Genomic DNA, 55,454 nt, shown 5'->3' with positions numbered 1-55,454 from the left:
GCACGATGTCCTCTGACCTGTGGAGCTTTGCCCTTGCCGTCTATGCCCGTCCCGGCGTAGAGGATGCCTGCCTGCGCCTGCAATCGGCGGGGGCCAATGTGTGCCTGATGCTGTGCGGTTTGTGGCTGGAACAGCGAGATGCGACCTGCGACGAGATGCGCGCGAAACAGCTTCAAGAGCTGACCATCCCTTGGGACAAAGAGGTGATTCAACCGCTGCGAGCGATGCGCATGCAGTGGAAAACGCTGACTGACACGGATCCGGTGCTCAAGGGTATGCGCGAGCAGATCAAGGGGCTGGAACTGGAGGCGGAGCGCGCTTTGCTGTCGCGACTTGAAGGCACGGCGCAGGGCTGGAGGCGCAATTCGAAGGAATCGAGTGACTGGCTGGAGGCTCTGGCCGGCAGTGCGGCCAACCTGAACCGCGACGCGCTGCAAGTGCTGCGCGTCGCGGCGACCGGTGCTTAGGAAGCGCTGGTCGGGTTGCTGGCGACGCTCGACACCGGTGCCGACGATGGCGCGGTGGTGGTCGAGGTAGTGGCGGCGGATGCAGGTGCTGCGGTCGATGCCGGGGTTGCCGGCGCGGCTGGCTTGGCAGCAGGTGCAGTAGCCGGTTTCGCTGCAGCTGGCTTGGCAGCGGCAGGTTTTTTCACGGCAGGTTTTGCGGCGGGTTTCGCTGCTGGCTTGGCGGCAGCCGTTGCTGGTTTAGCGGTAGCTGCTGGCTTGGCCGCAGTAGTTGCAGGCTTGGCGGCGGTGGCCGGTTTTGCAGCAGGTTTAGCCACGGCTTTTACCGCAGGCTTGGCGGCTGGTTTCGCTGCAGGTTTAGCGGCAACCGGTTTGGCCGCGGTTTTGGTTGCTGGCTTGGCAGCAGCCGTTCTGGCCGCAGGTTTTGCTGCCGGTTTAGCGGCGGTTTTGGCGGCTGGTTTTGCAGCCGGTTTGGCAACTGCGGTTTTCGCCGGAGCAGCTTTTGCAGCAGCGGTTCTCGCGGCAGGCTTGGCAGCTGGTTTGGCAGCGGCTGGTTTGGCAGCAGCCGGCTTGGCGGCAGCAGGTTTTGCCGCGACGGTTTTAGCCGCAGGTTTTGCAGCGCTGGCGGCTGCGGGTTTCTTCGCTGCAGGTTTTGCGGCGGCTTTCACTGGCGCTTTTGCCGGGGCTTTGGCAGGTGCCTTGGCCGGGGCTTTTGCAGCAGGTTTGGCGGCCGCTTTTTTCGCAGGCGCCGCTGCCGGCTTGGCCGAACGCAGGGACAACGCCTTGCCGACGGCTTCTTGAACACGACCGACACCCTGGGCCAGTTTCAGGCTTTCCTGGGCATCGCGCTTGAGTTGCAGAATGTAGCTGCGGGTGTCGGACTGACGATCCTTCAGCGCATCCAGCAGGTCTTCGAGTTCCTTCACGGCACCCTTGGCCTTGGTCTGCGCCTTGGCTTTACCGGCTGCGGCTGCGTCCTGCAATTTGGTGCGGGATTTGTGCAGTTTTTCTTGCGCCTTGCCGCGTTGCTTTTCCAGTTTGGCGAGCAGTTTTTCAGCATCAGCCAAGGCTTGGGAGCAAGCGTTTTCCAAATGTTCGAGCAGGCTGCCCGAGAGCTGTTGGAGTAAGTGCAACGGAGTATTTACAGGCTTCTTGGTGGCCGACATGGTTTACCTCCTGGCTGACGTGAGTGCGGCTCATACTAGACCTCTGCTGCTACCGCCGCTAGGGCATGTTGACAGTATCGAATGCACTCGGTTGCAGGCTTGCGAAAAACTTCTGCACATTGCTCAAAGCAGTTCACCGGTGCAGACGTTCGCGCTGGCATAATCCACCGCAATTCAGGACGGAGAGTGCCCATGTCGCGCTACTTTTTTTTATCCCTCTGCATGATCTTTTCGGCGGTTCAGGCCGACGAAAAAAACACCGCGAACGATGCTCATGATCTGGCCTACAGTCTCGGCGCGAGCCTCGGTGAACGGCTGCGTCAAGAAGTGCCGCAGCTACAGATCCAGGCATTGATCGAAGGTCTGCAACAGGCCTATCAAGGCAAGCCGCTGGCCCTGAGCGAGGCACGTATCGAGCAGATCCTGGCCGATCACGAATCGCAGACGGCCGAGCATGCCGCCATGCCGTCGACTGAAGCTGCGATGGAAAACGAGCGACGTTTTCTCACCGCCGAAAAAGCCAAACCGGGAGTGAAAGAGTTGGCCGACGGCATCCTGCTGACAGAGCTGGCGCCGGGGAATGGCACCAAGGCCGGCCCGGATGGAAAAGTACAGGTGCTGTATGTCGGTCGACTGCCGGACGGTACCGTGTTCGATCAGAACACTCAGCCTCAGTGGTTCAATCTCGACAGCGTGATCGCCGGATGGCGCACCGCGCTGCAAAACATGCCGGTGGGTGCGAAGTGGCGATTGGTGATTCCATCGGATCAGGCTTACGGCGCCGACGGTGCCGGCGACTTGATCGCGCCGTTCACACCGCTGGTGTTCGAAGTCGAATTGCGCGGCGCGACCAGTTGATCGCCCAATAAAAAACGGTGCGCTGTTGGCGCACCGTTTTTGTGTCTTGCAGGGTCGGTTCAAGCCTGAACCGAATCCTCTTCCTTGTGGGCGGTATGCAGCACTTCGATCAGGCAGTCTTCCAGTTCGAAGCGCTCGTGGAGCAGCCCACCCAGCTCCTTGAATTTTTCGGCAACGCATTTGCCTTCATCGCAAAGGTCATTGAACGCCAGCAGTTTTTCCGTGATGACATCGATGCGCGGATAAATCGTCTCGGCCAGTTCCAGGCCGCGCTTGTCGTTGAAGGCCTTGGCCTCGCCCGTCAGCTGTTCGTAGATTTCGAAATGCCCGGCCGACACGTAATCGACCAGCACGCCGCAGAATTCCTGCAAGGGCTTTCGATCCACGGAAAGCGACTGAGGCTCTGCGCCCAGCTTGTCGTAAGCAGCGATCAGCTCCTCACGCTCCTGGAGCCAGCGGTCGATCAGCAGATGAACTCCACCCCAACGTTCCTGAGCATTCTGACAACTTTCGAGCATGGCGATCTCTCTTCCCTTGTGGGTCATGCTGCCCTACTCCCGCGCCCCTTCTTGTGGGTATTGCTTTGAGAGGCGGCCAGGCAGAGCGTCATCGAGCAACACAAATCCAATGACACGTGCGGGCCAGATTATGCCCGCACGCCTATGGCTTCAAGGTACGCAGGAGAGAAAGTTCATACAAGTGTTTAATCCCCGAGCAGCGCCCGGTGCGACGCTTCGCCGCTGAGCGGTCGTTGCAGAGCGCTCCAGGCCAGCCGCAGCAACTGGTAAACCGCCAGGATCGACAGCGCGACGAAGAACAGCAGGCTCCACTCCGGAATGCTCAGGTCAAACAATGTCCAGGACAATTGCGCGCAATCCTCGCTGTCGTTGAACATCCGTGCCAGGGCGCAGAGCCAGGGCAGAGAACTGAAAAGCTCTTCCGGGTTGGGTGCGCATTGCGCCAGGTGATGCATCGAATCACTCTGCAGCAGCACCTGCCGCCAGGCCGCCATCGTTCCACCCAGAGCGGCTGACAACGCGCCAGACCAGTAGAGCGACAGACCGAAACGACTTGGCCCATGCACAGCCGCCACGCCACAGCAGGCGGTAAGAATACTCAGGAAAAGCCGTTGCACCAGGCACAGGCTGCAAGGCACCAGGCCGACCGCGTACTCGAGGTAATAGGAAGCTCCCAGCGCCAGTGTTCCCGCCGTGAAAGCCATAAAAAACAGGGAGCGTGAGCAGGTCAACGACATGGGTTATCCGTAACAATAAAGACAGGCAGTTACGGTAGAGGAAAGGGACGCGGCCTTTCAAGGCGGGCCGCTGACGACACTTCACCAGAAGTGTAGGGAAATCCCGACAGGCTTGAGAGGAAAGAATGTAGGCCTCTGTAGGACTTTGCCTCAGAAGCGAATTAGCGGTAACTATTCAGTCGAGAACATGAGCGAGGGAGCGCACTCCCTCGTCCATTCAGGCGTGAGCCTGTACCGGTAAAGGCGCGGCCAGCAGACGCTCATCCAACAACCCCAGACCTTCCTGGAACAGCTGGTTGCTGCGTTCGGTATCGCCGAGTCGGGCCAGCAATCGAGCCAGTTCCGCACAGGCTTCCGGGTTGCGCTGCGTACGCAGGCTGCTTTCCAGGTAGTCCCTCGCCTTGCCCCACAGACTGGCTTGCAGGCACAGTCGACCAAGCGTCAGCAGCAGGCTCGGGTCGGCGGGATGATCCTTGAGCCAGCCCTCGGCCGCTTGCAATTGACGCGTCGGATCACTGCCGCGCACCAGGCCATAGAGGCGCGCCAGGTGACTGTCGTACTTGCGCTTGAGGGCGTTGCGCAGCACCTCTTCCGCTTCGACCTGAGCACCGAGCTGGCGCAGTTGCTCAGCGTAAGCCAGGACCAGCGGAGGCTCCTGACGCTGCGACGAGGTCAGTTGCTGCCAGGCACGATTGAGCGACTGCAGACCCACCGCGCCATCTTCCTCGCGGTGCGCCGCCAGCGACAGGTTCTCACCCCAGGCACGACGCTCCAGCTCGGCCAGTTCGGCAGGAGGCAGGACCTTGTCCTTGCGCAGTTCGGGCAGCATGCGGATCACCGCCGACCAGTCACCACGCTGTTGATGCAGGCGCTGCAACTGACGCAGGGTCTGAACGTTATGCGGATGACGCTCGCGCATCGCCTGCAAGGTCACCAGCGCACCTTCGGTATCGCCACGGTCGGTTTGCAGTTGCGCATGACTCAAGGCGATCGCCAGCTCAGCCTGAGGCTGACGTTCGAGGGCGCGCTCCAGCAGACGATCACTTTCCTCGTAATTGCCTTGCTCGTTGGCGGCACGGGCGGCGCCAAGGTAATACAGCAACGGTTGACGCTCGGCCTCGGCGGCCCGGTAAAGATGGCGCTGGGCACTGGCCCAGCGACCTTCGGCCAGATCCAGTTGACCGTGCTCGATCGCCACCTGTACGCGACGACTGCGGTTGCGGCGCGACCACGGATTGACTACGCCACCCGAAGTCAGCACCAGCTCGACCAGCGCCTTGATGCCCCAGATGAGCAGCCATAACACCGCCACCAGCGCCAGCGTTGCCCACAGACTCGACTCATAGCGGAAGCTTTTGTAGGCAACCAGCACGTAACCGGAATGCTCGGCGATCGCCAGACCGAGCGCCGCCGTCGCAGCAATCACCAGAAACACGATGACATACAGACGCTTCATGGCGTGGCCTCCTGCGCGGTGCTGGCAGCAGGTTTGGCGAAGGGTTTCACCGAGTCTTCAGCGTTGACGTTACGTCGCTCAAGATACGCCTGCACAGCGCTGAGGGTGCCCGCCAGATCCGGGGTGACGACCGTGACCGGTTGCTTGCTCAGCTCCGCCACTTGCTCGAGCATGATTTTGCTCTGCGGGTTGTCCGGGTTGAAATTGCCCTTGAGCACGTCCCGCGCCTCAGCCAATGCCTGGGTGTACACCGGCGCCTGGCCATTGAGGGCGGCCCATTGCGCCTGCTCGAGCGAAAGGCTCAAGGCCAGACGCACCTGGCTCAGGCTCTGACCGGCAAGCAGCGGCCGGACTTTTTTGTCCGCGTTGAAATCGATACGGATGTATCGCGAGATCTGATCCCACCACTGCGACCAGCGACTGGCACCGTCGCCATCGGCAGTCAGACCCAGCAGGGAATCACCGCGATCCTTGTACTCAGGTGCCAGCTCGGTGAGCTCGATGACCTGATCGCGCAACGCACCCAGTCTCAGAAACAGACCGGTACGATCAGGCTGTGCGGTGCTGCGCAGCGCCACCAGGGTTTTCGCCACTTGCTCGCGCGCGGCAAACGAACCCGGGTCGTTCTGCTCGCGCAGGATTTCATCGGCGCCCTGCACCAGCGCCTGAGCGCTGCTGATGTCCTGCAGGGCCGAAAGACGCAGGCTGGCCAGACGCAGCAAATGCTCGGCCTCGGCCAGGCGCCAGTCCTTGCGGCTGGCACCGAGAACCGTTTCCAGACGTTGATTGAGGCGCTGCTGATCACCTTGAAGCTGCGTCACCAGACGCTGGCGGTCGGCGAGTTCGTCGGCGCCCGGCAACTGCCCGAGGCGCTCGGTCAGACGCTGGTCGTTGAGTTTCAGGGTCTGGGCCTGGTCACTCAACGCCTGTACCTGACTCAATTGCTCCTGAGTGTTGGCTTGCAGGTGTCGCACCTGCCAGACACCCCAGCCACCCACTGCGATACCGGCAGCGCCGAGCAGCAGCGCGACAATGGCCAATCCGTTGCCTCGGCGCGGTTCAGCGGCCGGTGGCGGTACTTCAACCGGTGCATCGATCACAGGTTGAACGTCATCTTTAGGCAAGGCTGTTTCGCTCACGTATCCATCCTTTGCATTAGAGAACGGGCACGGGATGCTCCCGTAACGCCGTCAGCAAGGCCGCGGCACTGGCGCCGCGACAATCCACAACTGTTCGGGCCCCGGCGGCACGTGCCTGCTCGGCGACCCTTGGGCTTGGAACAAACAACGGCATCTGCGCAAGCACTGACCAAGTGTCGCCGGCCAATTGGCGCAGGTGCTCAAAACCCTGTCCACTGCTGACCACCAGCCCGTTCAGGCGTTCCGCCTCAATCCGTCGGGGCAGTTCCCGCGGCGGATAGTCCGGCAGGTCACGGCGGTACAGTTCCAGATACTCGACACTAGCACCAAGCGCGCGCAGGCGCTCGGCCAGCAGCTCGCGACCGCCCTCTCCGCGCAGGATCAACACCGGCGCGCCGGGCTGTGCGACGGCGTCGAGCAGACGCGGCAATTGCAGCAAGGCTTCGCTGTCATCACCCTCGTCCGGGCAGTGCGCATCCAGGCCCCGATCCCGAAGAATCTGCGCCGTCGCCGCGCCAACGCTGAACCAGGGCATGGCCGGCAGCGACGCCTCATCGGTATCAATCCATTGCACGGCGATACGCGCCGCCGGTTTGCTGACCACGATCACCGCGCTGTAGCGCGACAACCGGGCAAACGTCTGGCGAATTGTGTCAGAGACCGGCAGCGGCGCGATTTCCAAAAGCGGCAGGCAGCTGCTGAAAATCCCCTGTCCGGCCAGCACCTCGGCCAGCGCCTCGCAATCGTCAACGGGGCGCGTCAGCAGCAGGCGCCAGGCCGTCACTCGTGACCTGCCTCGCCGTAGACAGCCTTGAGAATGTCGGCGGCACCCTGGCGGAGCAAATCTTCAGCGACTTGCACGCCCAGCGTTTCAGCGGCAGCGCGCGGTGCGCGGGCTTCAGCGCTGAGCAGCTTGCCGCCGCTCGGCTCGCCGACCAGACCACGCAGCCACAACTGCTCGCCTTCAAGCACGGCGTAGCAGGCGATCGGCACCTGGCAGCCGCCATTCAAGTGTTTGTTGAGGGCACGTTCGGCGCTGACACGGTCAGCCGTATCGGCGTGATGCAAAGGCGCGAGCAAGGCATGGATTTCGGTATCGGCACTGCGGCATTCGATACCGACGGCGCCCTGGCCACCGGCCGGCAGGCTGTCATCGACGCTGATCGCCGAGGTGATGCGATCTTCGAAACCGAGACGAATCAGGCCGGCCGCCGCGAGAATGATCGCGTCGTACTCGCCGGCATCGAGCTTGGCCAGGCGGGTATTGACGTTACCGCGCAGGAAACGGATTTCCAGGTCGGGACGGCGGGTCAGCAACTGCGCCTGACGACGCAGGCTGGAGGTGCCCACGATGCTGCCGGCAGGCAATGCATCGAGGCTGGAATAGTTATTGGAGACAAAGGCGTCACGCGGGTCTTCGCGCTCGCAGATGCAGAACAGTCCGAGGCCTTCGGGGAAGTCCATCGGCACGTCTTTCATCGAATGGACGGCGATGTCGGCTTCGTTTTCCAGCAGCGCGGTTTCCAGTTCCTTGACGAACAGACCCTTGCCGCCGATTTTCGACAGTGGGGAATCGAGCAGCTTGTCGCCGCGACTGACCATGGGCACCAGTGTCACCAGCAGTCCCGGGTGGGCTGCTTCCAGACGGGCTTTGACGTATTCGGCCTGCCAGAGGGCCAGTGCACTTTTGCGGGTGGCGATGCGGATTTCGCGAGAGGACATGGATCAATCCGTACTGAATAGATACGGCGGATAATAACAGCTCAGCCAAATCCACTTTGACCTGAATCAGAAACGGCGTGGCCTCCCTGGCCGGCAATGCCTGGTGAAAAGAGTTGAGAGCCGCCCGACGCCTGCGGACTAAAGCCCTTGCATCATTTTGCGCACGCCCGCCACATGCCGGCGACTGACGATCAGCGCGTCACCGTTCAGCCCCTTGAGGAACAACTGGAAGTGGCCCAACGGCGTACGTTGTAGTCGCTCGATGCGGTCTCGAGCCACCAGCGCGTTGCGATGGATGCGCACGAAGCGCTCGCCAAATTCGTCTTCCAGAGCCTTGAGGGGCTCGTCCAGCAGGACTTCACCGGTTTCATGGCGCAAGGTCACGTATTTGTGGTCGGCAATGAAGTACACCACCTGATCCAGCGGGATCAGCTCGATGCCTTTGCGGGTTCTCGCGCTGATGTGGCTGCGCGGGCCGGTGCCGCTTTCGGCGGCGGGACGAGTCAGGGCCGAAAGCTGAGCCCGATTCGGACGTTCAGCCCTTTTCAGGGCTTCCTGCAGATGTTCGGTTCGCACGGGTTTCACCACATGGCCCACGGCACTGGCCTGCAGGGCCTCCAAGGCAAATTCATCGATACCGGAGCAAAACACCACGGCGGGCGGGGTTTCGCGTTCGCACAGGCGGGCAGCCACTTGCAGGCCATCGAGGCCTGGCATGCGGATATCGAGCAGCACGATATCCGGCTTGTGGCTGTCGATCAGTGCCAACGCCTCTTCGCCATTGGTGGCGCTGGGCTCCAGGACTGTGTAGCCCTCGAGCTCGCTCACCATTCGGGCGAGGCGCTCGCGGGCCAGTGGTTCGTCATCAACGATCAGGACATTCATATTGCGCTGGATTCCTGCGTGAGTCTCGCACAAGGATAGCGTAGACAAGTGGAGTGACGTCCGTCACCGCGATCCACGCTAAGACTAGCGCGAGCGGCAAAAAGTGCCGTACGTCGGCCGGCAATATTTGCCGACACCCGGGACGCACCACTCAAAGCTCGCTGCTGTCTGCGTTTTACGCAGGGTATGCCGATGGTCAATACACCCACCCCTCTCTTCTTATAGTCGGCGGCCAGACCTTTGCGCGATCCACAGTTGCGCCGACCCTTAGTCCTACTGTAGACGCTCGCCGGGCCGATATTGCTCAATCGGAAAATATCCTTGAGCAAATCCCCCGGAACCGGCGGCGACTATGAACCTCGACATGAGAAAAAAACGTATCGACCAGTGTCAGCGACAGGATTGGCAACCCTGTTATTATCCGCGCCAGCGTTTCACGCCTTCTTTCTTCAAGCCGATACGAGCGAATTCATGAGCACTGACAAGACCAATCAGTCCTGGGGCGGCCGCTTCAGTGAACCCGTCGACGCCTTCGTCGCCCGCTTCACCGCCTCCGTCACTTTCGACCAGCGCCTGTATCGCCACGACATCATGGGCTCGATCGCCCACGCCACCATGCTGGCCAAGGTCGGCGTGCTGACGGATGCCGAGCGCGACAGCATCATCGATGGCCTGAAGACCATCCAGGGTGAAATCGAGGCCGGCCAGTTCGACTGGCGCGTGGACCTCGAAGACGTGCACATGAACATCGAGGCGCGCCTGACCGACCGCATCGGCGTGACCGGTAAAAAGCTGCACACCGGCCGCAGCCGCAACGACCAGGTCGCCACCGACATCCGCCTGTGGCTGCGCGACGAAATCGACCTGATCCTGGCCGAGATCACCCGCCTGCAAAAAGGACTGCTGGAGCAAGCCGAGCGCGAAGCCGGCAGCATCATGCCGGGCTTCACTCACCTGCAGACCGCCCAGCCCGTGACCTTCGGGCACCACATGCTGGCCTGGTTCGAAATGCTCAGCCGCGACTACGAGCGCCTGGTCGACTGCCGCAAGCGCACCAACCGCATGCCACTGGGCAGTGCCGCGCTGGCCGGCACCACCTACCCGATCGACCGCGAATACACCGCGCAACTGCTGGGCTTCGACGCTGTCGGCGGCAACTCGCTGGACAACGTGTCCGACCGTGACTTCGCCATCGAATTCTGCTCGGCCGCGAGCATCGCGATGATGCACTTGTCGCGCTTCTCCGAAGAGCTGGTGCTGTGGACCAGCGCGCAGTTCCAGTTCATCGATCTGCCGGACCGTTTCTGCACCGGCAGCTCGATCATGCCGCAAAAGAAAAACCCCGACGTGCCAGAGCTTGTACGTGGCAAGACCGGCCGTGTGTTCGGCGCCCTGATGGGCCTGCTGACCCTGATGAAAGGCCAGCCGCTGGCCTACAACAAGGACAACCAGGAAGACAAGGAGCCGCTGTTCGACGCCGCCGACACCCTGCGCGACTCGCTGCGTGCCTTTGCCGACATGATCCCGGCGATCAAACCGAAGCACGCGATCATGCGTGAAGCAGCGCTGCGCGGCTTCTCCACCGCCACCGACCTCGCCGACTATCTGGTTCGCCGTGGCCTGCCGTTCCGTGACTGCCACGAGATCGTCGGCCATGCCGTGAAATACGGCGTCGACACCGGCAAGGATCTGGCGGAAATGAGCCTGGAAGAACTGCGTCAGTTCAGCGACCAGATCGAGCAGGACGTGTTTGCCGTGCTGACCCTGGAAGGCTCGGTGAATGCCCGTGACCACATCGGCGGCACTGCGCCGGCGCAGGTCAAGGCTGCCGTAGCTCGCGGTCAGGCGCTGATCGCCAGCCGCTAAAAGCATCGCGGGCAAGTCGAACTATCGACTTGCCCGCGAACTTGTTTCAGAACAAAATTTCTACTTTTTGGCCGCGATCATCGCCAAAAACGTTGGCATCGCCGCTTCCTTGTCCGCTGCGATCTTCTGCACATGCGGATTCTGTTCAAGTCGCTCCAGCAGCGCCTTGGCCTTCGGCATGTCCGCCAGCAGATCCAGACCGAACAGCTTGTGCCCCACCGCAGCCGCCAGCGGCACGCTGTAGAGAAAATACAAATCCGCAATACTCAGGCTGTCGCCCGCCACATACGGGGCAAACTTGCCGTGACGGCCCAGCGCCGCAAACCCCAGCAGCAATTCAGCCTTGGTCTTCTCCTTGATCGCCTCCGGCAGCGCCGCGCCGAAAAACGCTTCGCCGTAACAGGCACGGGCCGGCAACTCGATGTACAGCTCGATTTCCTTGGCCACCGCCAGCACTTGGGCGCGCGCAAACGGATCGCTCGGCAGCAGCGAGACACCCTTCTGAGTGCTTTCGAGGTATTCGAGCATCACCATCGTTTCGTTGATGTAGCCACCTTCGGCGCCCAGCACCGGCACCTTGCCGCGCGGGCTGATGGCCAGAGACTCAGGCGTAGGCGTCGGGTAGAACGTGACTTCCTCGAACGGCAGGCCTTTTTCCAGCAGCGCCAGTTTGACCATGTTGTAGTAGTTGCTGACTGAGAATCCGTAGAGCTTGAACATCACATAGCCTCCAGGCCGTGCGGGGTGGGCAGTGCCTGTTTATAGATCGCTCCGGGGAATCCTGCCAGCAGCATCACGCCGCTGAATGCGGGTAAACTGGCGCCTTTCCTTGAGGAGCCTGCCATGAGCGAGCCGACAGACATCGATAACGACGAAGAAGAGTTCACCGAGAGCACTTTGATCGAAGCCATCGAAAACCAGATCGAAAGCGACAACCCGCCAGCGGCCAAGGCGACGTTCAACAAGCTGACGCTGGTCGGTTATGAGCGCGAAGACATCCTGAATCTGATGGCCCACGTGCTGGCTTACGAGATCGACGCCATGCTCGATGACGACCGCGCGTTCAATACCGAATGGTACGAAGCGGCCCTTCGTGCACTGCCCGAGTTGCCACCGGAAAAGGCTTAACCGGGCAACCCGATGTGGGAGCAGCTCTGCTCCCACACAATTTGTCACCCATCTCTGCGGCCTTCTCCCGGCCCCTGACTACACTGGAATCCACCCCCGAGACAAAAACCCCGACGCACACTGGACAGGTCGCGCCGGCAGGTTCACCTTAGGGGCGCTGTCGTCCAATTCCTAGAAAGTCTGGAGTCCTTATGTCGCTTACCCCTGAGTTGGTTGCCGAACTGGAAGTCCTCGCACTCTTCAACCTGGACAGTTCCCAGGAAGGCCTGAAAATTCATCAGACCGCTGCCCCGAAGCACATTGCTGCTGCCCAACGCCTCTTTGAAAAAGAACTGACAGACCAGCCTGATGGCGGTTACCTGACCAGCCTCGGTCGCGATGCCGCACAAAACGTGCAAACCGTACTGACGATTCTGAAAGAGCAACAAACCGCCTGATCCTCCCGACTTTGCCCACGGAAACCTCTGCCACGGGATTTCCGCGGGCCAGCCCGGCTGCAAGCCATCGCCGCGCGGTGGAAATCTGACGTCAAAAAACAAATTCAGCTTAATGCTCGCGCTGCACAGGCGCTAAACTCCCCCGCATTCCGTGACCCTCTGCCTCCGAGCCCTGCGAGCCGGTTTGAGTCGACATGACCCGCACCCATGAAATCCGCCCCGACCTGGACGAGGGAATCGACCGCAAGGTACTCAGCCAGCTGCGCGCACGCTTTCTGAAACTCAACGAAGGTCGCCTGAGCCGGGCGCTGGAAGGCCTGTCGACGCGCCAGCAAAGCGTGCTGACCTTGCTGCCGCTGTTTTTCCACGTCAATCATCCGCTGTTGCCCGGCTATGTTTCGGGTAGCACACCGGCCGGGCTGTCGAATTACGAGCCGGACGCCGACGCCCTCACCGAAGCCCAGCGCCTGACGCGTTCGTTTTCCTATAAGCCGCGCCACGGCAGCAATCCGCCACGGCCGATTCATGGCCTGTTCCTGATGGGCAGCCTCGGCACCCTGGCCCAGGCCGACCAGAGCGACATGGACGTGTGGGTGTGCCACGCCCCCGACCTGAGCGACAGCGAACTCGCCGAGCTGCGTAAAAAGTGCCAGTTGCTCGAAGTCTGGGCCGCGAGCCAGGGCGCGGAGGCGCATTTCTTCCTGATCGACCCGACACGCTTCGTCAAAGGCGAGCGCGATACCCAGCTCAGTTCCGAGGATTGCGGCACCACCCAGCATTATCTGCTGCTGGACGAGTTCTACCGCACCGCGATCTGGCTGGCCGGGCGTACGCCGATCTGGTGGCTGGTGCCGGTCTACGAAGAACGGGCCTACGATCAGTACACCCACACGCTGCTGTCCAAACGCTTTATCCGCAACGATGAAACCCTCGACCTTGGACCGCTGGCGCACATTCCACCGGGCGAATTCGTGGGCGCCGGGCTGTGGCAGCTGTTCAAGGGCATCGAATCGCCTTACAAGTCGGTGCTCAAGCTGCTGCTGATCGAGGTCTACGCCAGCGAGCACCCGCAGGTGCAGTGCCTGAGCCTGCGCTTCAAGCAGGCGGTATTCGCCAACCGGCTAGACCTCGACGAGCTGGATCCGTACATGGTGGTTTACCGCCGGATCGAGGAATACCTCACCGCACGCAACGAACCGGAGCGGCTTGAGCTGGTGCGTCGGGCGCTGTACCTCAAGGTCAACCGCAAGCTCACCGGCAACAGTCGCACCCAGAGCTGGCAGCGTTCGTTGCTGGAAAGGCTGGCCAGCGAATGGCACTGGGACCAGCGTCAGCTTGCGCTGCTCGACAGTCGCAGTCAGTGGAAAGTCCGTCAGGTCAGCGCCGAGCGCCGGGCCCTGGTCAACGAGCTGAACTACAGCTACCGCTTTCTCACCCAGTTCGCCCGCACCGAGCAGACTGTCAGCCTGATCAACAAACGTGATCTCAACGTTCTCGGCCGACGCCTGTACGCCGCGTTCGAACGCAAGGCCGACAAGGTCGAGTTCATCAACCCCGGCATCGCCCCGGATCTGGCCGAAGACACCCTGACCCTGGTGCAGTCGCCGAACAAAAAGGAACCGGGCCAAACCCAGTGGGGCCTGTACAACGGCAGCCTGACGGCGCTGGAGTGGGAACACTTCGCACCGATCAAGCGCAGCCGCGAGTTGCTGGAACTGCTGACCTGGTGCCATCGCAACGGCGTGATCGATAGCAGCACACGACTGGCCCTGCATCCCGGCACCAGCGACCTGAGCGAGTTCGAGCTGTTCAACCTGCTCGGCAGCCTGCAACAGAGCATCGCCCTGCCCTTGCCCACCGTTGCCGAAGAACCGCTGCTGCACGCCAGCGTGCCGAGCGAAGTGCTGATACTGGTGAATGTCGGGGTCGACCCGCTCAAGCATCACCGCGACCTGAACATCCTGATGACCACCGAGCGCACGGACTCCCTGAGCTATGCCGGCGTGCGCGAAAACCTGGTGCTGACCCTCGATCAGGTCACGCTCAACAGCTGGAACGAAGTGCTGGTCAATCGCTTCGACGGCCCGCATGCGCTGCTCGATTGCCTGCGCGACTACCTCAACAACCTGCCGCGCGGGCCGCAGCAGCCATCGCTGCGGGTGCGCTGCTTCTGCCACAACCGTGCGCAATTCATCGCCCGCCGGGTGGAAGAGATCGTCGACACCGCTCAGAACCTGCTGCTCAGCGACCTGAATCACCGCTACCTGATTCAGGTGCAACAGCACTATCACGTACTGGAACTGGTGCCGGGCCAGGTCAGCCATGTCGCTCTCGCCACCCTGCCGGCGCTGCTCGATTACCTGGGCGAGGAGCAACCGCGCTACAGCCCGCTGCACCTGGACCCGATGGCGCTGGAAGACCACGACCTCGCGCTGATCCTGCCGATGGGCCAGCCCGAATGCATTCAGGTGTTCTACCGGATCACCGAACAAACGGCCGAGCTGTACGTGCTCGACGAATTCAATGCGCTGTGGCAACAACACTTGCCCTATCACGACGAGCAAAGCCTGTTGGTGCCGTTGCAACGGTTCCTGCAATCGATCCAGTTCCGTCGCGAAGCACTGCTGCCGATGGACTCGAACCACGCCGCCAGCCTTGAAATCTTGTATTACCAGTTATTGCCTTCAGGACCGGGACGCGCGCGACGCGTCGAAATGCGCCCGGCACCGCAGACCCCGGTCAACAAGCCGTTCTACGACGTGCAGGCGATCATCGGCAAAGCCGCACCGGGCGAAGTGCAGGTCACGTTGTATTGCAATCAGCGGGAATTCAGCGAGCTGGAACATGGCGACCAGCTGTTCAGCGTGGTCGCCCGGGAGATTGTCGGGCAGCGCCGGGAAACCGAGCGCTACCGCTGCTACATCACCGACCTCGATCTCTCGGGTGTGATCGGTGACGGGCAGAGTTCGAGCAATCTGTATCTGCGTTACAAGGCTGACCTGGAGCGCTCTCTGAACGAGGCGCTCGAGCAGGTCTGAGGCAGGGTTACTCCGGGAAGTCGCCGCCGTTGGCCGGCTGCGATTCGACTTCCAGCAAGGTCAGCTTCAGGGTCTTGCCACCCGGTGCCGGCCAGTCGATGTGTTGGCCGACTTTCAGGCCCAGCAGCGCACTGCCGACCGGGGCCAGGATCGAGATTTTGCCTTCATCGGCGTTGGCGTGCTTCGGATAAACCAGAGTCAAGTGATAGTCCTTGCCACTGCCCTCTTCGCGACAATGCACACGGGAATTCATCGTCACGACATCGGCGGGCACTTCATCGTGGCCGACCAGCGTATCGGCGCGGTCCAGTTCGGTTTGCAGCGCGATCACGCCCGGCAGCGTGTCATCCAGGCTGTCGATCAGGCGCTCCAGACGTTGCACGTCCAGACGGGTAAGGGTGATGGAAGGTGCGGTCATGATCCGGGCAGACTCCTTTCTTCTGCACACAAAAAAAGCAAAACCCCGCCAAAAAAGACGGGGTTTTCACCAGGCCTCGATGGGTTGAGGCGTTTCCGGACACTATCACAGCTCAAAAAATATACAAGCTACGCTCCGGCGAGCTTTCGGCGTTGCATCGCCTGCGCGCAGATTACCCGGCGGCGCTCGTCATCGGCCGAGCGCCACTCGCGGATGTCTTCGACATGGCGCATGCAGCCGAGACAGACCTTCTGCTCATCCAGCCGACACACGCCGGTGCACGGCGAAGGCACGGCCGGGCTGACGTTGCTGTAGAGCGGCTTCGGCGGACGGGCGGGCGCGGTGTCAGTCACGAAATCACAGGCCTTCGAAATCGAATTCGGTACCGGCCTGCTGCTTGACGATGCGCTCGAGCATCTCGCCCAACTGCTCTTCGCTCTTGTCGCACATCCAGCGTTCGCTTTCTTCGTCGTAATCGAAGTGGAAACCACCGGAGACAGCGGCCAGCCACAGCTGACGCAGCGGTTCCTGACGACTGAAGATCAGCTGGGTGCCGTTCTCGAACTTGACGGTCAGCACACCGGCCGAGTTCTCCATGTCGATGTCCAGGTCGCTGTCGTCGAAGATGTCTTCCAGTTTTTCCTGGGTTTCATCGACCAGATCGTGGAAACGGGCTTCGGACAAACTCATTGCGGCAACCTCAAAAAATGTCTGATCAGGCTCAAGCGCCGCAAGATACGGTCGCTGCCAGCCGATTGCAAAGGATAACGACCAAGCGCCCTGCCCGGCGACGAAATATGCACCCGTCACGCGGGAAAAGTTTCTTCGCCGCAGCCCGAGCCCCGCCGGACGGGAGTTCCGTCGCATAGGCAAGCTGCCGGGTGGCCGGTATACTCCGGCGCAATTAACGCATATTCAAGGATTTCGCCATGAAGCGCCTGATCTCTTCCCTTGCTGCGCTCGTCGCGGTTGCCTGTCTCGTTTCGGCCTGCGGTCAGAAAGGCCCGCTGTACCTGCCCGATGAAGATCAGGACCCGGCCGCACAAGCCCAGTCTTCGCAAAAGCAGCCTGCCTCCAAGGCACACAAGCACGACGTTTACTAAGGGATCGCCATGGACGCTTTTAACTACCGTGGCGGGGAGCTGTTCGCGGAAGGTGTGGCGCTGTCCGCCATCGCCGATCGCTTCGGCACACCGACCTACGTCTACTCCCGCGCCCACATCGAAGCCCAGTACCTGGCTTACGCCGATGCACTGGCCGGCATGCCGCACCTGGTGTGCTACGCGGTCAAGGCCAACTCCAACCTCGGCGTACTGAATGTCCTGGCCCGCATCGGCGCCGGTTTCGACATCGTTTCCCGTGGCGAGCTGGAACGCGTCCTGGCCGCCGGCGGCAGCCCTGACAAGATCGTGTTCTCCGGCGTCGGCAAGACCCGTGACGACATGCGTCGCGCGCTGGAAGTCGGCGTGCATTGCTTCAACGTCGAATCCACCGACGAGCTGGAGCGCCTGCAAGTGGTCGCCGCCGAGCTGGGCGTTGTCGCGCCGATCTCGCTGCGCGTGAACCCGGACGTCGATGCCGGCACCCACCCGTACATTTCCACCGGTCTCAAAGAGAACAAGTTCGGCATCGCCATCGCCGACGCCGAAGACGTGTACGTACGTGCCGCGCATCTGCCGAACCTGGAAGTGGTTGGCGTCGATTGCCACATCGGCTCGCAACTGACCACCCTGCCGCCGTTCCTCGATGCCCTCGATCGCTTGCTGGATCTGGTGGATCGTCTGGGCGATTGCGGCATCCACCTGCGCCACATCGATCTCGGTGGTGGCCTGGGTGTGCGTTATCGCGATGAAGAGCCGCCGCTGGCCGCCGACTACATCAAGGCTGTGCGCGAGCGTCTCGACGGTCGTGATCTGGCGCTGGTGTTCGAGCCGGGCCGTTTCATCGTCGCCAACGCCGGCGTGCTGCTGACTCAGGTCGAGTACCTCAAGCACACCGAGCACAAAGACTTCGCCATCGTCGATGCCGCCATGAACGACCTGATCCGCCCGGCCCTGTACCAGGCCTGGATGGACGTGACTGCGGTCAAACCGCGCGACACCGCTGCACGCCAGTACGACGTGGTCGGCCCGATCTGCGAAACCGGCGACTTCCTCGCCAAGGATCGCGAACTGGCGCTGGAAGAAGGCGACCTGCTGGCCGTGCATTCGGCCGGTGCCTACGGTTTTGTGATGAGCTCCAACTACAACACTCGCGGCCGTGCCGCCGAAGTGCTGGTAGATGGCGATCAGGTGTTTGAAGTGCGTCGCCGCGAGACCGTGGCCGAGCTGTTTGCCGGCGAAAGCCTGCTGCCGGAGTAACCCCATGCTGCTGCGTTTTACCAAGATGCACGGCCTGGGCAACGACTTCATGGTCCTCGACCTGGTCAGCCAGCACGCGCACATTCAGCCCAAGCACGCAAAAATGTGGGGCGACCGGCACACCGGCATCGGTTTCGACCAGTTGCTGATCGTCGAGGCGCCGAGCAATCCGGATGTGGATTTCCGTTACCGGATCTTCAACTCCGACGGCTCCGAAGTGGAACAGTGCGGCAACGGTGCGCGCTGCTTTGCACGCTTCGTGCTCGACAAGCGCCTGACCGCCAAGCGTCTGATTCGCGTCGAGACCAAGGGCGGCATCATCGAACTGGACGTGCGTAACGACGGCCAGATCGGCGTGAACATGGGCGCCCCGCGTCAGGTGCCGGCGGATATTCCGTTCCAGGCGACCGAGCAGGCCCTGAGCTATCAGGTCGACGTCGACGGTACATCGGTCGAGCTCGCAGCGGTGTCGATGGGCAACCCCCACGCCGTGCTGCGCGTGCAGGACATCAACACCGCACCGGTGCATGAGCTGGGTCCGAAAATCGAACACCACCCGCGCTTTCCAGCTCGGGTCAACGTCGGCTTTATCCAGGTCATCGACCGTAATCGCGCACAACTGCGCGTCTGGGAACGTGGCGCCGGGGAAACCCAGGCCTGCGGCACCGGCGCCTGCGCTGCTGCTGTAGCTGCGATCAGCCAGGGGTGGATGGATTCGCCACTGCTGATCGACCTGCCGGGCGGGCGCTTGTCCATCGAATGGGCAGGCCCTGGCCAACCGGTGCTGATGACCGGTCCGGCAGTGCGTGTATACGAAGGACAAGTCCGTCTTTGAGTGAGCAGAAGCCATGACCGATAAGCCTCAGGTACCCGCCCGACAGTCCGGTGAAACAGCGTCCGAGAGCCTGGAGGCGGCAGCGGTTGCCGCGTACCTGGAGGCTCATCCGGACTTCTTCGTCGAACATGAAGAACTGCTGCCGTCCCTGCGCATCCCCCATCGTCGCGGTGACACCGTGTCGCTGGTCGAGCGCCAGATGTCCATCCTGCGCGACCGCAACATCGAGATGCGTCATCGCCTCTCGCACTTGATGGACGTCGCCCGGGACAACGATCGCCTGTTCGACAAGACCCGTCGCCTGATCCTCGCCCTGATGGACGCGGCCACCCTGGAAGACGTGGTGATCAGCGTCGAAGACAGTCTGCGCCAGGACTTCCAGGTGCCCTTCGTCAGCCTGATCCTGCTCGGCGACAACCCGGCTCCGGTCGGCCGCTGGGTGACCCACGCCGACGCGCAAACCGCCATCGGCGGCCTGCTCACCGAAGGCAAGAGCATCAGCGGCAGCCTGCGCGAACACGAGCTGGACTTCCTGTTCGGCGAAGAGCAGCGCAAGCAGATCGGCTCCACCGCCGTGGTCGCGGTCAGCCACCAGGGCATCCACGGGATTCTGGCCATCGCCAGCCGTGATCCGCAGCACTACAAGAGTTCGGTCGGCACGCTGTTCCTCAGCTACATCGCCGAAGTCATGGGCCGCGTGCTGCCACGGGTCAACAGCTCCCTGCGCTCGGTACGCTGACCATGGAACGACAACTGGACGCTTACTGCGAACACCTGCGCAGTGAGCGGCAGGTGTCGCCGCACACACTGTCGGCCTACCGGCGCGACCTCGATAAAGTCCTCGGCTGGTGCGTCAAACAGAACATCGGCAGCTGGCAGGCCCTGGACATCCAGCGCCTGCGCAGCCTGATCGCCCGCCTGCATGCCCAGGGCCAGTCCTCGCGCAGCCTGGCGCGCCTGCTGTCGGCGGTGCGCGGTCTCTATCACTATCTGAATCGCGAAGGTCTCTGCGATCACGATCCGGCCACCGGCCTGGCGCCGCCCAAAGGCGAACGTCGCCTGCCGAAAACCCTCGATACCGATCGCGCCCTGCAACTGCTTGAAGGTGCGGTCGAGGACGACTTTCTGGCCCGGCGCGATCAGGCGATTCTGGAATTGTTCTATTCGTCCGGCCTGCGCCTGTCGGAGCTGACCGGGCTCAATCTCGATCAACTCGACCTCGCCGACGGCATGGTTCAGGTGCTCGGCAAGGGCAGCAAGACGCGCCTGTTGCCCGTGGGCAAAAAGGCCCGAGAAGCACTGGAGCAATGGCTGCCACTGCGAGCGCTGACCAACCCGGCGGACGATGCGGTGTTCGTCAGCCAGCAAGGCCGACGCCTCGGCCCGCGCGCAATTCAGGTGCGGGTCAAACTGGCCGGCGAGCGCGAACTTGGGCAGAACCTGCACCCGCACATGCTGCGGCACTCCTTTGCCAGCCATTTGCTGGAGTCCTCCCAGGACCTGCGCGCCGTGCAGGAACTGCTCGGCCACTCGGACATCAAGACCACCCAGATCTACACCCACCTGGACTTCCAGCACCTGGCGGCGGTCTACGACAGCGCCCATCCACGGGCCAAACGCATGAAAGGCGACGATTCATGAGCATCCAGTTGATCACCTTCGACCTCGACGACACCCTGTGGGACACCGCCCCGGTGATCGTCAGCGCCGAAGCGGTTTTGCGCGAATGGCTGAGCGAACATGCGCCGAATCTGGGCGCGGTGCCGGTGGAACACCTGTGGTCGATCCGCGAACGGGTGCTGGCCAGCGAGCCGGGACTCAAGCACCGCATCAGTGCGTTGCGTCGGCGGGTGCTGTTCCACGCCCTGGAAGAAGCCGGTTATGCCCACGGTGAAGCCTCGGCGCTGGCGGACAAGAGTTTCGAAGTGTTTCTGCATGCCCGGCATCAGATAGAGGTGTTCCCGGAAGTCGAGCCGATCCTGGAAACACTCGCCAAGCATTACGCCCTCGGCGTGGTCACCAATGGCAACGCCGATGTACGCCGCCTCGGGCTGGCGGACTACTTCAAGTTTGCGCTGTGCGCCGAAGACATCGGCATCGCCAAGCCCGATGCGCGGCTGTTCCATGAAGCCCTGCAACGCGGTGGCGTGAGCGCCGAAGCGGCGGTGCATATTGGCGATCACCCGGGAGATGACATCGCCGGGGCGCAGCAGGCCGGCTTGCGTGCCATCTGGTTCAACCCGGCAGGCAAGGTCTGGGAAGCGGAGCGGTTGCCGGATGCCGAAATTCGCAGCCTGACCGATCTACCGGCTGTTCTCGCCCGCTGGAACAGCCGCGGCTAGATTTCTTTCGCCCATGAAAAAGCCCGCAGCGACGGCGGGCTTTTTCAGCAAGCAAGCGGCACGCCTCAGATAGGGCGGCTGCCGTACTTGTTGTCCGGTTTCTTGGGCGGATCGGCGACCACATTGGCCTCCACTTCCTGCACCTTGCCGCCGCGCGCAAGGAACTCTTCCATGGCCTTGGCCAGGGCATCGCGCTCCTTGTTCTTGGCTTCGATGCTCGGCAACTCATCGACCGACACCGCAGCCTTGGCCTTGCCTTTGGCAGCCGGGGCCGGCGTATCGTCACCGCCATCGTCTTCAGCAACGTCTTCCGCTGCTGCTTCCAGACCGTCCTCGGCCTCGTCTTCGTCGCCTACTTCGAGGTCGTCGTTTTCCAGATCATCGTCGCTCATGTTCTACCTCATGACTTGCGAAAAGCAGATTAGTTATAGACCAGCTTTGGCGACTGTCGAAAGTCGCCGTAAAAAAATCGGTAACCATTGGTGACCAACGGTTTATGCCTCTTCACCGTGCAAGGTGGCGAGGACTTTACGGGCACCGCCATGATCGCGGTGCTCGCCCAGGTAAACGCCTTGCCAGGTGCCCAGTGCCAGCCGACCCGCCGAAACCGGCAGGCTGATCTGACAGCCCAGCACGCTGGCCTTGAAGTGCGCCGGGAGGTCGTCCAGGCCTTCGTCGTTATGCTCATAGCCGTCTGTTCCTTGTGGGATCAGACGATTGAAAAATCGTTCGAAGTCGCGACGTACCGCCGGATCGGCGTTCTCGTTGATGGTCAACGACGCCGAGGTATGCTGCAGCCACAAATGCAACAGACCGACCCGGCATGCCTTGAGTTCAGGCAGTCCGGCGAGCAACTCTTCCGTTACCAGATGAAAGCCCCGGGGCCGTGCCCGCAGGGTTATCAGAGTCTGTTGCCACATACAGTTCTCCGCACGTTCGGGGCGCATTCTAGCGCGCTCTGAAAAAAAACAAAGGCCCTAATATTCCTTCAATGATGTAAGCCATTGGCCGTAGAAAAACACCCGTCGTAAACACGACCAAAGCAGTACGAAAAATCCTTACAGCCATCTCAAGGATGACAAATTCCGGACAAAAAAATGCCCGGCGAACCGGGCAAGTTTTTTTGAGGCGCGTACTTACAGGTTGTAGCCGCGCTCGTTGTGTTGTGCCAGGTCCAGGCCCACCGATTCTTCTTCCTCGGTAGCGCGCAGACCCATCACGGCATCCAGCACCTTGAGGATGATGAAGGTGACGATCGCGGTGTAGATCACCGTGAAGCCGACGCCTTTGCACTGAATCCAGACTTGTGCGGCGATGTCGGTGACGGTGCCGAAGCCACCCAGCGCTGGAGCGGCGAACACACCAGTCAGGATCGCGCCGAGGATACCGCCGATACCGTGCACGCCGAAGGCGTCCAGGGAGTCGTCATAGCCGAGTTTGCGTTTCAGGGTGGTGGCGCAGAAGAAGCACACCACGCCGGCGGCCAGACCGATGATCAGCGAGCCCATCGGGCCCACGGTGCCGGCTGCCGGAGTGATTGCTACCAGACCAGCAACCACACCCGAAGCGATACCCAGTGCGCTAGGTTTGCCGTGGGTGATCCACTCGGCGAACATCCAGCCCAGTGCAGCGGCGGCGGTGGCGATCTGGGTGACCAGCATCGCCATGCCGGCAGTGCCGTTGGCGGCGGCGGCGGAACCGGCGTTGAAGCCGAACCAGCCAACCCACAGCATGGCGGCGCCCATCAGGGTGTAACCGAGGTTGTGCGGCGCCATCGGGGTGGTCGGGAAGCCTTTGCGCTTGCCCAGCACCAGGCACGCCACCAGACCGGCGATACCGGCGTTGATGTGCACCACGGTGCCGCCGGCGAAGTCGAGCACGCCCCAGTCACCCAGCAGCGAGCCCGGACCGCTCCAGACCATGTGCGCGATCGGTGCATACACCAGGGTGAACCAGACGCCCATGAACACCAGCATCGCGGAGAACTTCATACGCTCGGCGAAGGCACCGACGATCAGCGCCGGGGTGATGATGGCGAACGTCATCTGGTAAGTGACGAACACGGCTTCAGGGAACAGCGCCGCCGGGCCAGTAATGCTGGCAGGCGTGATGCCCGCGAGGAAAGCCTTGCCGAAGCTGCCGACGAAGGAGTTGAAGTTGACGACGTTGGCTTCCATCCCGGTGGTGTCGAACGCCATGCTGTAGCCATAAAGGAACCACAGGATGGTGACCAGGCCGGTAATGGCGAAGCACTGCATCATCACGGAAAGAATGTTTTTCGACCGAACCATGCCGCCGTAGAACAGCGCGAGGCCGGGAATGGTCATGAACAGCACGAGGGCCGTCGAGGTCAGCATCCAGGCGGTATCGCCGGAATTGAGGACTGGAGGCGCCACCGGATCTGCCGCCAAAGCCAGGCCGGGCATTACGATGGACAACAGGGCGCCTAGCCCTGCGAATTTACGCAGAGTCATATTGTTTTCTCCTGGGGCGTTGGGTTTGTGGCGGCGTTTAAATCGCGTCGGTATCGGTTTCGCCGGTACGGATGCGAATCGCCTGTTCCAGATTGACCACGAAGATCTTGCCGTCACCGATCTTGCCGGTGTTGGCAGCCTTGGTTATCGCTTCGATAACCCGATCCAGATCCTTGTCGTCGATGGCAACGTCGATTTTCACCTTGGGCAGAAAATCGACCACGTACTCCGCGCCGCGATACAGCTCGGTGTGACCCTTCTGCCGCCCGAAGCCTTTGACTTCAGTAACGGTAATGCCCTGCACGCCGATTTCGGACAGCGACTCGCGCACGTCGTCCAACTTGAACGGCTTGATGATGGCAGTGACTAGCTTCATGAAACTCTCTCCCGAATTGGTGGACTTGCCCCAGGAAAACAAACCCGACTCAAGTCTAAGCGCAGTGCCTGGCTTTGTAACGCATCGTCGGCCCTACCTGCCCGACTGACGCCAGCTAACCGCTGCTGACGAAACTCCCCGCTCCGCCTGCCGCACTGCATTCGTCACAGCGACTGCATCAGTGCATGGGTCACTACCGACTAAGCAGAAAGCTTGCCATCTCGCCAAACCCCCCTGATTTCAATCCCTTGGCCGCGGCCGTCGATGCCATCACCGAAATGGCACACGGGATACGCACAACAACGGTGCGCAGCCGTTCGTCCTTTTGCGCGAAAAGCGTGCATCCCGGCCAACGCAAATGACTATAGACACTGCGTGATACACTGCCGGCCATTGTTTCCAGGACATATCCCATGCTCGCGCCCAAAGACTTCCTCGACGCCCTGAGCGGCACCGCCTCCCGCCTGTTCAGCGGCGACACGCCATTGCCAAAAGCCGAAATCGAAAGCCAGTTCAAGATGCTGCTGCAAAGTGCCTTTAGCAAACTGGATCTGGTGAGCCGGGAAGAGTTTGATAGTCAGATGGTGGTGCTGGCGCGGACTCGCGCTCGGCTTGAGAGCCTTGAGGCGAAGGTGGCTGAGCTGGAAGCGAAGCTGACGCCGCCTTCAGAAACCGAATAAAAAGAACCCCACGTCATTCAACGTGGGGTTCTTTCTTTTGTAGCGATCAGGCACAGCGAGCAAGTCGCTCAACTTGATCTCTAATTGATGCCCCCCGTTCAATCTCGGCCTTGCGCAGATCGTAAGTCGATTGCAGGTTGAGCCAAAACTCAGGGGTGGTATCCAGGCATATGGAAAGCCGGAGCGCCATATCCGCGCTGACACCTCGGCGCTGCAGGACGATGTCATTCACCGTTGGCGTGGAGACACTCAAAGCTCTGGCCAATGCAGCAGCTGTCAGGTTCAGAGGCTCCAGGTATTCCTCCTTGAGGATCTCGCCTGGATGAACCGGGCGCATACCATTCTTAGTCATACTCACCTCAGTGATAATCGACGATTTCGACATCCTCGGGTCCATTGAGGCCCCAAACGAAGCAGATTCGCCATTGGGCGTTGATTCGAATGCTGTACTGCCCTTTTCGATCCCCCTCCAGAGCCTCGAGTCGATTACCCGGAGGAGATCGTAAATCAGCGAGTACAGCTGCCGCATCAAGCATCGTCAGCTTACGTTCCGCGACACTCAATATGGCTGACCAGAAACGGGTTTTACCGCTGCAGAACAGGTATTCGGTTTCAGAACACTTAAAGCTAACGATCATAATTTAAAGCTTAACGTTATGCATTAATCTTGAGTTTATTCGTGGAATCCTTGAAAGCAAATGGCCCATTGAGGTTTCACAATGGTCTCTCAATATTTTAGGAAACGGACTACTCAGCCCATCTAAGCCCCACAAAAAACTTCAGCATTTCCTACAAGAAAACCCGGCACATCTGCTTGCAATGCTGGAGAGGGCTTCCTCAGTTCTGCCCCGCAACATCCAGTGAAAGTTTGCCCAAGCAACCATCCCTCCAACACCGTCCTCCCCGACTACCCTTCAAAAACCCGCAGGAAGCGGCCCCCGATTCAACCCAAGGAATGCCCATGTCCCTCGCCATCGTCCACAGTCGCGCCCAGATTGGCGTGGATGCTCCCGCCGTCACCGTCGAAGTCCACCTGGCCAATGGTTTGCCCTCGCTGACCATGGTCGGGTTGCCGGAGGCAGCAGTGAAGGAGAGCAAGGATCGGGTGCGCAGTGCGATCATCAATTCCGGGCTGCAGTTTCCGGCGCGGCGGATCACGCTGAATCTGGCCCCGGCGGATTTGCCCAAGGATGGCGGGCGGTTCGATCTGGCGATTGCGCTGGGGATTCTGTCGGCGAGTGTGCAAGTGCCGACGCTGACGCTGGATGACGTGGAATGCCTGGGTGAACTGGCGTTGTCCGGCGCGGTGCGGGCGGTGCGCGGGGTATTGCCGGCGGCACTGGCGGCGCGCAAGGCCGGGCGGACGCTGATGGTTCCGCGGGCGAATGCCGAAGAAGCGTGCCTGGCATCAGGGCTGAAGGTGATCGCGGTGGATCATCTGCTGGAGGCGGTGGCGCATTTCAATGGGCATACGCCGATCGAACCTTATGTTTCGGACGGGTTGATCCATGCCACCAGACCCTATCCCGACCTGAATGAAGTTCAGGGTCAACTGGCCGCCAAGCGGGCGCTGCTGATAGCGGCGGCGGGTGCGCATAACCTGCTGCTCAGCGGGCCACCGGGAACGGGCAAGACGTTGCTGGCCAGTCGATTGCCGGGGTTGCTTCCGCCTCTGGCCGAGAGTGAGGCGCTGGAAGTTGCAGCGATTCAGTCGGTCGCCAGTGGCGCCCCGCTCACCCATTGGCCGCAACGGCCCTTTCGCCAACCTCACCATTCGGCCTCCGGACCGGCACTGGTCGGTGGCAGCTCAAAACCTCAGCCCGGCGAAATCACCCTCGCCCACCACGGCGTGCTGTTTCTCGACGAACTCCCTGAGTTTGATCGCAAGGTACTGGAGGTTCTGCGCGAACCCCTGGAGTCCGGGCATATCGTCATCGCGCGCGCAAAGGATCGCGTGCGCTTCCCCGCACGTTTTCAACTGGTCGCGGCGATGAACCCGTGCCCTTGTGGATATCTTGGCGAGCCAACGGGGCGTTGCTCGTGCACCCCGGACATGGTGCAGCGTTATCGCAACAAGCTGTCGGGGCCGTTGCTCGACCGGATCGACCTGCACCTGACCGTTGCAAGGGAAGCCACTGCATTGAACCCGGCAATCAAACCCGGCGAGGACAGTGCCAGTGCAGCGATTCAGGTCGCCGAAGCCCGGGAGCTACAGCAAAAGCGTCAAGGCTGCGCCAATGCATTTCTGGATCTGCCGGGGTTGCGCAGACACTGCAAGTTATCCACAACCGATGAACACTGGCTGGAGTCTGCATGCGAACGGCTGACACTTTCACTGCGTTCGGCGCATCGGTTGCTCAAGGTTGCACGGACACTGGCCGATATAGAGAAGGTTGATGCCATCTCCCGCGAACATCTGGCCGAAGCGCTTCAGTATCGCCCAGCGACGCAATGACGGTATGGACAGGCTGTTTGCAAGTGGTCTGTGCCGGCTGAGAATAAAGTCCGCGCACGCTGATAGCCATTAGCCAAGATGTGATATAACGACGGCGCTCTTCATCAGGCACCAGAGCCTTTAGTTAAAAGCTCAAACTTTAAAGCAATATAAAATGGAGGCGGCACATCATGGAAAAGATCTCTTCAGCCCACCGGGCGCAATATACTTGATCAATTAAAATCGTCATGAGACGGCAGACTAAAAACAACTGCCCATGACAGATTTCAATGGCGAACGCGCCAAGACAATATCAATCAATTAATTGTCCACGCGCACCCAGCTGATCCAACTTTGTTTTGCCACGGCAAATTTTATAAGTACCAGTCAATAATGAAAAACGTCTATCTGATCAGCAATGTCACCCGTGGCGGCAAAACATACCTCGAATACCTGATCCCTGCGCTCAATGCCCTGCGCAACACCTACAACTGCATCGTCCTGCAAACAGACAAGACGGGGCTGAGCCGGCAAGAGGCAGAAGAGATCCTCGACTACCCGGTTCAGCAGGTAGGTGTAGAAGAGATTTCGAACCTGGAATCACAAATCGTCATTTCAAACGACGCCTGGGTTGGCCGCCTGCTCGACGATTCGAACTTTGGCATCTTCATGACCCACGGCAATATCGGAATGCCGACCAAGGACAAGTATTACTACGCCGAACTGACGTCCTATTGGGACGTGGTCATTGCTTCATCCCGATCAGGTTTTGACCTGATCAAAACCGGCCTGCAACGCTACAGACCCGACAGAAAAGCCCTGAAATCCCTGATTGCCGATGGCATTGCATTGCGCACCGACATGCGCAAGACAAGTCCGGTCGCGACGTTGCCAATCAAGGTCCCCCGATTCTTCGAGTCCGCTCCGGTGTCGAACAAGGCGTCGGGGGACTACGTTGTCGGGCTGTTGCCGACCCAATTGGGCATTTGCCCAAGTGGCGCATCGCTGTACGAAAACCTGCAAACCGTGATCAATGCCGTCAGGTCACAGATTGCACATGCCCGGTTCATCCTGCGTCCGTACATGGCCGACCTCGAGCATCCAACCCTGAAGGACCTGTGCAAACAGCTCTCTGTGTATGACTGGATCACCATAGACGAGCCAGGCACCAGCAGCACGGTTTTCTACCAGCAGTGCGACACCATCATTACCGACGCCTCGACCGGTGGTGTTTCGTTCATGCTCAACTCGTGCAAGTTGCCAATCTATTACGTTCCGACCTCCGATGAATGCAATCCGATTGTCGACGCCTGGCTGCAACAGATGAATAACCTGCTGCCCATTGCGAAAAACGGCGACGAACTAAAAGAGTTGGCACTGGGCTTCAGCCTGATGTCCCCCGACGACAATTACTTTATATACAAGAAGTTCTACGAAACGCAGTACCGCAACTTGCCGTTACCGCAGGATGTGTTTCATGACTTGATCGAAAACAAGCATGATTCGATGTTCTGCCAGTTAACCATCGACTCCTTTGGCAATATCAAAGAACGTGACTGAACACAGATAAAGCGCGTTGAACCTGCCGCAAGGTTCAACGCCATTTACCCACACGGAACACTGGTCAGAATGCTATGAAATGTGACCCTCGCGCGCAGGTGATATGGATTACGGGCCTTTCCGGCGCCGGCAAATCAACGCTGGCCGATGAGCTCGTTGCCCGTCTGCGCAGCGATGGCCAATCGGTTGTGATGCTCGATGGCGATGAATTGCGCGAGGTGTTCGGCGCCACCGCCGCCAACTCGCAGAACCATGGCCGTGAAGGTCGACTCGCGCTGGCCATGCAATACGCCCATCTCTGCAGAATGATCGCGGCGCAAGGCCACACCGTGGTGATCGCGACGATCTCGCTGTTTCGTGAAGTTCATGCGTGGAACCGCGCCCATCTGCCCGGTTATTTCGAGGTTTACCTGAAAGTACCGGTAGAGGAACTCAGCCGCCGGGATCCCAAGGGCATCTACCGTCGGTTTCATGCCGGTGAACTGAACAACGTTGCCGGACTTGACCTGCCCATTGATGAACCGCAAGCGGCGGACTGGCTGGTTGAATTCGCCCCCCTGCGCTCCGGGCAAAGCCTGGCAGACGATTTACTCAATAAAATTTATACAAGGAATCTGGTATGAAAACCGAATGGGATTACACCACCCTGGCCGACGCCTATCTGAAGCGTCCTGACTACGCCGATGCCGCCATCGACGCGATGCTCTCGATCGCAGGTGCCGAACAGGGTGACAAGTTCTGCGACGTGGGTGCTGGCGTTGCCCACCTGACGCTGATGCTGGCCGCTCGTGGCCTGGACGTCACCGCCGTGGAGCCCAACGATGCTATGCGCGCCAACGGCATCAAGCGCACCGCCGAGCTGGCCAATGTCAAATGGCACGAAGGCACCGGCGAAGTGACCGGTCAAGCGACCCAGGCGTTCGACATGGTCACCTTCGGCAGCTCGTTCAACGTCTGCGACCGCCAGCAGGCCCTGAAAGAAACCGCGCGCATTCTCAAGCCTCGTGGCTGGTTCGCCTGCATGTGGAACCACCGCAATCTCGAAGACCCGATCCAGGCCCGGATCGAAGCCATCATCAAGGAGCGCGTACCGGGTTATGGCTACGGCACCCGTCGCGAAGACCAGACGGCCGTGATCGACGCCAGCGAACTGTTCGGCCCGGTCGTACACCTGGACGCCCGTGTCATTCACGAGCAGAGCATTGAAGAATGCCTGGAAGCCTGGCGCTCCCACGCCACGCTGGAGCGTCAGGCCGGTGCGAACTTCCACGAGGTGATCAGCGCCATCGACGACTACCTGAAAGGCCTGAAGACGCCTTCGATCCAGATTCCGTACTCGACGAACATTTGGGTCGCTCAGCTGAGATAACGCCTGATGGCCCTGCATTTCTCTACCAAGGCCGGCACGCTGTCCAGCCTGCAAGGACGACTCGCGTCGGCCCGCATTGCGCCGCTGCTGGCATTCACCGTGGCGGACTGGCAACGGGATCGGCAAGCCTGTGTCCAGGCTATCCGGGGGCGGCTGCCTGCCGCTCCCTGGATCGTGCGTTCCAGCTGCGGACGCGAAGACGGCGCCCAGGCGTCCTTCGCGGGCGCCTTCCTGTCGATCCCGGATGTCGATGACACAGGGCTGGCCTCGGCGGTTGAACAGGTCATCGCCAGTTATGGCGAGGTGTATCCGTCGGACGAGATCCTGGTCCAGCCCATGCTGGGGAATGTGCTGCGCTCCGGCGTGGCGTTTTCCCACGACCCCAACACCTGCGCGCCATATCGGGTGGTGAACTGGTCGGAAGGCAGCGACACGGCCTCGGTGACCGGTGGCATGGGCGGTCGGCTCTGGCAGCAGGCGGCCCACAGCAAGGTTTCAGCACCAGCGGCGCTCGCGCCTGTGGTCGGCTTGCTCGAAGAGTTGCTGGAGCTGTTCGGTGGCGGGCCTGTCGACTGCGAGTTTGCAGTCACCCGTGAAACCGAAGGCGAAGTGCTCTGGCTGTTACAGGCCCGGCCGTTGATTCTGCCTTCCCGTCCGGAATCCGATGCAGAGCAATCGGCCCGTCTGGAAAGCATTCAGCGCAAAGTGGCGCGCGGCATGCGTCCACATCCATTCCTGATCGGCCAGCGCACGGTCTATGGCGTGATGCCTGACTGGAACCCGGCCGAGATCATCGGTATCCGGCCCAAGCCGTTGGCACTCTCGCTGTACCGGGACCTGGTGACCGACTCCATCTGGGCCTACCAGCGTCACAACTACGGCTACCGCAACCTGCGCAGCTTTCCGCTGATGCCGCATTTTTTCGGCCTGCCCTATATCGATGTGCGCTTGTCGTTCAACTCCTTCATTCCGGCAGACCTTGATGAAGATCTGGCCGGGCGGTTGGTCGACTACTACATCGATCGATTGCTGGCTGAACCGACACTCCACGACAAGGTGGAGTTCGAGATCGTGTTCTCGTGCTACACCCTGGATCTGTCGCAACAACTGGAACGCCTCGCCGATGCAGGCTTCCAGCCTCACGAGCTGGACGCGATCAGCACCAGTCTGCGCAAGCTGACCAACCGTATCGTCCACCCCAAGGACGGTCTGTGGCGCAGCGATGCCAACAAACTCGATGTGCTCAATGCCCGCCGCGATGAGTTGCTGGCTTCCGATGCCGATCCGCTGGAGCGCATTTACTGGCTGCTGGAAGATGCGAAACGCTACGGCACCCTGCCCTTCGCCGGTCTGGCGCGCGCCGGCTTCGTCGCCGTGCAGATGCTCAGGTCGCTGGTGACCGTGGGTGTGTTTTCGCAGGCAGACTACGATGCGTTCATGGCCGGTGTTTCCACCGTCAGCGGGCAATTGGCACGCGACCGGGCGACGCTCGACAAGACGACTTTCCTGGCGCGTTACGGGCATCTGCGACCGGGCACCTACGACATCCTTTCACCCCGCTACGATGAAGCGCCGGAGCTTTATTTCGACTGGACTCAACGTCCAGCCGCTCCGGAACCGCTTCAACCGTTTTCGCTGACGCTGCCACAGATGCGCGAGATCGTGAAACTGCTCGAAGCCCATGGCTTGCAGCCCGATCCGGTCGGTTTGCTGGACTTCCTGCAAAACGGTATCGAACTGCGGGAACTGGCCAAGTTTCACTTCACCCGCAATCTCTCCGACGCGCTGGCGTTGATTGCGCAAGTCGGTGCCGAGCACGGCATCGGTCGCGAAGACCTGGCCTATTGCGATATCCGCGCCTTCACCGAATTGCACGTGGCGGCAGCGGATCCGAAAGAGGTGCTGCTGCGCAGCATCGAACAGGGCAAGGCGCGCTATGCCGAGACGCTCAAGGTCTCCCTGCCGCCGGTGATCACCCGACCGGAAGATGTCTGGAGTTTCGAGTGGCCGGAAACGGCGCCCAATTTCATCACCCAGAAACGCGTGACCGCGCCGGTTGTGCTGTGCGACGACCGGGACAAACTCGCCGGGGCGATCGTCTGCATTCCCAACGCCGATCCGGGGTTCGACTGGCTGTTCGCCTACCCGATTGCCGGATTGATCACAGCGTGGGGCGGTGCCAATTCGCACATGGCGATCCGTGCCGGCGAGCTGGGCTTGCCGGCCGTCATTGGTGCGGGGGAAGTGCTTTACCGGCGCTGGTCAACCGCAGATTTCCTGCACCTGGATTGCCCGGGCCGCCGGGTGGAGATGATGACATGAAGGTTGTCGCCGTCAGTCAGCGAGTGGACAGTCATCCGGAACGCGGAGAAACCCGTGATGCGCTGGATCAGCGACTGATCGGTTTCCTTCTGGCAGCCGGTTTTGTCCCGGTGCCAGTGCCCAACGGTTTGCCGCTCGATCACTGGCTGGCGGCTGTCGCGCCACACGCCATTGTGCTGTCGGGGGGCAATGACATCGGTCAGTGCCCGGCCCGCGACCGTACCGAAAGCGAGCTGCTGGATCACGCGCGCGCGCGTCAGTTGCCAGTGCTGGGCATTTGTCGCGGCATGCAGATGCTGGCGCACTGGTCCGGCGGCGGGCTGAAACCGGTCACCGGTCATGTGCGAACCCGGCATCAGTTGTCCGGCCGGATCGTCGCCGAAGTGAACAGCTATCACGGCCTCGCTCTTGCCAGTTGCCCGCAGGGGTTTGAAGTCATGGCGCGCAGCGAAGACGGGGAAATCGAAGCCATCCGCCACCTCCAGCTGCCGTGGGAAGGCTGGATGTGGCACCCGGAACGTGAAGCGGATTTTGCCTTCCACGATCTTCAGCGAATCCGGCAGTTGTTCGGCGAACCCCACTCCTCTCAATAACCCACGGGATAGACGTGTTGTGAAAGCCATTATTCTGGCTGCCGGACGTGGCAGTCGCATGAAAAGCCTCACGGATGAGCGGCCCAAGTGCCTGGTCGAGTTGCGGGGCAAACCCCTGCTCGAATGGCAGTTGGAGTCCCTGCGCGCGGCCGGTATCAGTGAAATCGCCGTGGTCACCGGCTATAAGCGTGAGTTGCTGGCCGACCGTGGCCTGATCGAGTTTCACAACCCGCGCTGGGCGGACACCAACATGGTGTCGTCACTGGCCTGCGCCGAATCGTGGCTGCAGGGGCAGCCGTGCCTCGTGAGTTATTCCGATATTTTCTACAGCCCGGCGGCCGTTCAGTCGTTGATGGCCAACACGGCATCACTGGCGGTGACCTATGACCCCAACTGGCTGGAACTGTGGACGCAACGTTTCGGCGACCCGTTACTGGATGCCGAAACGTTCCGCCTGACCGACGCCGGCACGCTGGCGGAAATCGGCAACAAGCCGCAATCGGTGGACGAAGTTCAGGGCCAATACATGGGACTGCTGCGCTTCACCCCCGAGGGCTGGGCAGAGGTCGTTCGGCTACGAGCCGAACTGACCCCGGAACAACGCGACAAGATGCACATGACCAACACGCTGCAGCGCGTCATCGATGCTGGCCGGGTTCCCGTCGAAGCCGTTGCTTACACGGGAGAATGGGGAGAGGTCGACTCCAGCGAAGACCTCTGCGCGTACCAGTAAGCGGATACGCCCTCTCAGCGGAAGCGGTCGACCTCTTGGCGCAGGTCGGCCGCCAGGCTTTCCAGCTCCTTCGCCGTAATGGCCAGGTTCGACACCACCTCGCGCTGCTCGCTGTTGGCCATCGCGATGCTCTGCAGATTGCTGCTCAACAACGTCGCGGTGCTGCTCTGCTCCTGAGTCGCGGTGGTGATCGCCGCGAACTGCTGACCCGCCGAACGACTCTGCTCATCGATCCGCGCCAGCGCCGACGCGACGTTGGCATTGCGCGACAGGCCTTCCTGCATCAGCACGTTGCCCTGCTCCATGGTGCTGATGGCGTTGCCGGTTTCCTGCTGAATGCTGTGGATCATCCCGGAGATTTCGTCCGTCGCCTGACGCGTGCGCGACGCCAGATTGCGCACTTCGTCAGCCACCACAGCAAAGCCGCGACCCTGTTCACCGGCACGGGCCGCTTCAATCGCAGCGTTGAGTGCCAGCAGGTTGGTCTGTTCGGCAATCGAGGTGATCACGCTGACGATGCCGCCGATTTCCTGGGAGCGCTGACCGAGCGTGTTGATTACAGTCGCCGTGGTGTTCAGCGCACCGGCAATCTGTTCCAGCGAGGACGACGCTTCTTCCATGGAGCTGCGACCGATCTGGGTCTGCTGGGCATTTTCCTGGGCCAGACGCTGGGTGTTGCCCATGTTGTCGGCAATGTTCAGCGAGGTGGCGGAGAACTCTTCAACCGCACCCGCCATGCTGGTGATCTCGCCGGACTGCTGCTCCATGCCTTCATACGCGCCGCCGGACAAACCGGACAGCGCCTGCGCACGGCTGTTGACCTCTTCCGAAGCGCGGCGGATGTGCTCGACCATGGTCGACAGCGCCTGGCTCATCTGGTTGAAGGCACGGGCCAACTGACCGATTTCATCGTTGCTCGAAACGTTCAGGCGCACGCTCAGATCGCCGGCACCCAGGGCTTCCGCCTGACGCACCAGATCACCCAGTGGTTGCAGTTTGCTGCGCAGCAGCCACACCGCCGAACCGACCGCAATCAGCATCGCCAGCAGGCTGCCGATGGCCAACTGGATGCCAACGCTCCAGGTCACTTCGCGGATCTCGGATTTCGGCATGCTCGCCACCACAGACCATGGTCCACCCTCGAACGGTACGGCGATGCTGTAGAAGTCTTCGGACTTGTCGCTCCAGAACCGGCCCTTGCCCGGCGTCTTCGCCAGACCGTTGACCACCGGCACCGCTTGATCCGGCGCCTGCACGCCCGCTGGCGCAACCAGCCATTTATTCTGTTCGTCCAGCAGCGCCAGGGAGCCGCTCTGGCCGATGCGGAAACGCTTGAGGTTGTCGAACTGGGCGTTTTGCGCGTCGGTGTAATCGAAGCCGACGAACAATACCGCGATCACCTTGCCGCTGCTGTCACGCACCGGGGTGTACTGAGTCATGTAGGAGCGATCAAACAGCAGCGCACGGCCGACGTAGCCCTGGCCCGCCATCAACTTTGCGTAGGCCGGGTGAGCGTGATCGAGCAAGGTGCCGATGGCGCGGGTGCCATCCTGTTTGGTCAGCGAGGTGCTGACCCGCACGAAGTCTTCGCCGCTGCGCACGAACAGCGTGGCAACGCCCGCCGTCATCTGCTTGAACTCGTCGACTTCCTTGAAGTTGTTGTTCAACACTTCGCTGCCCAGGTGCAGGCCCGGGGTCTGGGTGCCCGCCACACTGACCGGCTCGCTCGGGTGAATGCTCAGGCCAGCGCTGAAGCGCTTCTCGAACAACCCGCTCAGGCGCTGGGTGCTTTCACGCAGCGTGCCGTGGAAGGTGCTCAACTGGTCGGCGAGCAGACGTGCCTCGCTGGCCAGGTGTTCTTCACGGGTGGCGAGGTTGGCGGTGTCCAGCGAACGCAGGGCGAACACCGTACTGCCACTGATGACAACCGCCAGTATCACGGCGAGCGCGAGGCCCAGCTGCGAGGCGATCCGGGCGCGAGGTTGAGACATGGACAGCTCCTGGCCGAGTCTGCGGATCCTCCCTGATCGCGGCTCGGAAAATTCTAATAATGGGGGTGAAGCCTGGAACCGGCACGACGGTCCCACTTGCACGTATTCGGCGGTAAAACCGAATACTTGAGTACTCAGCGGGGTTATGGCCGAAGGCCGGCATTGTGGCGGCTCGAACGTTTCAGCTCAAGCGCGTGACCGGCGGCAGCACCATGGCGTGGACTTCGCCTTGCAGGAAGTCGCTGAGCCGGCGCAAACGTTCACCTCCCGGACGGGTCTTTGGCCACACCAGGTAATAATTCAGCCCGCTGGCAACCGCCGTCGGCCACGGCAGACTCAAACGCCCTTGCGCGACATCTTCGGCCACCATCAGCAAATCGCCCATCGACACGCCATACCCCCGGGCCGCCGCGATCATCCCCAGTTCCAGGGTATCGAACACTTGCCCGCCCTTGAGCGATACCTGATCCGACAGTCCCATGTGCTCCAGCCAACTGCGCCAGTCGCGGCGATCCGGCGTCGGGTGCAGCAATTCGGCGCTGGCCAGTCGCATCACATCCCAGGGCTGGTCGTGCAAAAGACTCGGGGCGCCGACCGGAATCAGCTCTTCCGGGAACAGCAGGCTGGCCTCCCAGTCCGGCGGAAAATGCCCGTCGCTCAGCAGCACCGCGCAATCGAAAGGTTCGTTGTTGAAGTCCACCGAATCCACGTCCATCCAGGCACTGGTCAGTTGCACTTCATTGCCCGGCTGCAAATGGCGGAAGCGACTGAGCCGCGCCAGCAACCAGCGCATGGTCAGGGTCGACGGGGCCTTCATGCGCAGGATGTCATCTTCGGCGCGTAAGGTATTGCAGGCTCGCTCCAGCGCGGCGAACCCCTCGCGGATGCCCGGCAGCAGCAAGCGCGCCGATTCGGTCAGTTGCAAATTGCGTCCGCTGCGATGGAACAGCCGACAGGCGAAGTGCTCTTCGAGCGTGCGGATATGCCGGCTGACCGCACTCTGAGTGATCGACAGTTCTTCGGCAGCGCGAGTGAACGAACTGTGGCGTGCCGCCGCTTCGAATGCGCGCAGGGCATACAAGGGTGGAAGGCGACGGGACATGTACAGCGCTCCAATGGCGGGATTGCGCCAACTTAGCAGAATTGCTCCTGGATGAGTTTTAATCATGCCACCCATCCTTTTTATCCCTTTGTGCAAGCCGCGCCAAACCCTGAGAATCGACGGTCTCTTGCTCCCTCTTTATACGGATGTGAACACCATGCAGCGTCCTGTGCGTACCGAACTCTGGGCCATCCTGCGGCTGGCGGGGCCGTTGATTGCCTCGCAGTTGGCACACATGCTGATGGTGCTGACCGACACCCTGATGATGGCCCGCCTCAGCCCCGAAGCGCTGGCCGGTGGCGGTCTGGGCGCCGCGAGCTATTCGTTCGTGTCGATCTTCTGCATCGGCGTGATCGCGGCGGTCGGCACCCTGGTGGCAATCCGTCAGGGCGCCGGCGACATCATTGGCGCCGCCAAGCTGACCCAGGCCGGGTTGTGGCTGGCGTGGCTGATGGCGCTCGGTGCCGGGCTGCTGCTGTGGAATCTGAAACCGGTGCTGTTGCTGTTCGGCCAGACCGAGACCAACGTCAACGCGGCCGGACAGTTTCTGATCGCGCTGCCGTTTGCCCTGCCCGGCTACCTGAGTTTCATGGCCCTGCGCGGTTTCACCAGCGCCATCGGCCGGGCGACGCCGGTGATGGTCATCAGCCTCGCCGGCACCGTGGCCAACTTCCTGCTCAATTACGCGTTGATCACCGGCATGTTCGGCCTGCCGAAACTGGGGCTGACGGGGATCGGTCTGGTTACCGCGATTGTGGCCAACTGCATGGCGCTGGGGCTGGCGTGGCATATCCGTCGGCATCCGGCCTACGACGCTTACCCGCTACGCGAGGGCCTGTCGCGGCCGAACCGGCAGTACCTGAAAGAATTGTGGCGCCTGGGCCTGCCGATTGGCGGCACCTACGCGGTGGAAGTCGGGCTGTTCGCCTTCGCGGCGCTGTGCATGGGCACCATGGGCAGCACCCAACTGGCGGCGCACCAGATTGCCCTGCAAATCGTCTCGGTGGCGTTCATGGTGCCGGCGGGAATGTCCTACGCGATCACCATGCGCGTCGGCCAGCATTACGGCGCCGGGCAATTGAACGATGCGCGAATGTCCGGGCGAGTCGGAATCGTCTTCGGTGCAGTGGTGATGCTGGGGTTTGCGATGGTGTTCTGGCTGTTGCCGAACCAGTTGGTCGGTTTGTTCCTCGACCATAACGACCCGGCGTTTGCCGAGGTGATTCGGCTGGCCGTGAGCCTGCTGGCGGTGGCGGCGTGGTTCGAGCTGTTCGACGGCACGCAGACCATTGCCATGGGTTGTATTCGTGGGCTGAAGGATGCCAAAACCACGTTTCTGGTCGGACTCGGTTGCTACTGGCTGATCGGCGCGCCGGCGGCGTGGCTGATGGCGTTCCATCTGCATTGGGGGCCAACTGGCGTCTGGTGGGGACTGGCGCTGGGGCTGGCCTGCGCGGCGATCAGCCTGACGCTGGCGTTCGAATGGAAGATGAAGCGGATGATTCGTCTGGAGCCCGCACCCTCGAAGCCGTTCGCCGTCGCCCAGCCTGAATAGGTGTTTCCCTGTGGGAGCAGGCTTGCTCCCACAGGGTTCTGTGGTTAAACCACGATTTCCAGCGGTGGCTGCTGACTCGCATCGAAGGTCAGGTATTCAACCAGCTCCGCCAGCGGCAACGGCTTGCTGATCAGATACCCCTGCACCTGATCGCAGCCGAACCCGCGCAGCAATTCCATCTGCTCCGGGGTTTCCACCCCTTCGGCCACCACTTCCAGGTGCAGATTGTGCGCGAGATTGATCATCGCGTGCACCAGTTTGCGGTTCTCTTCGCGCTGTTCCATGCCGCCGACGAAGCTCTTGTCGATCTTCAGCAAGGTGATCGGCAGGCTGTTGAGGTGCACGAAAGACGAGAATCCGGTGCCGAAATCATCCAGCGAGAAGCGCACGCCAAGGCGGCCAAGGGCGTCCATGGTCTGTTTGACCAGGTCGCTGCGGCGCATCACGGCGGTTTCGGTGAGTTCGAATTCCAGCCACTGCGCCTCGACACCGCGCTCGGCGATCAGACGACTGAGCGTCGGCAGCAACTGGCTGTCCTGGAACTGGCGGAACGACAGGTTGATCGCCATGTGCAGCGCCGGCAATCCGCGTTCGCGCAAGGCCTGCATGTCACGCAGAGCCCGGGAAATCACCCAGTAACCCAGCGGCACGATCAGACCGCTCTGCTCGGCCAGCGGCACGAATTCGCTCGGCGGCAGCAGGCCGCGCTCACTGTGACGCCAGCGCACCAGCGCTTCGAGGCCGACAATCTGGCCGTCCTGCATGTTCAGACGCGGCTGGTAATGCAGCTCCAGCTCATCGCGACGCAAGGCCCGGCGCAGCTCGCTTTCGAGGTCGGCTATGCTTCGCGCATTGCGGTTGATCCGCTCGTTGAAGATGTGAAAGGTGCAGCCTTGCGTGCTCTTCGCCTGTTGCATGGCGATGTGTGCGTGCCACATCAACGGATCGGCGCCGCCCTGGGCGCGGGCATGGGCGATACCGAGGCTGGAGCCGATCAGCAGGCTTTCGCCATCGACCCAGTAAGGTTCGGCCAAGGCTTCGGTGATGCGTTCGGCCATCCATTCAGCCCGTTGCGGGGCGCGGCGGGTGTCGATCAGCAAGGCGAATTCGTCGCTGCCCAGGCGCGCCAGTTGATCGCCGGCCTCCAGCTGGCTTTTCAGCCGTGCGACGACTTGCAGGATCAGGCGGTCGCCGGCCTGATGGCCGAGGGCGTCGTTGGCGTGACGAAAGTTGTCGAGATCGAGGTGCCCGAGGGCCAGGCCGCGACCGTCGTTTTCGGCCAGCCGAGCCGTGAGCAGAGTCTGGAAACCCTGACGGTTGGCGATGCCGGTCAAGGGATCCTGTTCGGCCAGGCGTTGCAGGGTGTTTTCCAGCACGCCGCGTTCGCGCACATGGCGCAGGCAACGGCGAAGCATGCCGGCATCGAGGGCATCGAACACCAGCCAGTCACTGACGCCATCGGGTGCGGTCGCCGGCTCGTGCTCCAGCAGCAACACCGTCGGCAGGTTGCACCGGCCGGGCGCCGGCTGCAAAGCAGGAACGGTCAACAACACCGCATGGCGGTTGTCTTCGAACAGACTGCTGACCGACTCCCAGTTCGGCGCGCTGATCAGCACCGCCGCACTCCCCAACGGAGCCAGACACTCGCGCAATAACGCTGTCCACGCTGGCTCTTCGGCCAGTAGCAGCAAACGCAAGGGTTCGACAGGCGTAGTCAAGCTGACTCCCTAGACTCTGCAATGATGTGGGCGGCGGGCATTATGCCGTTCTGCCAACCAATGACCAAATGACAACGGTTATCAAAACGTTATTTTGTGTCACGAATGAGAACATTAGCCGCAAAATCACCGCGCATCCTGCGTGAAAGTAACAAAACCGGCAAATTTGAATCGCGTGCTGCGTCACAAGTCGGAGAGAGCAGCACAAATCGCTGAGCCTGTTAAAATGCCGGCCCATTTCGTCAACGACTCCCGAATTTTCGTATGTCCCGACTCAATCCCCGGCAGCAAGAAGCCGTGAACTACGTCGGCGGCCCTCTATTGGTGCTCGCCGGTGCTGGCTCCGGCAAGACCAGCGTGATCACGCGCAAAATCGCGCACCTGATCCAGAACTGCGGCATCCGTGCCCAGTACATCGTCGCCATGACCTTCACCAACAAGGCCGCACGCGAGATGAAGGAACGGGTCGGCACCCTGCTGCGTGCCGGCGAAGGTCGTGGCCTGACGGTCTGCACCTTCCACAACCTGGGCCTGAACATCATCCGCAAGGAACATGAACGGCTGGGCTACAAACCCGGTTTCTCGATCTTCGACGAAACCGACGTCAAGTCGCTGATGACCGACATCATGCAGAAGGAATACGCGGGCGACGACGGCGTCGACGAGATCAAGAACATGATCGGCGCCTGGAAGAACGACCTGATCCTGCCGGCCGAAGCCCTGGAAAACGCCCGCAACCCCAAGGAACAGACCGCCGCCATCGTCTACACCCACTACCAGCGCACGCTCAAGGCGTTCAACGCGGTGGACTTCGACGACCTGATCCTGCTGCCGGTGAAGCTCTTCGAAGAGCACGCCGACATCCTCGAAAAGTGGCAGAACAAGGTGCGTTACCTGCTGGTCGACGAATACCAGGACACCAACGCCAGCCAGTACCTGCTGGTGAAAATGCTCATCGGCAAGCGCAACCAGTTCACCGTGGTAGGCGACGACGACCAGTCGATCTACGCCTGGCGCGGCGCGCGGCCGGAAAACCTGATGCTGCTCAAGGACGACTACCCGTCCCTGAAAGTGGTGATGCTGGAGCAGAACTATCGCTCCACCAGCCGCATCCTGCGCTGTGCCAACGTACTGATCTCGAACAACCCGCACGAATTCGAAAAGCAGCTGTGGAGTGAGATGGGCCACGGCGACGAGATCCGCGTGATCCGCTGCCGCAACGAAGACGCCGAAGCCGAGCGCGTGGCGATGGAGATCCTCAGCCTGCACTTGCGCACCGATCGCCCGTACAGTGATTTCGCGATCCTCTATCGCGGTAACTACCAGGCCAAGCTGATCGAGCTGAAACTGCAGCACCATCAGGTGCCGTACCGTCTGAGCGGCGGCAACAGTTTCTTCGGCCGCCAGGAAGTGAAAGACCTGATGGCCTACTTCCGCCTGATCGTGAACCCGGACGACGACAACGCCTTCCTGCGCGTGATCAACGTACCGCGCCGGGAAATCGGCTCGACGACCCTGGAAAAACTCGGCAACTACGCCACCGAACGCAAGATCTCGATGTACGCCGCCACCGACGAACTCGGCCTCGGCGAGCATCTGGACAGCCGCTTCACCGATCGCCTGTCGCGCTTCAAGCGCTTCATGGACAAGGTGCGCGAGCAGTGCGCCGGCGAAGACCCGATCTCGGCCCTGCGCAGCATGGTCATGGACATCGACTACGAGAACTGGCTGCGCACCAACAGCTCCAGCGACAAGGCTGCGGACTACCGGATGAGCAACGTCTGGTTCCTGATCGAAGCCTTGAAGAACACCCTGGAAAAAGACGAAGACGGCGAAATGACCGTCGAGGACGCCATCGGCAAACTCGTCCTGCGTGACATGCTGGAACGTCAGCAGGAAGAGGAAGACGGCGCCGAAGGCGTGCAGATGATGACCCTGCATGCGTCCAAGGGTCTGGAATTCCCTTACGTGTTCATCATGGGCATGGAAGAGGAAATCCTCCCGCACCGCTCCAGCATCGAAGCCGACACCATCGAAGAAGAGCGCCGCCTGGCCTACGTGGGCATCACCCGCGCACGCCAGACCCTGGCGTTCACCTTCGCTGCCAAGCGTAAACAGTACGGCGAGATCATCGATTGCGCGCCAAGCCGCTTCCTCGATGAGCTGCCGCCGGACGACCTGGCCTGGGAAGGCAACGACGACACACCGACCGAAGTCAAAGCCGTGCGGGGCAATAGCGCATTGGCTGATATACGCGCGATGTTAAAGCGCTAGAATTGACCACTTTTTACTAGACCTTCGGCGCACAAAGCGCCAAATGAGGACAGCTTCATGGAAGCATTGCACCAGAAAATCCGCGAACAAGGCATCGTGCTTTCCGACCAGGTCCTGAAGGTCGACGCCTTCCTGAACCACCAGATCGACCCGGCCCTGATGAAGCTGATCGGCGACGAATTCGCCTCGCTGTTCAAGGATTCCGGCATCACCAAGATCGTCACCATCGAAGCGTCGGGCATCGCCCCGGCGATCATGACCGGTCTGAACCTCGGCGTGCCGGTGATCTTCGCCCGCAAGCAACAGTCCCTGACCCTGACTGAAAACCTGCTGTCGGCGACCGTATACTCGTTCACCAAGAAAACCGAAAGCACCGTGGCCATCTCCCCGCGTCACCTGACCAGCAGTGACCGCGTGCTGATCATCGACGACTTCCTGGCCAACGGTAAGGCGTCCCAGGCGCTGATTTCGATCATCAAGCAAGCCGGCGCCACCGTCGCGGGCCTGGGCATCGTGATCGAGAAGTCGTTCCAGGGCGGCCGTGCGGAGCTGGATTCGCAGGGTTACCGCGTCGAGTCGCTGGCTCGCGTGAAATCGCTGAAGGATGGCGTGGTTACTTTCATCGAGTAACCCGCAACACCGCAGGACTTCTGTGGGAGCCAGTTTGCTGGCTCCCACCGTTGTTTTGGGGTGGACAGTTATTGCGCGGTGGCCTTCAGGCCAGTGAGCAACAACCGCTGAAACAGGTCTTCTTTCAGACCTTCCGGGTGGGTGAGCTGCATGCGCGCCAGATGTTCCGGATACAGCGAAGCCTCCGGCGCGTCCAGCGCTGCCTTGCCCAGCTCCAGAATCTCGGTCAGCTTGAATTTGCTCTTCAGCCAGTTCAGCGCCCGCAGCAAATCCTTCTCGACCTCATTGAAATCGCACCCCAGCGGATACTCCGGAAACAGATTCGGATGCCGTGCGGCAATCGCCTGCAAGCGTTGCGGGGTGTTGTCGGTAAAGCGTGGATCGAGGCGGAAATCCTTCGGCAGTTTGCCGACCTTCTGTGCCTGCTCGATCAGACCCTGCTGAAAGCGCGAGTCACTGATATTGAGCAGCGCTTCGATCACCACCGCATCTGACTTGCCGCGCAGATCGGCGATGCCGTACTCGGTCACCACGATATCCCGCAGGTGCCGTGGAATCGTGCAGTGGCCATACTCCCAGACAATGTTCGAACTGACGTCACCGCCGGACTCGCGCCAGCTGCGCAGCAGCAGAATCGAACGCGCATCGTGCAGCGCATGGCCCTGGGCAACGAAGTTGTACTGCCCGCCGACGCCGCTGAGCACCCGGCCATCCTGTAGCTGATCGGACACCCCGGCTCCGAGCAGGGTCATGGTGAATGCGGTGTTGATGAATCGTGCATCAAGGCGCTGCAGGCGTTTGAGTTCTTCCTGACCGTACAGCTCGTTGATGTAGCTGATGCGGGTCATGTTGAATTCAAGGCGTTTGCTGTGGGGCAGCTCACGCAGTCGCTCATAGAAGCTGCGCGGCCCGAGGAAGAAACCGCCGTGCACTGAAATGCCGTCGGTTTGCGCCGCCTCGTCGAGGTTGCCGGCGTTGGCCTGTTGCTGGGTCTGCACGTCCGGGTAGACCTTGCGCCGGATGATCCCGGCGTCCGCCAGTACCAGCAAGCCGTTGACGAACATTTCGCTGCAACCGTAAAGACCCTTGGCGAACGGTTCGATGCCGCCCTCGCGCTCGATCAATTGCGCCCACTGGCTGAGATTCACATCGGCCAGCAACTCCCGATAGCCGACATTGTCGGCCTGACGCGCCAGCAACGCAGCGGTCAGCGCGTCACCCATCGAGCCGATGCCGATCTGCAAGGTGCCGCCGTCGCGCACCAACGTACTGGCGTGCAGACCGATGAAGTGGTCCTGAAACCCGATGGGCATGTTCGGCGTGGAAAACAGCGTGCTGTTGTCCTTCTCGTCGATCAGCAGGTCGAAGGTGTCGATATCGACTTCGGCGTCGCCCGGCATGTACGGCAACTCGGTGTGCACCTGGCCGACCAGCAGAACGGTCTCCCCCGCCGCCCGGCGTTTGGCGATCATCGGGAACAGGTCGAGGGTGATGTCCGGATTGCAGCTCAGGCTCAAGCGATCAGGATGTTCGCTGCTGCTGGCGAGCAACTGCGCCACCAGGTTCAGCCCGGCGGCGTAGATGTCGCGGGCTGCATGGCTGTAGTTGCTGCTGACGTAGTCCTGCTGAGCCGGCGCGCTGTTGAGCAGGCTGCCGGGCTGCATGAAAAATTGCTCGATGCGGATATTGACCGGCAGGCTGTCGCGGTGCAGGTCGGCGAGGAAATCCAGCTCCGGGTAATCACCGAACACCCGCTCGACGAAGGGTTCGATGAAGCGCTTCTGCAAACCGTCGCCTAACGAAGGTCGGCCGAGGCACAGCGCGGTGTAGATCGTCAGTTGCCGCTCCGGCAAACCGACGATGCGCCGGTACAGCGCGTTGACGAAGAGATTGGGTTTGCCCAGCCCCAGCGGCAGGCCCATGTGGATGTGCGCCGGCAACCGTGCCAGTACGTCGTCCACTGCCTGTTCGATCGAACACAACTGCACCATCTGAAGCCTCCCGCCCGTTCCGTGAATAGAGGTACGACCGAGATTGCCGGTTGTTTGCTGCAATGAACAGCCTCAGACCTGAATCGCAGGCACAAAAAAACCGTCCGAAGACGGTTTTTTTCGTCAGAAGTGCACCTTATTTCAGGCCGGACATCTTCTGGATGGCGCCCTTCAGCTCGTCATCCGAGCAATCGGCGCAGGTGCCTTTCGGAGGCATCGAGTTCAGGCCGGTGATGGCTTTGGCCAGCAGGCCGTCGAGGCCGCCCTGGTGATCGGCACGGTCTTTCCAGGCTGCTGCGTCACCGATTTTCGGTGCGCCCAACAGGCCGGTGCCGTGGCAAGCGTTGCAATGTTTGGCAATCACTTCGTCCGGCGTCTTGGCGCCGCCACCGCCGCCTGCCGAAGCAGCGACTTCCATCCCCTTGCACTCTTGCCCTTGAACACAGACCTGGCCGACGGGCTCGAGGCGTTTGGCAATGTCGTCATTCGTCGCAGCTTGAGCGCTGACAGCCCAGAGGGCCAGTACGGTTGCTGGTGCAGCCAGCATTTTCATAATTAGATTCACGCGTTCACCCTCAATGGTGGCTATTCACGCCTGCGGCCACGGTTCGCAGGCGGGCGCAAGTATAGCGGTTAGCCCGCCACACTGAAACAACCCCAAAGTTAAAGGGGTCTTGTTGCGCATCGGTCAAACAGTCCGGACACCTTTGCCGCATTGGCCTGGCGTCTCTCGGTTTAAAAATTCGCCGGCGTGGCTGCGCTGATTAGTCGCGCAGGCGAGTCGAACGGATTACGGAAACGATGCGGCTTGGTACTTTCAAAGTAGTAGCTGTCGCCGGCTTCGAGGATAAAAGTTTCAAGGCCCACCACCAGCTCCAGTCTTCCTTCCACCAGAATCCCGGTTTCCTCGCCTTCGTGGGTGAGCATTTCTTCGCCAGTGTCGGCGCCCGGCGGGTAGATTTCATTGAGGAACGCGATGGCCCGGCTCGGGTGTGCGCGGCCGACCAGTTTCATGGTCACGGCGCCGTCGGAAATGTCGATCAGCTCGTTGGCCTTGTAGACGATCTGGGTCGGTTTTTCCTGGAGGATTTCTTCGGAAAAGAACTCGACCATGGACATGGGAATCCCGCCCAGCACCTTCCTCAGCGAACTGATCGAAGGGCTGACACTGTTCTTTTCGATCATCGAAATGGTGCTGTTGGTGACGCCCGCGCGTTTGGCGAGTTCACGCTGGGAAAGCCCTTTGAGCTTGCGGATCGATTGCAGTCGTTCACCGACGTCCAAGGTTTGGGCCTCCTGAGTGTTGTAGAAATATTGAGCGTTATCATGGCGACAGCGTTCAGTATTTACAACACTTGGGCCCAGCCTGGGCTTCAACCCTCGGAATAGAGCCTTGGCACCCGACGCAGGTTGCAGAAGATCTGGTACGGAATGGTGTCCGCCCACTTCGCCACGTCGCTGGCGAGGATGTTCTTGCCCCATAGTTCGACAGTCGAACCGAGGCCTGCCTCCGGCACGTTGGTCAGGTCGATGCAGAGCATGTCCATCGACACCCGGCCAAGTATGCGGCTGCGTTGGCCGGCCACCAGTACCGGCGTGCCGGTCGGCGCCTGACGCGGGTAACCGTCGGCGTAACCCATGGCAACCACACCGATGCGCATCGGTTTGTCGGTGACGAATTTGGCGCCGTAGCCCACCGGCTCGCCGGCCGGCAGCTCGCGTACGTTGATGACTTTTGATTCCAGTGTCATCACCGGTTGCAGGCGATCGGCCACGGCGTTGGCTTCTTCGAACGGGGTGGCGCCGTAAAGCATGATGCCAGGACGCACCCAGTCGCTGTGAATCTGTGGCCAGCCCAGCACCGCCGGCGAGTTGCGCAGGCTGACTTCGGCTGCCAGCCCCTGACGCGCGGCTTCGAACACCGCAACCTGATCGGCGCTGCTCTGCTCATGCAGTTCATCGGCCCGGGCGAAGTGGCTCATCAGCACGACCTTCGACACTTTGCCGCTGGCCAGCAAACGCTGGTAAGCCGCCGGGTAATCCTTCGGATGCAGACCCACGCGGTGCATGCCCGAATCGAGCTTCAGCCACACGGTGATCGGCTTGCTCAACGCTGCCTGCTCGATCGCTTCGAGCTGCCACAGCGAATGCACCACGCACCAGAAATCATGCTCGACAATCAGCGCCAGCTCATCGGCCTCGAAAAAGCCTTCAAGCAACAGCACCGGCGCACGAATCCCGGCGGCACGCAGTTCCAGGGCTTCTTCGATACACGCCACCGCGAAGCCGTCCGCTTCAGCCTCCAGCGCCTGGGCGCAACGCACTGCGCCGTGGCCGTAGGCATCGGCCTTGATCACCGCGAGTGCCTTGGCACCGGTGACTTCACGGGCGATACGGTAGTTGTGACGCAGGGCTTGAAGGTCGATCAGGGCACGGGCAGGACGCATGGCAGCAGACTTCTTGGCGGTCATGGGAATAAAAACCGGCGCTGGCTGGCGGCGTGAACCGCCAACAGCACCGGGAGAGGGATCTTTAAAACAGGTTACGGCAACGCGGCGACGATGGAGATCTCGACCAGGATGCTCGGCTTGGCCATCTTCGCTTCGACGGTGGCACGGGCTGGCGCGGCGCCTTTGGGCAGCCACTGGTCCCACACCGAATTCATCCCGGCGAAGTGCGCCTCGATGTCGTTCAGGTAGATCGTCGCCGACAGCAGATGCTGCTTGTCAGTCCCGGCCAGATCCAGCAAACGCTCGATGTTGGCCAGTACGTCGCGGGTCTGCTGTTCCACCCCGGCGTTGAAGTCATCGCCGACCTGCCCGGACAGATACACCGTACCGTTGTGGCTGACGATCTGACTCATGCGCTCATTGGTGAGCTGGCGCTGGATTGCCATGCTTTGCGGACTCCTGGGTCTTGTTGCCATAACGGGAAATATCGAGGCCTTCGGCACTGATCTGCGGCTTTTTCTTCGCCATCAGGTCAGCCAGCAAGCGACCGGAACCGCACGCCATGGTCCAGCCGAGGGTGCCGTGACCGGTGTTCAGGAACAGATTCTTGAACGGGGTGGCGCCGACGATCGGGGTGCCATCCGGCGTGGTTGGACGCAGGCCGGTCCAGAAACTCGCTTCGGCCAGGTTGCCGCCCTGAGGATAAAGGTCGTTGACGATCATCTCCAGGGTTTCGCGCCGACGCGGGTTCAGCGACAGGTCAAAGCCGGCGATCTCCGCCATGCCGCCGACGCGGATGCGGTTGTCGAAACGGGTGATTGCGACCTTGTAAGTCTCGTCGAGAATGGTCGAGGTCGGGGCCATCGCCGGGTTGGTGATCGGCACGGTCAGCGAGTAGCCCTTCAACGGATAGACCGGGGCCTTGATGCCCAGCGGCTTGAGCAGTTGCGGCGAGTAGCTGCCGAGAGCCAGCACGTAGCGATCGGCGGTTTCCAGCTTGCCGTCGATCCACACGCCGTTGATACGGTCACCGGCGAAATCGAGGCGCTGGATGTCCTGGCCAAAACGGAATTCCACACCCAGGTTCACGGCCATTTCGGCGAGGCGGGTGGTGAAGATCTGGCAGTCGCCGGTCTGGTCATTCGGCAGGCGCAGGGCACCGGCGAGGATGTCGGTGACGCTGGCCAGGGCCGGCTCGACGCGGGCAATGCCGGCGCGGTCGAGGACTTCGAACGGTACGCCGGACTCTTTCAGAACGGCGATGTCCTTGGCGGCGCCATCAAGTTGCGCCTGAGTGCGGAACAGCTGGGTGGTGCCCAGGCTGCGGCCTTCGTAGGCAATGCCGGTTTCGGCGCGCAATTCGTCGAGGCAGTCGCGGCTGTACTCGGACAGACGCACCATGCGCTCCTTGTTCACCGCGTAACGGTTGGCGGTGCAGTTGCGCAGCATCTGCGCCATCCACAGGTATTGGTCGATGTCGGCGGTGGCCTTGATCGCCAAAGGCGCGTGGCGTTGCAGCAGCCACTTGATGGCCTTGAGGGGAACGCCCGGCGCGGCCCACGGCGAGGCATAGCCCGGCGAGACCTGGCCTGCGTTGGCGAAACTGGTCTCCATGGCCGCGGCTGGCTGCCGGTCGACCACCACCACTTCAAACCCGGCACGGGCCAGATAGTAAGCACTGGCGGTACCGATGACGCCGCTACCCAAGACCATAACGCGCATTTTTGTATCCCTCATCGCGGCGTGCCGCGTACGTCTGTTGTTAGAGCAATGATGCGCGCAGTGTAAAAAAGATTCGCCAGTGCTTTTCACTGTATAAGCGCCTATATTTGGCGACAATTCTCGGCAAAAACCCTTTTCACGGAGGCGCATCCCCTATGCGTACCAACACTCAGACCAAACGTGAGCTGGACAAGATCGACCGCAACATCTTGCGGATCCTGCAGGCGGACGGGCGGATTTCATTCACCGAACTGGGCGAGAAGGTCGGGCTCTCCACCACGCCTTGCACGGAGCGGGTGCGGCGCCTTGAGCGCGAGGGGATCATCATGGGCTACAACGCCCGCCTGAATCCGCAGCACTTGAAGGGTAGTCTGCTGGTGTTCGTCGAGATCAGCCTCGACTACAAATCCGGCGATACTTTCGAAGAGTTCCGACGCGCGGTGCTGAAATTGCCCCACGTGCTCGAATGCCACCTGGTGTCAGGGGATTTCGACTATCTGGTGAAGGCGCGGATTTCCGAGATGGCCTCGTACCGCAAGCTGCTGGGCGACATCCTGCTCAAGCTGCCGCACGTGCGTGAATCCAAGAGCTACATCGTGATGGAAGAAGTGAAAGAGAGCCTGAGCCTGCCGATTCCGGACTGATCGCTCAGACCAGCACCTGCCGGTTTTCGGCCATGTACTCGAACACCTGCTTCTCGACCCGTGGGTGAATCAGCTCCACCGGCCGCCGGCCGTTGGGGCACGGCAGGGTCTGGGTGGTGCCGAACAACCGGCATATCAGTGGCCGCTCGTCATACACCGTGCAGCCGTTCGGCCCCAGGTGCACACAGTTGAGTTCTTCCATGGCCGCGTCCTGCTCGGCGCGCGTCTTGCGCGGCAGGCGGGACATTTCCTCGGGCGAGGTGGTCACCGGCCCACAGCAGTCATGACAGCCCGGCACGCACTCGAACGTGGGAATCTGCTGACGCAGGGTGCGGATTTTCTGACTGTTGCAGCTCATTGCAGCGGTAACCGGAGCGAAATAGGCGGCAATTGTGCCGCAAAAGCCGTGATCCAGACACCATAAGCCGACCAATGTTGCCCGCCTCGGGCCTGCGGCTTATGCTCCGTCAAATTTTCTCGACACCCGTTCAGGATGACGCCCATGAATGCCCGCGCCCACGCCTCCGCGAGCCAACCCCACGTTGCCTCTTATTACGCCGCCAGCAGCCTGCCGCAGCCCGACCATCCGGTGCTGCAAGGCGAACTGATTGCCGACGTGTGCGTGGTCGGTGGCGGTTTCTCCGGGCTGAACACCGCGCTGGAACTGGCTGAGCGCGGCTTAAGCGTGGTGCTGCTGGAAGCGCACCGGATCGGCTGGGGCGCCAGCGGTCGCAACGGCGGGCAACTGATTCGCGGGGTAGGCCACGGGCTCGACCAGTTCGCCAACGTGATCGGCACCGACGGCGTACGTCAGATGAAACTCATGGGCCTGGAAGCGGTGGAAATCGTCCGACAGCGCGTTGAAAAATTTCAGATCCCCTGCGACCTGACCTGGGGTTATTGCGACCTCGCCAACAAACCTTCCGACCTGGAAGGATTCGCCGAAGACGCCGAAGAACTGCGAGACCTTGGTTACCGCTACGAAACCCGTTTGCTGCAAGCGAACGAGATGCACACCGTGGTCGGTTCCAAACGCTATGTCGGCGGCCTCATCGACATGGGTTCCGGCCACCTGCACCCACTGAACCTGGCACTCGGCGAAGCCGCAGCGGCGCAGCAACTGGGCGTCAAACTGTTCGAACAATCGGCGGTCACCCACATTGATTACGGCCCTGAAGTCCGGGTGCACACGGCGCAAGGCTCGGTGCGGGCGAAGACTCTGGTGCTCGGCTGCAACGCATACCTCAACAATCTGAATCCGCAACTCAGCGGCAAGGTGCTGCCCGCCGGCAGCTATATCATCGCCACCGAACCGCTGAGCGAAGAACAGGCCCACGCCCTGCTGCCGCAGAACATGGCGGTCTGCGACCAGCGCGTGGCACTGGATTACTACCGGCTCTCGGCGGATCGCCGCCTGTTGTTCGGCGGCGCCTGCCATTACTCGGGGCGCGATCCGAAGGACATCGCCGCGTATATGCAGCCGAAGATGCTGGAAGTGTTCCCGCAGCTCGCGTCAGTGAAGATCGATTATCAGTGGGGCGGGATGATCGGCATCGGTGCCAATCGTCTACCGCAGATTGGCCGGCTCGCCGATCAGCCGAACGTGTATTACGCCCAGGCCTATTCCGGTCACGGCTTGAATGCCACGCACCTGGCCGGCAAGTTGCTGGCCGAGGCCATCAGCGGCCAGCACAGCGGTGGCTTCGACCTGTTCGCCAAAGTGCCACATATCACCTTCCCCGGCGGCAAGCATCTGCGTTCGCCGTTGCTGGCATTGGGGATGTTGTGGCATCGACTCAAAGAGCTGGTCTGAGCTCGTTCCCACGCTCTGCGTGGGAACGATCCCTCTAGATCCGCCAGAACGGCTTCAACCCCTCCTCCAGCGCCTGTTCCCGTGTCAGCCCGACATCCTTGAGCTGCTCCGGCGTCAGGCCCAGCAACGCCTTGCGCGTGTGCAGACGATGCCAGAACAGACCCCAGCGACTCAGCCCGGACGGTGCGTTGCGCATGATCTCGTCGCGCGCGTTGTCCTGTTGCCCTGCCTCCAGTTCCTGACTGTGTAACGTCAGCCGCACATCGCTCAAGCCGTTCATTTTCATTGCTCCTGTTTACTTGGGTAGCCAGAGATTCCATGATGCGCGGGTCGACAAAAGCATTACAGATTCAACACACCTGTATTAACTCCATACAGATTTGCTGTTCCCGAGACTGAATTGTCGATTTACGCCGCATCTGTACTGGTTTTTCGAATCACCTGCATCGAGGCAGTGCCATGACCCTGTATGTGAACCTTGCCGAGTTGCTCGGCACCCGCATCGAACAAGGCTTCTACCGTCCTGGTGATCGCCTGCCGTCGGTGCGCGCCTTGAGCGTAGAACATGGGGTCAGCCTGAGCACGGTGCAGCAGGCCTATCGGATGTTGGAAGACAGCGGCCTGGCCACGCCCAAACCCAAATCCGGGTATTTCGTGCCGGTCGGCCGCGAGCTGCCGGAGCTGCCGGCGGTCGGGCGTCCGGCCCAACGGCCGGTGGAGATTTCCCAGTGGGATCAGGTGCTGGAACTGATTCGCGCCGTGCCGCGCAAGGACGTGGTGCAACTCGGTCGCGGCATGCCGGACATCTCGTCACCGACGATGAAGCCGCTGCTGCGCGGGCTGGCCCGTATCAGCCGTCGCCAGGACATGCCCGGTCTGTATTACGACAACATCCACGGCACCCTCGAACTGCGCGAACAGATCGCCCGGCTGATGCTCGACTCCGGCTGCCAGTTGAGCGCCAGTGATCTGGTGGTCACCACCGGTTGCCACGAAGCGCTGTCCACCAGCATCCACGCGATCTGCGAGCCCGGCGACATCGTCGCCGTGGATTCGCCAAGCTTTCACGGCGCCATGCAGACCCTCAAGGGGCTGGGCATGAAAGCCCTGGAAATCCCCACCGATCCGCTCACCGGCATCAGCCTCGAAGCCCTGGAACTGGCGCTGGAACAATGGCCGATCAAGGTCATCCAGCTCACCCCCAACTGCAATAACCCGCTCGGCTACATCATGCCGGAGTCGCGCAAACGTGCCCTGTTGAACCTGGCCCAGCGCTTCGATGTGGCGATTATCGAGGACGATGTGTATGGCGAACTGGCCTACACCTACCCGCGTCCGCGCACGATCAAATCCTTCGACGAAGACGGTCGCGTATTGCTGTGCAGTTCGTTTTCCAAGACCCTCGCGCCGGGGCTGCGTATCGGCTGGGTCGCGCCCGGTCGCTATCTCGAACGCGTACTGCACATGAAATACATCAGCACCGGCTCCACCGCGACACAACCGCAGATCGCCATCGCCGAATTTATCAAGGCCGGGCACTTCGAACCGCATTTGCGGCGGATGCGCACGCAATACCAGCGCAATCGCGACGTGATGATCGATTGGGTGACCCGTTATTTCCCGGCCGGCACCCGCGCCAGCCGCCCACAAGGCAGCTTCATGCTCTGGGTCGAGCTGCCGGAAGGTTTCGATACGCTGAAACTGAATCGTGCGCTGCACGATCAGGGCGTACAGATTGCCGTCGGCAGCATCTTTTCTGCCTCGGGCAAGTACCGCAATTGCCTGCGCATGAACTACGCTGCCAAACCGACCGCGCTGGTCGAAGAGGCAGTGCGCAAGGTCGGCGCAGCCGCGATCAAGCTGTTGGCCGAGGCCGATTAATCCACCGTAAATGCGCCCTGACCTTCAAACCGCACTGGATCGACGGGGCGGCTTGATGCGTCATCGACCCGCACATCCAGCTCCAGCTCCACGTCCAGCAGGCTGCCCCGGGCATCAGCGTCCGCCCGCCATGGGACGACGTGGATGCCCGGGCGCAGGAAATCACCTTCGACCGGTTGGCCACTGTCCATCCGCCAGTGCACCGCCGCACCGTCGAGACGCACGGCCACGATGCGCAGTTGCAACGTGCCCACCGCCCAACGGAAACGCTGCGGATCAGCGGGGGGCGCGACAAATGCCAAGCGCATCAAGCGCACGTCGGGACACTGCACCCGCAAGTGCACGCTGCGCAGGCCAAATCCCGGGCCCCGGCCATCAAGCGCCGTGCGTTGCAGCAGGTCGGCGCGCGTTGCGCTACCGAGGTTCACGCTCGCGGGCGACAGGCTCGACTGACACGTTTCGGCGCCTGGCGCCGGTTGAAATACCAGGTACAGCAATACGGCCAGGACCAGCAGAAATTTCATCAGATGCACTCGTTCAGGACAGCTCGGCCGGGGCGCAGGTGGCATCGACCCGCTCGATGAGCGCGCTGTCTTCAGGGAATTCGGAAATCGGGAAACGCAACTCGCACCGCGTGTTGTCAGGAAGCTGCACATGCAGGCGCTGACCGGCTTTTGCGTCGGGCAGAAAAATCGTTCCGGTATCCTGGACCGTTGTCAGGTAGCGGCCCTGTTCATCGTGAACACTCAATCCCTTGGCCAGCCATTGCCGGTCGACGGTCATGGCGTTGAGCAACAATCGCCGGACCGTGACGAGCGAGAAATCCAGATGCTGCACCGACCCGCGGGCCGGCTGCACCTCCTTCACCCCGTCGAGCACTTCAACGTTGCGCGACAGGCTGAGCGGGTCGACTTCCAGCCGTGCCGTCGACCATGCCGGCAGGCTCGCCGCGACTGCGCGGCCCGAGCCATCGGTCCAGACCGGCCCTTGAGGCGTGTTCAGTTTTACACCCGATCGATCACCGGCCTTGAGTACGCCGAAGGTGTCGCGCAGGGGATAAGGCGACAAGGTTGCGCCGTCGCGATGCAGCGCCACACCACCGCGCAGCTCCACATCGTAATCGGTCGCTCCGGATCGCTGGCCGACGCCAACGTCGAGGCTGGTGTAGCGCGGCAATGCATTGAAGCGCACGCCGTAACTGGCCGCAGTCTCATCGCGGTATTCGGCGTTGGCGTTGTAGGCCAGGTTTTCACTCAATACGTCGCTGACGGCCACGCCCCGGCGCAGGCCGGATCGATCATCACGGCGCAAATACCCGCGCAGTCTTCGCTGGCCACCCAGCGCCATTCCCAGTGTCAGATAAGCGGAGTTGCCCAGGCGATCGGACGCCGTATCGCCGATGGCACGCTCCAGGTTCAACGACAGGCTGATGCGCTCAGGCAACGTGCGCGACCACGACAGGCCAAGGCGCGACTGCGACGGTTCACCCTGGGTCGAATATCGCGACCAGGTCGCCCCGAATGCACCCCATTGATCCACCGATCCCGTGACAGAAAACACCAGGTGATCGCGACCGGGAGATTCAGCCCGGTGAAGGTCCTGATTCCAGCCGGTGTCTGACAACGTGCGAAAATTCCGGCTCTGGCGCACCGCGACCAGGCTCGTCGACAGGCTCTCGGACAGCGGCGCACTGAGCGTCAGTTGCGTCTGGCTGCCTCCCGCGCCACTGGTGCGCTCATCCGACAGCACCTGCTTCACGCCCAGTGCGTAGCC

At 61.4% G+C, this 55,454-nt stretch carries 57 protein-coding genes (1 of these 57 only partly in view); 26 read left to right on the top strand and 31 right to left on the bottom strand.

The window, feature by feature from the left end:
- Window positions 1-5: 5 nt before the first annotated feature.
- A complete protein-coding gene (locus tag AC1RR7_RS09530) occupies window positions 6-467 on the top strand; it encodes a TIGR02444 family protein (protein ID WP_493157219.1) in 462 nt (153 codons plus the stop codon).
- On the opposite strand, the gene AC1RR7_RS09525 is transcribed toward AC1RR7_RS09530, so the two are convergent.
- Window positions 464-1,630 (bottom strand): AlgP family protein, encoded by a 1,167-nt coding sequence (locus AC1RR7_RS09525; protein WP_493157217.1) that lies wholly within the window; start codon window positions 1,628-1,630, stop codon window positions 464-466. The genes AC1RR7_RS09530 and AC1RR7_RS09525 overlap by 4 nt on opposite strands.
- A gap of 192 nt (window positions 1,631-1,822) precedes the next feature.
- Between AC1RR7_RS09525 and AC1RR7_RS09520 the strand changes: the two genes are divergently transcribed.
- Window positions 1,823-2,488, top strand: a complete 666-nt coding sequence (locus AC1RR7_RS09520) for an FKBP-type peptidyl-prolyl cis-trans isomerase (RefSeq protein WP_096817361.1) — start codon at window positions 1,823-1,825, stop codon at window positions 2,486-2,488.
- A 59-nt stretch (window positions 2,489-2,547) separates the two neighbouring features.
- Here AC1RR7_RS09520 and rsd read toward each other — a convergent pair whose 3' ends face one another.
- The 7 genes from rsd to AC1RR7_RS09485 form a co-directional block, all read right to left on the bottom strand.
- On the bottom strand, window positions 2,548-3,006 hold the full coding sequence (gene rsd / locus AC1RR7_RS09515; protein ID WP_085731442.1) for a sigma D regulator: 459 nt from the start codon (window positions 3,004-3,006) through the stop codon (window positions 2,548-2,550).
- Window positions 3,007-3,191: 185 nt separating this feature from the next.
- Window positions 3,192-3,743: a disulfide bond formation protein B gene (locus tag AC1RR7_RS09510; RefSeq protein WP_493070220.1), complete on the bottom strand. Its 552-nt coding sequence runs from the start codon at window positions 3,741-3,743 to the stop codon at window positions 3,192-3,194.
- Window positions 3,744-3,960: 217 nt separating this feature from the next.
- Window positions 3,961-5,199 carry a heme biosynthesis protein HemY gene (locus tag AC1RR7_RS09505; protein WP_192559274.1) on the bottom strand — a complete coding sequence of 413 codons (1,239 nt, stop codon included), beginning with the start codon at window positions 5,197-5,199 and terminating at the stop codon, window positions 3,961-3,963.
- Window positions 5,196-6,338, bottom strand: a complete 1,143-nt coding sequence (locus tag AC1RR7_RS09500) for a uroporphyrinogen-III C-methyltransferase (protein ID WP_096817355.1) — start codon at window positions 6,336-6,338, stop codon at window positions 5,196-5,198. The genes AC1RR7_RS09505 and AC1RR7_RS09500 overlap by 4 nt, the downstream gene beginning before the upstream one ends.
- A gap of 16 nt (window positions 6,339-6,354) precedes the next feature.
- Complete coding sequence (locus AC1RR7_RS09495; protein ID WP_493157215.1) at window positions 6,355-7,122, bottom strand: uroporphyrinogen-III synthase; 768 nt, start codon at window positions 7,120-7,122, stop codon at window positions 6,355-6,357.
- The gene (gene hemC / locus AC1RR7_RS09490) at window positions 7,119-8,060 is read right to left on the bottom strand and encodes a hydroxymethylbilane synthase (protein WP_096817351.1); all 942 of its coding nucleotides are present in this window, start codon (window positions 8,058-8,060) and stop codon (window positions 7,119-7,121) included. Before hemC ends, AC1RR7_RS09495 begins: the two co-directional genes overlap by 4 nt.
- Before the next feature lie 138 nt (window positions 8,061-8,198).
- Window positions 8,199-8,945 carry a LytR/AlgR family response regulator transcription factor gene (locus tag AC1RR7_RS09485; RefSeq protein ID WP_096817349.1) on the bottom strand — a complete coding sequence of 249 codons (747 nt, stop codon included), beginning with the start codon at window positions 8,943-8,945 and terminating at the stop codon, window positions 8,199-8,201.
- Between the two features lie 471 nt (window positions 8,946-9,416).
- Between AC1RR7_RS09485 and argH the strand changes: the two genes are divergently transcribed.
- A complete protein-coding gene (argH, locus tag AC1RR7_RS09480; protein WP_096817347.1) occupies window positions 9,417-10,811 on the top strand; it encodes an argininosuccinate lyase in 1,395 nt (464 codons plus the stop codon).
- Between the two features lie 60 nt (window positions 10,812-10,871).
- On the opposite strand, the gene AC1RR7_RS09475 is transcribed toward argH, so the two are convergent.
- Window positions 10,872-11,531: a glutathione S-transferase family protein gene (locus tag AC1RR7_RS09475; RefSeq protein ID WP_096817345.1), complete on the bottom strand. Its 660-nt coding sequence runs from the start codon at window positions 11,529-11,531 to the stop codon at window positions 10,872-10,874.
- Between the two features lie 123 nt (window positions 11,532-11,654).
- Between AC1RR7_RS09475 and AC1RR7_RS09470 the strand changes: the two genes are divergently transcribed.
- The 3 genes from AC1RR7_RS09470 (at window position 11,655) to AC1RR7_RS09460 (ending at window position 15,414) form a co-directional block, all read left to right on the top strand.
- Window positions 11,655-11,939, top strand: coding sequence for a hypothetical protein (locus AC1RR7_RS09470; protein WP_102620727.1), 285 nt, complete (start codon window positions 11,655-11,657; stop codon window positions 11,937-11,939).
- A gap of 191 nt (window positions 11,940-12,130) precedes the next feature.
- Window positions 12,131-12,376: a TIGR02647 family protein gene (locus AC1RR7_RS09465; RefSeq protein ID WP_007951883.1), complete on the top strand. Its 246-nt coding sequence runs from the start codon at window positions 12,131-12,133 to the stop codon at window positions 12,374-12,376.
- A gap of 194 nt (window positions 12,377-12,570) precedes the next feature.
- Window positions 12,571-15,414 carry a class I adenylate cyclase gene (locus tag AC1RR7_RS09460; RefSeq protein WP_096817343.1) on the top strand — a complete coding sequence of 948 codons (2,844 nt, stop codon included), beginning with the start codon at window positions 12,571-12,573 and terminating at the stop codon, window positions 15,412-15,414.
- Between the two features lie 7 nt (window positions 15,415-15,421).
- On the opposite strand, the gene rnk is transcribed toward AC1RR7_RS09460, so the two are convergent.
- From rnk to cyaY, 3 genes are all read right to left on the bottom strand, one after another.
- Window positions 15,422-15,832: a nucleoside diphosphate kinase regulator gene (gene rnk / locus AC1RR7_RS09455; protein WP_065258140.1), complete on the bottom strand. Its 411-nt coding sequence runs from the start codon at window positions 15,830-15,832 to the stop codon at window positions 15,422-15,424.
- 128 nt (window positions 15,833-15,960) lie between these two features.
- Window positions 15,961-16,185: a DUF1289 domain-containing protein gene (locus tag AC1RR7_RS09450; protein ID WP_493157213.1), complete on the bottom strand. Its 225-nt coding sequence runs from the start codon at window positions 16,183-16,185 to the stop codon at window positions 15,961-15,963.
- Between the two features lie 4 nt (window positions 16,186-16,189).
- The gene (cyaY, locus tag AC1RR7_RS09445; protein ID WP_007951887.1) at window positions 16,190-16,522 is read right to left on the bottom strand and encodes an iron donor protein CyaY; all 333 of its coding nucleotides are present in this window, start codon (window positions 16,520-16,522) and stop codon (window positions 16,190-16,192) included.
- 239 nt (window positions 16,523-16,761) lie between these two features.
- Between cyaY and lptM the strand changes: the two genes are divergently transcribed.
- From lptM to AC1RR7_RS09415, 6 genes are read left to right on the top strand one after another with little or no spacing between them, the layout of a single operon-like run.
- Window positions 16,762-16,935 (top strand): LPS translocon maturation chaperone LptM, encoded by a 174-nt coding sequence (lptM, locus tag AC1RR7_RS09440; protein WP_085731736.1) that lies wholly within the window; start codon window positions 16,762-16,764, stop codon window positions 16,933-16,935.
- Between the two features lie 9 nt (window positions 16,936-16,944).
- A complete protein-coding gene (lysA, locus tag AC1RR7_RS09435) occupies window positions 16,945-18,192 on the top strand; it encodes a diaminopimelate decarboxylase (protein ID WP_096817340.1) in 1,248 nt (415 codons plus the stop codon).
- A gap of 4 nt (window positions 18,193-18,196) precedes the next feature.
- Complete coding sequence (dapF, locus tag AC1RR7_RS09430; protein ID WP_096817338.1) at window positions 18,197-19,027, top strand: diaminopimelate epimerase; 831 nt, start codon at window positions 18,197-18,199, stop codon at window positions 19,025-19,027.
- A gap of 13 nt (window positions 19,028-19,040) precedes the next feature.
- On the top strand, window positions 19,041-19,766 hold the full coding sequence (locus AC1RR7_RS09425) for a DUF484 family protein (RefSeq protein WP_096817337.1): 726 nt from the start codon (window positions 19,041-19,043) through the stop codon (window positions 19,764-19,766).
- A gap of 2 nt (window positions 19,767-19,768) precedes the next feature.
- Window positions 19,769-20,668: a tyrosine recombinase XerC gene (xerC, locus tag AC1RR7_RS09420; RefSeq protein ID WP_085731427.1), complete on the top strand. Its 900-nt coding sequence runs from the start codon at window positions 19,769-19,771 to the stop codon at window positions 20,666-20,668.
- On the top strand, window positions 20,665-21,369 hold the full coding sequence (locus AC1RR7_RS09415; RefSeq protein WP_096817335.1) for an HAD family hydrolase: 705 nt from the start codon (window positions 20,665-20,667) through the stop codon (window positions 21,367-21,369). Before xerC ends, AC1RR7_RS09415 begins: the two co-directional genes overlap by 4 nt.
- A gap of 65 nt (window positions 21,370-21,434) precedes the next feature.
- Here AC1RR7_RS09415 and sutA read toward each other — a convergent pair whose 3' ends face one another.
- The 4 genes from sutA to glnK form a co-directional block, all read right to left on the bottom strand.
- A complete protein-coding gene (gene sutA, locus AC1RR7_RS09410; RefSeq protein ID WP_007951900.1) occupies window positions 21,435-21,761 on the bottom strand; it encodes a dormancy-specific transcriptional regulator SutA in 327 nt (108 codons plus the stop codon).
- Between the two features lie 102 nt (window positions 21,762-21,863).
- On the bottom strand, window positions 21,864-22,289 hold the full coding sequence (locus AC1RR7_RS09405; RefSeq protein ID WP_085731425.1) for a secondary thiamine-phosphate synthase enzyme YjbQ: 426 nt from the start codon (window positions 22,287-22,289) through the stop codon (window positions 21,864-21,866).
- Window positions 22,290-22,505: 216 nt separating this feature from the next.
- Window positions 22,506-23,843 carry an ammonium transporter gene (locus tag AC1RR7_RS09400; protein WP_096817333.1) on the bottom strand — a complete coding sequence of 446 codons (1,338 nt, stop codon included), beginning with the start codon at window positions 23,841-23,843 and terminating at the stop codon, window positions 22,506-22,508.
- A 37-nt stretch (window positions 23,844-23,880) separates the two neighbouring features.
- Complete coding sequence (gene glnK / locus AC1RR7_RS09395; RefSeq protein WP_002555808.1) at window positions 23,881-24,219, bottom strand: P-II family nitrogen regulator; 339 nt, start codon at window positions 24,217-24,219, stop codon at window positions 23,881-23,883.
- A gap of 413 nt (window positions 24,220-24,632) precedes the next feature.
- Between glnK and AC1RR7_RS09390 the strand changes: the two genes are divergently transcribed.
- Window positions 24,633-24,899, top strand: coding sequence for an accessory factor UbiK family protein (locus AC1RR7_RS09390; protein ID WP_096817331.1), 267 nt, complete (start codon window positions 24,633-24,635; stop codon window positions 24,897-24,899).
- Window positions 24,900-24,945: 46 nt separating this feature from the next.
- Here AC1RR7_RS09390 and AC1RR7_RS09385 read toward each other — a convergent pair whose 3' ends face one another.
- Together AC1RR7_RS09385 and AC1RR7_RS09380 are read right to left on the bottom strand one after the other, a co-directional pair.
- Entirely contained in the window at window positions 24,946-25,251 is a 306-nt protein-coding gene (locus AC1RR7_RS09385) for a HigA family addiction module antitoxin (protein ID WP_096817330.1), read from the bottom strand.
- A gap of 7 nt (window positions 25,252-25,258) precedes the next feature.
- Complete coding sequence (locus AC1RR7_RS09380) at window positions 25,259-25,537, bottom strand: type II toxin-antitoxin system RelE/ParE family toxin (RefSeq protein ID WP_096817328.1); 279 nt, start codon at window positions 25,535-25,537, stop codon at window positions 25,259-25,261.
- A gap of 323 nt (window positions 25,538-25,860) precedes the next feature.
- Between AC1RR7_RS09380 and AC1RR7_RS09375 the strand changes: the two genes are divergently transcribed.
- The 7 genes from AC1RR7_RS09375 to AC1RR7_RS09345 all read left to right on the top strand — a co-directional run bounded on the left by AC1RR7_RS09375 (window position 25,861) and on the right by AC1RR7_RS09345 (window position 33,910).
- The gene (locus AC1RR7_RS09375; RefSeq protein ID WP_192559282.1) at window positions 25,861-27,354 is read left to right on the top strand and encodes a YifB family Mg chelatase-like AAA ATPase; all 1,494 of its coding nucleotides are present in this window, start codon (window positions 25,861-25,863) and stop codon (window positions 27,352-27,354) included.
- 333 nt (window positions 27,355-27,687) lie between these two features.
- Window positions 27,688-28,893, top strand: coding sequence for a hypothetical protein (locus tag AC1RR7_RS09370; protein ID WP_244142421.1), 1,206 nt, complete (start codon window positions 27,688-27,690; stop codon window positions 28,891-28,893).
- 74 nt (window positions 28,894-28,967) lie between these two features.
- On the top strand, window positions 28,968-29,516 hold the full coding sequence (locus AC1RR7_RS09365; RefSeq protein WP_493157210.1) for an adenylyl-sulfate kinase: 549 nt from the start codon (window positions 28,968-28,970) through the stop codon (window positions 29,514-29,516).
- Window positions 29,513-30,262 carry a class I SAM-dependent methyltransferase gene (locus AC1RR7_RS09360; RefSeq protein ID WP_096817321.1) on the top strand — a complete coding sequence of 250 codons (750 nt, stop codon included), beginning with the start codon at window positions 29,513-29,515 and terminating at the stop codon, window positions 30,260-30,262. The genes AC1RR7_RS09365 and AC1RR7_RS09360 overlap by 4 nt, the downstream gene beginning before the upstream one ends.
- Window positions 30,263-30,268: 6 nt before the next feature.
- Window positions 30,269-32,584, top strand: coding sequence for a PEP-utilizing enzyme (locus AC1RR7_RS09355; protein ID WP_493157208.1), 2,316 nt, complete (start codon window positions 30,269-30,271; stop codon window positions 32,582-32,584).
- A complete protein-coding gene (locus AC1RR7_RS09350) occupies window positions 32,581-33,177 on the top strand; it encodes a gamma-glutamyl-gamma-aminobutyrate hydrolase family protein (RefSeq protein ID WP_493157206.1) in 597 nt (198 codons plus the stop codon). The genes AC1RR7_RS09355 and AC1RR7_RS09350 overlap by 4 nt, the downstream gene beginning before the upstream one ends.
- A 19-nt stretch (window positions 33,178-33,196) precedes the next feature.
- Window positions 33,197-33,910: a phosphocholine cytidylyltransferase family protein gene (locus AC1RR7_RS09345; RefSeq protein ID WP_493157204.1), complete on the top strand. Its 714-nt coding sequence runs from the start codon at window positions 33,197-33,199 to the stop codon at window positions 33,908-33,910.
- Between the two features lie 14 nt (window positions 33,911-33,924).
- Here AC1RR7_RS09345 and AC1RR7_RS09340 read toward each other — a convergent pair whose 3' ends face one another.
- Together AC1RR7_RS09340 and AC1RR7_RS09335 are read right to left on the bottom strand one after the other, a co-directional pair.
- Window positions 33,925-35,901, bottom strand: a complete 1,977-nt coding sequence (locus AC1RR7_RS09340) for a methyl-accepting chemotaxis protein (protein WP_102620718.1) — start codon at window positions 35,899-35,901, stop codon at window positions 33,925-33,927.
- A 181-nt stretch (window positions 35,902-36,082) separates the two neighbouring features.
- On the bottom strand, window positions 36,083-37,003 hold the full coding sequence (locus AC1RR7_RS09335) for a LysR substrate-binding domain-containing protein (protein WP_493157202.1): 921 nt from the start codon (window positions 37,001-37,003) through the stop codon (window positions 36,083-36,085).
- A 157-nt stretch (window positions 37,004-37,160) separates the two neighbouring features.
- On the opposite strand from AC1RR7_RS09335, the gene AC1RR7_RS09330 reads away from it, so the two are divergent.
- Window positions 37,161-38,558, top strand: a complete 1,398-nt coding sequence (locus AC1RR7_RS09330) for a NorM family multidrug efflux MATE transporter (RefSeq protein ID WP_493157200.1) — start codon at window positions 37,161-37,163, stop codon at window positions 38,556-38,558.
- Between the two features lie 44 nt (window positions 38,559-38,602).
- Here AC1RR7_RS09330 and AC1RR7_RS09325 read toward each other — a convergent pair whose 3' ends face one another.
- On the bottom strand, window positions 38,603-40,276 hold the full coding sequence (locus AC1RR7_RS09325) for a putative bifunctional diguanylate cyclase/phosphodiesterase (RefSeq protein WP_493157198.1): 1,674 nt from the start codon (window positions 40,274-40,276) through the stop codon (window positions 38,603-38,605).
- 264 nt (window positions 40,277-40,540) lie between these two features.
- On the opposite strand from AC1RR7_RS09325, the gene rep reads away from it, so the two are divergent.
- Together rep and AC1RR7_RS09315 are read left to right on the top strand one after the other, a co-directional pair.
- Window positions 40,541-42,550, top strand: a complete 2,010-nt coding sequence (gene rep / locus AC1RR7_RS09320) for a DNA helicase Rep (RefSeq protein ID WP_085731399.1) — start codon at window positions 40,541-40,543, stop codon at window positions 42,548-42,550.
- 57 nt (window positions 42,551-42,607) lie between these two features.
- Entirely contained in the window at window positions 42,608-43,180 is a 573-nt protein-coding gene (locus AC1RR7_RS09315; protein ID WP_007920398.1) for a xanthine phosphoribosyltransferase, read from the top strand.
- A 68-nt stretch (window positions 43,181-43,248) separates the two neighbouring features.
- On the opposite strand, the gene AC1RR7_RS09310 is transcribed toward AC1RR7_RS09315, so the two are convergent.
- From AC1RR7_RS09310 to dadA, 6 genes are all read right to left on the bottom strand, one after another.
- Window positions 43,249-45,171: an acetyl-CoA hydrolase/transferase C-terminal domain-containing protein gene (locus AC1RR7_RS09310; protein ID WP_493157196.1), complete on the bottom strand. Its 1,923-nt coding sequence runs from the start codon at window positions 45,169-45,171 to the stop codon at window positions 43,249-43,251.
- Window positions 45,172-45,307: 136 nt separating this feature from the next.
- Window positions 45,308-45,724 carry a c-type cytochrome gene (locus tag AC1RR7_RS09305; protein WP_025112727.1) on the bottom strand — a complete coding sequence of 139 codons (417 nt, stop codon included), beginning with the start codon at window positions 45,722-45,724 and terminating at the stop codon, window positions 45,308-45,310.
- A gap of 182 nt (window positions 45,725-45,906) precedes the next feature.
- On the bottom strand, window positions 45,907-46,455 hold the full coding sequence (locus tag AC1RR7_RS09300) for a cupin domain-containing protein (protein ID WP_096817305.1): 549 nt from the start codon (window positions 46,453-46,455) through the stop codon (window positions 45,907-45,909).
- Between the two features lie 89 nt (window positions 46,456-46,544).
- Window positions 46,545-47,618, bottom strand: a complete 1,074-nt coding sequence (alr, locus tag AC1RR7_RS09295) for an alanine racemase (RefSeq protein WP_493157427.1) — start codon at window positions 47,616-47,618, stop codon at window positions 46,545-46,547.
- A gap of 95 nt (window positions 47,619-47,713) precedes the next feature.
- Window positions 47,714-48,067: a RidA family protein gene (locus AC1RR7_RS09290; protein WP_039765240.1), complete on the bottom strand. Its 354-nt coding sequence runs from the start codon at window positions 48,065-48,067 to the stop codon at window positions 47,714-47,716.
- Window positions 48,039-49,343 (bottom strand): D-amino acid dehydrogenase, encoded by a 1,305-nt coding sequence (gene dadA / locus AC1RR7_RS09285; RefSeq protein ID WP_085731396.1) that lies wholly within the window; start codon window positions 49,341-49,343, stop codon window positions 48,039-48,041. Before dadA ends, AC1RR7_RS09290 begins: the two co-directional genes overlap by 29 nt.
- Before the next feature lie 155 nt (window positions 49,344-49,498).
- Between dadA and AC1RR7_RS09280 the strand changes: the two genes are divergently transcribed.
- On the top strand, window positions 49,499-49,987 hold the full coding sequence (locus tag AC1RR7_RS09280; protein WP_003177284.1) for an Lrp/AsnC ligand binding domain-containing protein: 489 nt from the start codon (window positions 49,499-49,501) through the stop codon (window positions 49,985-49,987).
- A gap of 4 nt (window positions 49,988-49,991) precedes the next feature.
- On the opposite strand, the gene AC1RR7_RS09275 is transcribed toward AC1RR7_RS09280, so the two are convergent.
- On the bottom strand, window positions 49,992-50,345 hold the full coding sequence (locus AC1RR7_RS09275) for a YkgJ family cysteine cluster protein (RefSeq protein ID WP_007954485.1): 354 nt from the start codon (window positions 50,343-50,345) through the stop codon (window positions 49,992-49,994).
- A gap of 144 nt (window positions 50,346-50,489) precedes the next feature.
- On the opposite strand from AC1RR7_RS09275, the gene AC1RR7_RS09270 reads away from it, so the two are divergent.
- Window positions 50,490-51,800, top strand: a complete 1,311-nt coding sequence (locus AC1RR7_RS09270) for an NAD(P)/FAD-dependent oxidoreductase (RefSeq protein ID WP_493157194.1) — start codon at window positions 50,490-50,492, stop codon at window positions 51,798-51,800.
- 34 nt (window positions 51,801-51,834) lie between these two features.
- Here AC1RR7_RS09270 and AC1RR7_RS09265 read toward each other — a convergent pair whose 3' ends face one another.
- Complete coding sequence (locus AC1RR7_RS09265) at window positions 51,835-52,080, bottom strand: DUF1127 domain-containing protein (protein WP_096817297.1); 246 nt, start codon at window positions 52,078-52,080, stop codon at window positions 51,835-51,837.
- Between the two features lie 179 nt (window positions 52,081-52,259).
- On the opposite strand from AC1RR7_RS09265, the gene AC1RR7_RS09260 reads away from it, so the two are divergent.
- Window positions 52,260-53,681 carry an aminotransferase-like domain-containing protein gene (locus AC1RR7_RS09260; protein WP_493157192.1) on the top strand — a complete coding sequence of 474 codons (1,422 nt, stop codon included), beginning with the start codon at window positions 52,260-52,262 and terminating at the stop codon, window positions 53,679-53,681.
- Here the strand turns inward: AC1RR7_RS09260 and AC1RR7_RS09255 are convergent.
- Both AC1RR7_RS09255 and AC1RR7_RS09250 read right to left on the bottom strand, forming a co-directional pair.
- Window positions 53,678-54,205, bottom strand: a complete 528-nt coding sequence (locus AC1RR7_RS09255; protein ID WP_493157190.1) for a hypothetical protein — start codon at window positions 54,203-54,205, stop codon at window positions 53,678-53,680. The genes AC1RR7_RS09260 and AC1RR7_RS09255 overlap by 4 nt on opposite strands.
- A gap of 13 nt (window positions 54,206-54,218) precedes the next feature.
- A protein-coding gene (locus tag AC1RR7_RS09250) for a fimbria/pilus outer membrane usher protein (RefSeq protein WP_493157188.1) crosses the window boundary here: on the bottom strand, window positions 54,219-55,454 show its 3' portion. The gene runs 1,137 nt beyond the window's last position; only the last 1,236 of its 2,373 coding nucleotides appear in the window; its start codon lies off the right edge, out of view; its stop codon occupies window positions 54,219-54,221.

It is taken from the genome of Pseudomonas sp. GW821-FHT11G12, from assembly GCF_058808055.1.
Note: the sequence above shows the minus strand (reverse complement) of the source record. Positions and strands in the feature narration are given on the sequence as shown.

Coding starts and splice junctions, on each gene's coding strand:
- AC1RR7_RS09530 (WP_493157219.1), top strand. CDS start 6: ATGTCCTCTGACCTGTGGAGCTTTGCCCTTGCCGTCTATGCCCGTCCC.
- AC1RR7_RS09525 (WP_493157217.1), bottom strand. CDS start 1,630: ATGTCGGCCACCAAGAAGCCTGTAAATACTCCGTTGCACTTACTCCAA.
- AC1RR7_RS09520 (WP_096817361.1), top strand. CDS start 1,823: ATGTCGCGCTACTTTTTTTTATCCCTCTGCATGATCTTTTCGGCGGTT.
- rsd (WP_085731442.1), bottom strand. CDS start 3,006: ATGCTCGAAAGTTGTCAGAATGCTCAGGAACGTTGGGGTGGAGTTCAT.
- AC1RR7_RS09510 (WP_493070220.1), bottom strand. CDS start 3,743: ATGTCGTTGACCTGCTCACGCTCCCTGTTTTTTATGGCTTTCACGGCG.
- AC1RR7_RS09505 (WP_192559274.1), bottom strand. CDS start 5,199: ATGAAGCGTCTGTATGTCATCGTGTTTCTGGTGATTGCTGCGACGGCG.
- hemC (WP_096817351.1), bottom strand. CDS start 8,060: ATGTCCTCTCGCGAAATCCGCATCGCCACCCGCAAAAGTGCACTGGCC.
- AC1RR7_RS09485 (WP_096817349.1), bottom strand. CDS start 8,945: ATGAATGTCCTGATCGTTGATGACGAACCACTGGCCCGCGAGCGCCTC.
- argH (WP_096817347.1), top strand. CDS start 9,417: ATGAGCACTGACAAGACCAATCAGTCCTGGGGCGGCCGCTTCAGTGAA.
- AC1RR7_RS09475 (WP_096817345.1), bottom strand. CDS start 11,531: ATGTTCAAGCTCTACGGATTCTCAGTCAGCAACTACTACAACATGGTC.
- AC1RR7_RS09470 (WP_102620727.1), top strand. CDS start 11,655: ATGAGCGAGCCGACAGACATCGATAACGACGAAGAAGAGTTCACCGAG.
- AC1RR7_RS09465 (WP_007951883.1), top strand. CDS start 12,131: ATGTCGCTTACCCCTGAGTTGGTTGCCGAACTGGAAGTCCTCGCACTC.
- AC1RR7_RS09460 (WP_096817343.1), top strand. CDS start 12,571: ATGACCCGCACCCATGAAATCCGCCCCGACCTGGACGAGGGAATCGAC.
- rnk (WP_065258140.1), bottom strand. CDS start 15,832: ATGACCGCACCTTCCATCACCCTTACCCGTCTGGACGTGCAACGTCTG.
- cyaY (WP_007951887.1), bottom strand. CDS start 16,522: ATGAGTTTGTCCGAAGCCCGTTTCCACGATCTGGTCGATGAAACCCAG.
- lptM (WP_085731736.1), top strand. CDS start 16,762: ATGAAGCGCCTGATCTCTTCCCTTGCTGCGCTCGTCGCGGTTGCCTGT.
- lysA (WP_096817340.1), top strand. CDS start 16,945: ATGGACGCTTTTAACTACCGTGGCGGGGAGCTGTTCGCGGAAGGTGTG.
- dapF (WP_096817338.1), top strand. CDS start 18,197: ATGCTGCTGCGTTTTACCAAGATGCACGGCCTGGGCAACGACTTCATG.
- AC1RR7_RS09425 (WP_096817337.1), top strand. CDS start 19,041: ATGACCGATAAGCCTCAGGTACCCGCCCGACAGTCCGGTGAAACAGCG.
- xerC (WP_085731427.1), top strand. CDS start 19,769: ATGGAACGACAACTGGACGCTTACTGCGAACACCTGCGCAGTGAGCGG.
- AC1RR7_RS09415 (WP_096817335.1), top strand. CDS start 20,665: ATGAGCATCCAGTTGATCACCTTCGACCTCGACGACACCCTGTGGGAC.
- sutA (WP_007951900.1), bottom strand. CDS start 21,761: ATGAGCGACGATGATCTGGAAAACGACGACCTCGAAGTAGGCGACGAA.
- AC1RR7_RS09405 (WP_085731425.1), bottom strand. CDS start 22,289: ATGTGGCAACAGACTCTGATAACCCTGCGGGCACGGCCCCGGGGCTTT.
- AC1RR7_RS09400 (WP_096817333.1), bottom strand. CDS start 23,843: ATGACTCTGCGTAAATTCGCAGGGCTAGGCGCCCTGTTGTCCATCGTA.
- glnK (WP_002555808.1), bottom strand. CDS start 24,219: ATGAAGCTAGTCACTGCCATCATCAAGCCGTTCAAGTTGGACGACGTG.
- AC1RR7_RS09390 (WP_096817331.1), top strand. CDS start 24,633: ATGCTCGCGCCCAAAGACTTCCTCGACGCCCTGAGCGGCACCGCCTCC.
- AC1RR7_RS09385 (WP_096817330.1), bottom strand. CDS start 25,251: ATGACTAAGAATGGTATGCGCCCGGTTCATCCAGGCGAGATCCTCAAG.
- AC1RR7_RS09380 (WP_096817328.1), bottom strand. CDS start 25,537: ATGATCGTTAGCTTTAAGTGTTCTGAAACCGAATACCTGTTCTGCAGC.
- AC1RR7_RS09375 (WP_192559282.1), top strand. CDS start 25,861: ATGTCCCTCGCCATCGTCCACAGTCGCGCCCAGATTGGCGTGGATGCT.
- AC1RR7_RS09365 (WP_493157210.1), top strand. CDS start 28,968: ATGAAATGTGACCCTCGCGCGCAGGTGATATGGATTACGGGCCTTTCC.
- AC1RR7_RS09360 (WP_096817321.1), top strand. CDS start 29,513: ATGAAAACCGAATGGGATTACACCACCCTGGCCGACGCCTATCTGAAG.
- AC1RR7_RS09355 (WP_493157208.1), top strand. CDS start 30,269: ATGGCCCTGCATTTCTCTACCAAGGCCGGCACGCTGTCCAGCCTGCAA.
- AC1RR7_RS09350 (WP_493157206.1), top strand. CDS start 32,581: ATGAAGGTTGTCGCCGTCAGTCAGCGAGTGGACAGTCATCCGGAACGC.
- AC1RR7_RS09340 (WP_102620718.1), bottom strand. CDS start 35,901: ATGTCTCAACCTCGCGCCCGGATCGCCTCGCAGCTGGGCCTCGCGCTC.
- AC1RR7_RS09335 (WP_493157202.1), bottom strand. CDS start 37,003: ATGTCCCGTCGCCTTCCACCCTTGTATGCCCTGCGCGCATTCGAAGCG.
- AC1RR7_RS09330 (WP_493157200.1), top strand. CDS start 37,161: ATGCAGCGTCCTGTGCGTACCGAACTCTGGGCCATCCTGCGGCTGGCG.
- rep (WP_085731399.1), top strand. CDS start 40,541: ATGTCCCGACTCAATCCCCGGCAGCAAGAAGCCGTGAACTACGTCGGC.
- AC1RR7_RS09315 (WP_007920398.1), top strand. CDS start 42,608: ATGGAAGCATTGCACCAGAAAATCCGCGAACAAGGCATCGTGCTTTCC.
- AC1RR7_RS09310 (WP_493157196.1), bottom strand. CDS start 45,171: ATGGTGCAGTTGTGTTCGATCGAACAGGCAGTGGACGACGTACTGGCA.
- AC1RR7_RS09305 (WP_025112727.1), bottom strand. CDS start 45,724: ATGAAAATGCTGGCTGCACCAGCAACCGTACTGGCCCTCTGGGCTGTC.
- alr (WP_493157427.1), bottom strand. CDS start 47,618: ATGCGTCCTGCCCGTGCCCTGATCGACCTTCAAGCCCTGCGTCACAAC.
- AC1RR7_RS09290 (WP_039765240.1), bottom strand. CDS start 48,067: ATGGCAATCCAGCGCCAGCTCACCAATGAGCGCATGAGTCAGATCGTC.
- dadA (WP_085731396.1), bottom strand. CDS start 49,343: ATGCGCGTTATGGTCTTGGGTAGCGGCGTCATCGGTACCGCCAGTGCT.
- AC1RR7_RS09280 (WP_003177284.1), top strand. CDS start 49,499: ATGCGTACCAACACTCAGACCAAACGTGAGCTGGACAAGATCGACCGC.
- AC1RR7_RS09275 (WP_007954485.1), bottom strand. CDS start 50,345: ATGAGCTGCAACAGTCAGAAAATCCGCACCCTGCGTCAGCAGATTCCC.
- AC1RR7_RS09270 (WP_493157194.1), top strand. CDS start 50,490: ATGAATGCCCGCGCCCACGCCTCCGCGAGCCAACCCCACGTTGCCTCT.
- AC1RR7_RS09265 (WP_096817297.1), bottom strand. CDS start 52,080: ATGAACGGCTTGAGCGATGTGCGGCTGACGTTACACAGTCAGGAACTG.
- AC1RR7_RS09260 (WP_493157192.1), top strand. CDS start 52,260: ATGACCCTGTATGTGAACCTTGCCGAGTTGCTCGGCACCCGCATCGAA.
- AC1RR7_RS09255 (WP_493157190.1), bottom strand. CDS start 54,205: ATGAAATTTCTGCTGGTCCTGGCCGTATTGCTGTACCTGGTATTTCAA.